At 69.1% G+C, this 45,049-nt stretch carries 39 protein-coding genes; 23 read left to right on the forward strand and 16 right to left on the reverse strand.

Going from position 1 to position 45,049, the window contains the following annotated elements; all coding sequences use genetic code 11:
• Nucleotides 1–481, reverse strand: a 481-nt coding sequence (locus B0W80_RS23885; protein WP_143684763.1) for a DUF4124 domain-containing protein, incomplete at its 3' end; no start/stop codon positions are given.
• A 317-nt stretch (nucleotides 482–798) separates the two neighbouring features.
• On the opposite strand from B0W80_RS23885, the gene B0W80_RS23890 reads away from it, so the two are divergent.
• The 5 genes from B0W80_RS23890 to B0W80_RS23910 are packed head-to-tail and all read left to right on the forward strand — an operon-like array spanning nucleotide 799 to nucleotide 4,927.
• Nucleotides 799–1,422: a paraquat-inducible protein A gene (locus B0W80_RS23890; RefSeq protein WP_077001658.1), complete on the forward strand. Its 624-nt coding sequence runs from the start codon at nucleotides 799–801 to the stop codon at nucleotides 1,420–1,422.
• Nucleotides 1,419–2,123, forward strand: a complete 705-nt coding sequence (locus tag B0W80_RS23895) for a paraquat-inducible protein A (RefSeq protein ID WP_077001659.1) — start codon at nucleotides 1,419–1,421, stop codon at nucleotides 2,121–2,123. The genes B0W80_RS23890 and B0W80_RS23895 overlap by 4 nt, the downstream gene beginning before the upstream one ends.
• Entirely contained in the window at nucleotides 2,120–3,739 is a 1,620-nt protein-coding gene (locus tag B0W80_RS23900; protein WP_077001660.1) for an intermembrane transport protein PqiB, read from the forward strand. Before B0W80_RS23895 ends, B0W80_RS23900 begins: the two co-directional genes overlap by 4 nt.
• The gene (locus tag B0W80_RS23905; RefSeq protein ID WP_077001661.1) at nucleotides 3,736–4,374 is read left to right on the forward strand and encodes a membrane integrity-associated transporter subunit PqiC; all 639 of its coding nucleotides are present in this window, start codon (nucleotides 3,736–3,738) and stop codon (nucleotides 4,372–4,374) included. Before B0W80_RS23900 ends, B0W80_RS23905 begins: the two co-directional genes overlap by 4 nt.
• Before the next feature lie 4 nt (nucleotides 4,375–4,378).
• Nucleotides 4,379–4,927 carry a methylated-DNA--[protein]-cysteine S-methyltransferase gene (locus tag B0W80_RS23910; protein ID WP_077001662.1) on the forward strand — a complete coding sequence of 183 codons (549 nt, stop codon included), beginning with the start codon at nucleotides 4,379–4,381 and terminating at the stop codon, nucleotides 4,925–4,927.
• A gap of 13 nt (nucleotides 4,928–4,940) precedes the next feature.
• On the opposite strand, the gene B0W80_RS23915 is transcribed toward B0W80_RS23910, so the two are convergent.
• Entirely contained in the window at nucleotides 4,941–5,978 is a 1,038-nt protein-coding gene (locus tag B0W80_RS23915; protein ID WP_077001663.1) for an endonuclease/exonuclease/phosphatase family protein, read from the reverse strand.
• 167 nt (nucleotides 5,979–6,145) lie between these two features.
• On the opposite strand from B0W80_RS23915, the gene B0W80_RS23920 reads away from it, so the two are divergent.
• The 3 genes from B0W80_RS23920 (at nucleotide 6,146) to B0W80_RS23930 (ending at nucleotide 10,528) form a co-directional block, all read left to right on the forward strand.
• The gene (locus B0W80_RS23920; protein WP_077001664.1) at nucleotides 6,146–7,351 is read left to right on the forward strand and encodes a multidrug effflux MFS transporter; all 1,206 of its coding nucleotides are present in this window, start codon (nucleotides 6,146–6,148) and stop codon (nucleotides 7,349–7,351) included.
• A complete protein-coding gene (locus B0W80_RS23925; protein ID WP_077001665.1) occupies nucleotides 7,338–8,771 on the forward strand; it encodes an MFS transporter in 1,434 nt (477 codons plus the stop codon). Before B0W80_RS23920 ends, B0W80_RS23925 begins: the two co-directional genes overlap by 14 nt.
• 152 nt (nucleotides 8,772–8,923) lie before the next feature.
• Nucleotides 8,924–10,528: an MFS transporter gene (locus B0W80_RS23930; RefSeq protein ID WP_077001666.1), complete on the forward strand. Its 1,605-nt coding sequence runs from the start codon at nucleotides 8,924–8,926 to the stop codon at nucleotides 10,526–10,528.
• 24 nt (nucleotides 10,529–10,552) lie between these two features.
• Here B0W80_RS23930 and B0W80_RS34515 read toward each other — a convergent pair whose 3' ends face one another.
• Nucleotides 10,553–13,891: a PAS domain S-box protein gene (locus B0W80_RS34515; protein WP_083745585.1), complete on the reverse strand. Its 3,339-nt coding sequence runs from the start codon at nucleotides 13,889–13,891 to the stop codon at nucleotides 10,553–10,555.
• Between the two features lie 229 nt (nucleotides 13,892–14,120).
• Between B0W80_RS34515 and B0W80_RS23960 the strand changes: the two genes are divergently transcribed.
• From B0W80_RS23960 to B0W80_RS23990, 7 genes are all read left to right on the forward strand, one after another.
• Complete coding sequence (locus B0W80_RS23960) at nucleotides 14,121–16,643, forward strand: hypothetical protein (protein ID WP_256856673.1); 2,523 nt, start codon at nucleotides 14,121–14,123, stop codon at nucleotides 16,641–16,643.
• Nucleotides 16,644–16,668: 25 nt separating this feature from the next.
• On the forward strand, nucleotides 16,669–18,540 hold the full coding sequence (locus B0W80_RS23965) for a GMC family oxidoreductase (protein WP_077001668.1): 1,872 nt from the start codon (nucleotides 16,669–16,671) through the stop codon (nucleotides 18,538–18,540).
• A gap of 71 nt (nucleotides 18,541–18,611) precedes the next feature.
• The gene (locus B0W80_RS23970; protein WP_077001669.1) at nucleotides 18,612–19,043 is read left to right on the forward strand and encodes a hypothetical protein; all 432 of its coding nucleotides are present in this window, start codon (nucleotides 18,612–18,614) and stop codon (nucleotides 19,041–19,043) included.
• A gap of 27 nt (nucleotides 19,044–19,070) precedes the next feature.
• Nucleotides 19,071–20,369, forward strand: coding sequence for a hypothetical protein (locus B0W80_RS23975; protein WP_077001670.1), 1,299 nt, complete (start codon nucleotides 19,071–19,073; stop codon nucleotides 20,367–20,369).
• On the forward strand, nucleotides 20,366–21,850 hold the full coding sequence (locus tag B0W80_RS23980) for a hypothetical protein (protein ID WP_077001671.1): 1,485 nt from the start codon (nucleotides 20,366–20,368) through the stop codon (nucleotides 21,848–21,850). Before B0W80_RS23975 ends, B0W80_RS23980 begins: the two co-directional genes overlap by 4 nt.
• On the forward strand, nucleotides 21,847–23,094 hold the full coding sequence (locus B0W80_RS23985) for a hypothetical protein (RefSeq protein WP_218668943.1): 1,248 nt from the start codon (nucleotides 21,847–21,849) through the stop codon (nucleotides 23,092–23,094). Before B0W80_RS23980 ends, B0W80_RS23985 begins: the two co-directional genes overlap by 4 nt.
• A gap of 66 nt (nucleotides 23,095–23,160) precedes the next feature.
• A complete protein-coding gene (locus B0W80_RS23990) occupies nucleotides 23,161–23,799 on the forward strand; it encodes a Crp/Fnr family transcriptional regulator (protein ID WP_077001672.1) in 639 nt (212 codons plus the stop codon).
• Here B0W80_RS23990 and B0W80_RS23995 read toward each other — a convergent pair.
• The 7 genes from B0W80_RS23995 to araD form a co-directional block, all read right to left on the reverse strand.
• Nucleotides 23,778–24,464, reverse strand: a complete 687-nt coding sequence (locus tag B0W80_RS23995; RefSeq protein WP_077001673.1) for a hypothetical protein — start codon at nucleotides 24,462–24,464, stop codon at nucleotides 23,778–23,780. The genes B0W80_RS23990 and B0W80_RS23995 overlap by 22 nt on opposite strands.
• Nucleotides 24,465–24,558: 94 nt before the next feature.
• On the reverse strand, nucleotides 24,559–25,509 hold the full coding sequence (locus B0W80_RS24000; protein WP_077001674.1) for a 2-hydroxyacid dehydrogenase: 951 nt from the start codon (nucleotides 25,507–25,509) through the stop codon (nucleotides 24,559–24,561).
• Between the two features lie 17 nt (nucleotides 25,510–25,526).
• A complete protein-coding gene (locus B0W80_RS24005) occupies nucleotides 25,527–26,513 on the reverse strand; it encodes a tripartite tricarboxylate transporter substrate binding protein (RefSeq protein WP_077001675.1) in 987 nt (328 codons plus the stop codon).
• 30 nt (nucleotides 26,514–26,543) lie between these two features.
• Nucleotides 26,544–27,551, reverse strand: coding sequence for a tripartite tricarboxylate transporter substrate binding protein (locus B0W80_RS24010; protein WP_077001676.1), 1,008 nt, complete (start codon nucleotides 27,549–27,551; stop codon nucleotides 26,544–26,546).
• 38 nt (nucleotides 27,552–27,589) lie between these two features.
• On the reverse strand, nucleotides 27,590–28,573 hold the full coding sequence (locus B0W80_RS24015; protein ID WP_077001677.1) for a tripartite tricarboxylate transporter substrate binding protein: 984 nt from the start codon (nucleotides 28,571–28,573) through the stop codon (nucleotides 27,590–27,592).
• Between the two features lie 34 nt (nucleotides 28,574–28,607).
• Entirely contained in the window at nucleotides 28,608–29,318 is a 711-nt protein-coding gene (locus B0W80_RS24020) for a ribonuclease activity regulator RraA (RefSeq protein WP_077001678.1), read from the reverse strand.
• Between the two features lie 28 nt (nucleotides 29,319–29,346).
• Entirely contained in the window at nucleotides 29,347–31,074 is a 1,728-nt protein-coding gene (gene araD, locus B0W80_RS24025) for an L-arabinonate dehydratase (protein WP_077001679.1), read from the reverse strand.
• Between the two features lie 96 nt (nucleotides 31,075–31,170).
• On the opposite strand from araD, the gene B0W80_RS24030 reads away from it, so the two are divergent.
• From B0W80_RS24030 to B0W80_RS24045, 4 genes are all read left to right on the forward strand, one after another.
• Entirely contained in the window at nucleotides 31,171–31,878 is a 708-nt protein-coding gene (locus B0W80_RS24030) for a GntR family transcriptional regulator (RefSeq protein WP_077001680.1), read from the forward strand.
• 138 nt (nucleotides 31,879–32,016) lie between these two features.
• Nucleotides 32,017–32,583, forward strand: a complete 567-nt coding sequence (locus B0W80_RS24035) for a GAF domain-containing protein (protein ID WP_083745586.1) — start codon at nucleotides 32,017–32,019, stop codon at nucleotides 32,581–32,583.
• A gap of 43 nt (nucleotides 32,584–32,626) precedes the next feature.
• Nucleotides 32,627–33,841 carry an acetate/propionate family kinase gene (locus tag B0W80_RS24040; protein WP_256856674.1) on the forward strand — a complete coding sequence of 405 codons (1,215 nt, stop codon included), beginning with the start codon at nucleotides 32,627–32,629 and terminating at the stop codon, nucleotides 33,839–33,841.
• Between the two features lie 129 nt (nucleotides 33,842–33,970).
• A complete protein-coding gene (locus B0W80_RS24045) occupies nucleotides 33,971–34,672 on the forward strand; it encodes a DUF899 family protein (RefSeq protein ID WP_077001683.1) in 702 nt (233 codons plus the stop codon).
• A 15-nt stretch (nucleotides 34,673–34,687) separates the two neighbouring features.
• On the opposite strand, the gene B0W80_RS24050 is transcribed toward B0W80_RS24045, so the two are convergent.
• Together B0W80_RS24050 and B0W80_RS24055 are read right to left on the reverse strand one after the other, a co-directional pair.
• On the reverse strand, nucleotides 34,688–36,055 hold the full coding sequence (locus tag B0W80_RS24050; RefSeq protein WP_077001694.1) for an MATE family efflux transporter: 1,368 nt from the start codon (nucleotides 36,053–36,055) through the stop codon (nucleotides 34,688–34,690).
• 113 nt (nucleotides 36,056–36,168) lie between these two features.
• Nucleotides 36,169–36,738 (reverse strand): DUF2239 family protein, encoded by a 570-nt coding sequence (locus B0W80_RS24055; protein WP_077001684.1) that lies wholly within the window; start codon nucleotides 36,736–36,738, stop codon nucleotides 36,169–36,171.
• 166 nt (nucleotides 36,739–36,904) lie between these two features.
• Here B0W80_RS24055 and B0W80_RS24060 point away from each other — a divergent pair, with 166 nt between their 5' ends.
• From B0W80_RS24060 to B0W80_RS24075, 4 genes are read left to right on the forward strand one after another with little or no spacing between them, the layout of a single operon-like run.
• Nucleotides 36,905–39,259: a Tex family protein gene (locus tag B0W80_RS24060; protein WP_077001685.1), complete on the forward strand. Its 2,355-nt coding sequence runs from the start codon at nucleotides 36,905–36,907 to the stop codon at nucleotides 39,257–39,259.
• A 24-nt stretch (nucleotides 39,260–39,283) separates the two neighbouring features.
• Nucleotides 39,284–40,327 carry an acyltransferase gene (locus B0W80_RS24065; protein ID WP_077001686.1) on the forward strand — a complete coding sequence of 348 codons (1,044 nt, stop codon included), beginning with the start codon at nucleotides 39,284–39,286 and terminating at the stop codon, nucleotides 40,325–40,327.
• A gap of 14 nt (nucleotides 40,328–40,341) precedes the next feature.
• Nucleotides 40,342–41,415: a patatin-like phospholipase family protein gene (locus B0W80_RS24070; protein WP_077001687.1), complete on the forward strand. Its 1,074-nt coding sequence runs from the start codon at nucleotides 40,342–40,344 to the stop codon at nucleotides 41,413–41,415.
• Nucleotides 41,416–41,469: 54 nt separating this feature from the next.
• Complete coding sequence (locus B0W80_RS24075) at nucleotides 41,470–41,688, forward strand: hypothetical protein (protein ID WP_077001688.1); 219 nt, start codon at nucleotides 41,470–41,472, stop codon at nucleotides 41,686–41,688.
• A gap of 130 nt (nucleotides 41,689–41,818) precedes the next feature.
• Here B0W80_RS24075 and B0W80_RS24080 read toward each other — a convergent pair whose 3' ends face one another.
• From B0W80_RS24080 to B0W80_RS24095, 4 genes are all read right to left on the reverse strand, one after another.
• Entirely contained in the window at nucleotides 41,819–42,304 is a 486-nt protein-coding gene (locus B0W80_RS24080; protein WP_077001689.1) for a hypothetical protein, read from the reverse strand.
• 4 nt (nucleotides 42,305–42,308) lie between these two features.
• Nucleotides 42,309–42,824, reverse strand: a complete 516-nt coding sequence (locus B0W80_RS24085; RefSeq protein WP_077001690.1) for a lipopolysaccharide assembly protein LapB — start codon at nucleotides 42,822–42,824, stop codon at nucleotides 42,309–42,311.
• A 109-nt stretch (nucleotides 42,825–42,933) separates the two neighbouring features.
• The gene (locus B0W80_RS24090) at nucleotides 42,934–44,019 is read right to left on the reverse strand and encodes an alpha/beta fold hydrolase (protein ID WP_077001691.1); all 1,086 of its coding nucleotides are present in this window, start codon (nucleotides 44,017–44,019) and stop codon (nucleotides 42,934–42,936) included.
• A gap of 58 nt (nucleotides 44,020–44,077) precedes the next feature.
• The coding region (locus B0W80_RS24095) for a DUF72 domain-containing protein (RefSeq protein ID WP_083745588.1) at nucleotides 44,078–45,049 on the reverse strand (972 nt) is incomplete at its 5' end.

A 45,049-nucleotide genomic window follows, 5' to 3' on the forward strand; every position in this document is an offset into this window, starting at 1 on the left:
GCGCATCGACGCAGCCGGCGCCGTCGCAGGATCGGATGCGCGGGCGCATGTCGCGAGGCCGTGCAGCGGGGTTGTTGTACACGCCAGGGTAAGGATACGGGTAGGGATAGCCGTAGTCGACCACGCCCGTGTCGTCGCGCCCGGCGATGGCGCTCCCGCCGCTGTTGCCGCGTCCGTCGATGATGATGGGGCCCGACGAGGTCGTCGGCGGTGGTACCGCCGGTGCTGCCGGCTCGCGCCGCAGTGCGCTCGCGCGGGCGGCTGCCTCTGCCTCTTGCGCCTGCCGGCGCCGCTCGATCTCTGCCTCGCTCAGCGGCGCAGGCTCCTGAATCGGCACGCGACCCACCTGCTTCGTCCCTGCCGGGCAGCGGCCGTCGGTGTAGCTCACGTTGCCGGCCTCATCGGCGCAGCGGATCACCTCGGCGGCCGCAGGCAGCGGCGCGAGCAGGGCGGCGACGGCAAAGGCGAGGAGCGGACGCATGGGTTGCCATTGTGCGCTGGGCGATGAAGGACGTCACTTCAGGATGAGGGGGCGGGCTGTAGCTCGGTAGCGCCGCCCTCGTTCGGGTTGGGGCTTTTGGCACAAGTTGGATACATAGAATCGAGCGACTTGAAACCAGTCCAGTTCGTTCATGACCGTACACACCGTCGAACTCGAATGTGTCAGCAACGACTTGGCCGCGCTCGCAGGGTACGAGACGTTGAATCAGGCGTAGGAACAGGTCGATTGGAATGCCGCGCCATCAGCAGGCGTGAACCTACACCCGCCACCGCCCCGTCCCGCACAATAGCCCCCGCATGAACGAAGTCCCCGAAGCCATCGTCTGCGAAGGCTGCGACGCGGTGTATCAGCGTCGCAAGCTGCGCCGGCGCGAGGTGTCGCACTGCAGCCGCTGCGGTGCCGAGCTCGACCGGCATGCCGGCGACCAGGCCGCGCGTGTGCTGCCGCTCACCGTTGCCAGCCTGATCCTGTTCGCCATCGCCAACCTGTTCCCCATCGTCGAGATCGAACTGCAGGGCCTGCACAGCGAAACCACGCTGGCCGGCGCGGTGCTGGTGCTCGGCCGCGAGGGCATGTCGCCGGTGGCGCTGCTGGTGCTGGCCACGACCATCCTGTTTCCGCTGGTGCAGCTGTGCATCCTGTTCTACCTGCTGGCGCCGATGGCCCGCGAACGCCGGCCGGCCGGCTTCGACGTGCTGGTGCGAATCCTGCAGGTGCTGCGGCCATGGGGAATGATCGAAGTCTTCCTGCTCGGCGTGCTGGTCGCGATCGTCAAGCTGTCGAGCCTGGCGCAGGTGATCGCGGGGCCGGCGCTGTGGGCCTTCGTGGGGCTTACCGTGCTGCTCACGGCGGTGCTGGCCTTCAATCCGCGCACCTTCTGGGAAATGGCCTTCGAGCCGCGCCCGGGCCAGCAGGCATGACCGATTCAGAGCCGCCGTTGCGCACCGCCGCCGAGATGGGCCTGCGCGCCTGCCCGCATTGCGGCACCGTCTGGCGCGACGCCGCCGAGGGCGAGCCGTGCGCGCGCTGCCGCACGACGCTGCACCGGCGCAAGCCCCAGAGCCTGCAGCGTACCTGGGCCTACCTGATCGCGGCCTGCTTCATGTACGTGCCGGCCAACCTGCTGCCGGTGATGATCACCACGAGCCTGCTGGGTTCGCAGGACGACACCATCCTGAGCGGCGTGATCTACTTCTGGATCTCGGGTTCCTACGGGCTGGCGGCGATCATCTTCATCGCCAGCTTCCTGGTGCCGCTCTTCAAGCTTACGTCGCTGGTGCTGCTGGTCATCATGGCCCAGCGGCGCAGCAGCGCGAGGCAGCCGGAACGCGCCAGGCTCTACCAGATGCTCGAAGTCATCGGCCGCTGGTCGATGCTCGACGTCTTCGTGGTGGCCTTGCTGGCCGGCCTGGTGCGCATCCAGGGCTTCGCCGAAATTACCGCGGGCGTCGGCATCGGGGCCTTCGGTGCGGTGGTGGTGCTGACCATGCTGGCCTCGCTGAGCTTCGACCCGAGGTTGACCTGGGACACCCGCGACGTGATGCAAGACGACCCGAAACCCGACCCGAACCGCGACCAGGAGCCCGACCCCCGCATGCCGACCAAGGAACGCACCGCATGAGCGACGACGTGGACAACAAGCCTCCGCTGGCCCAGCCGAGGGTGGTGAGGCGCCGCAACTGGCTGCCCTCGCTGATCTGGCTGATCCCGATCGTGGCGGCGCTGGTCGGCATCGCGCTGGTGGCGCGCATCCTGATCGACCGCGGGCCCGAGGTGGTGCTGACGTTCAAGTCGGCCGAGGGCCTGGAGGCCAACAAGACCGCCGTCAAGTACAAGGACGTGCAGATCGGCACCGTGCAGAGCATCCGCCTGGCCAACGACCGCTCGCACGTGCGCGTGCTCGTGCAGCTGACCAAGGAGGCCAAGAGCTTCACCGCGCAGGACACCCGCTTCTGGGTGGTGCGCCCGCGTCTCGACACCTCCGGCATCTCGGGCCTGGGCACGCTGCTGTCGGGCGCCTACATCGGCGCCGATGCGGGCAGCTCGGAAGAAACGTCCGGCGAGTTCACGGGGCTCGAAGTGCCGCCGATCGTCACGCGCGACGCTTCGGGGAGGCAGTTCCTGCTCCGGGCCCGCGACATCGGCTCGCTCGACTTCGGCTCGCCGGTCTACTTCCGCCGCATCAAGGTCGGCCAGATCGTGGCCTACGAGCTCGACGGCGATGGCCGCGGCGTCACGCTGCGTGCGTTCATCAATGCGCCCTACGAGAAGTTCGTCGGCGTCAACACCCGCTTCTGGCATGCGAGCGGTGTCGACGTGAACCTCAGCGCCAACGGCGTGAAGCTGCGCACCCAGTCGCTGGCCACCATCCTGCTCGGCGGCATCGCCTTTCAGGCGCCCGAGGACGTCATGGGCCCGGCCGCCCAGGAAAACACCGCCTTCGCGCTGGCCGAGGACGAGGCCACCGCCATGAAGGCGCCCGACGGCCCGTCGCAGACGCTGCTGCTGTACTTCAACCAGTCGCTGCGCGGCCTTTCGCCGGGCGCAACGGTCGACTTCCGCGGTGTCGAACTCGGCGAGGTCAAGTCCATCGGCGTCGAGTTCGATCGCCAGGAGCGCGAGTTCCGCATGCCGGTGCTGATCCAGGTCTATCCCGACCGGCTGCGCCGCGGCGAATCGAACGAACCGCGCCACACCCAGCTGGAGCGCCTGAAGTTCCTGGTCGACAAGGGCTTGCGCGCGCAGCTGCGCACCGGCAACCTGCTGACCGGGCAGAACTACGTGGCGCTCGACTTCTTCCCCAAGGCGCCGCCGGCCAAGGTCGACCTCACGCAGAACCCGATCGAGCTGCCCACCGTGGCCAACAGCCTGGATGAGATCCAGGCGCAGGTGGGCGACATCGCGCGCAAGCTCAACAAGGTGCCCTTCGAAGAGATCGGGCAAGACCTGCGCAAGGCCATGGCCACGCTGAACAAGACGCTCGTGAGCGCCGAGCAATTGGCCAACAGCCTCAAGAACGACGTGAGCCCCGAGATGACGGCCGCCATGAAGGACGTGCGCAAGACGCTCAACAGCGCCGAGAAGACGCTGGCCGACGATTCGCCGCTGCAGACCGACATGCGCCAGACCCTGCAAGAGGTGACGCGCGCGGCCAGTTCGCTGCGCATATTGACCGACTACCTCGAGCAGCATCCCGAATCGCTGATCCGCGGCAAACCGGAGGACAAGAAGAAATGAGCAAGCACCCGTCTCGCGGGTTCGCCATCGGGGCCGTTGCGGCCATCGCGGCCCTGCTGGCATTGGCCGGCTGCGCCGCGAACAACCCGCCGCAGTACTACAGCCTGGCCGAGTCCGATTCGTCACCGCGGGCCATGGCCAGCGGGGCGAACGGCTTCATCGAGCTCGCACCGCTGGCCATGCCCGAGCGCCTGGCGCGTCCGCAGATGGTCGTGCGGGAGAAGGGCGCCGACGCCGGCGCGCAGGTCCGAATCCTGGATCAGCATCGCTGGGCCTCGTCCTTCGAAAGCGAACTGCGCGATGCCTTGTCGAGCGCCATCGCGCAGCGCCTCGGCGCCGTGGACGCGACCCGGAGCGCACGCCCGCGCATCCAGCCCGGCCTGCGTATCGCCGTGCAGGTGCAGCAGTTCGATGCCGTCGAGGGCAGCCGCGTCGATGCCGGCTTCGGCTGGACCTTGCGCCGTACGGAAGAGGGCGCGCCCATCGGCTGCCAGCTTTTCGTGTCCGAACCGGCGCCGGGCGGCATCGAGTCCCTGGCCCTCGGCACGCGCCGGGCCACCGCGCGGCTGGCCGACGCCATCGCACGCAGCGCCAAGGCGCAGCAGGCCAACGCCGCCGATCCCTGCGCGGCCTGACACCATGCGCAGCGCCGAGGGCTTCGCGCTGTTCGACACCGCGATCGGCGCCTGCGGTATCGCCTGGGGCGCGCACGGCATCGTCGGCGTTCAGCTGCCCGAGGGCGGGCAAGGCGCCACCCGGGCCCGCATGCAGCGGCGCTTTCCGCAGGTGCCGGAAGTCGCGCCGCCCGCCGTCGTGCAGAACGCCTGCAATGCCATCCGCGCCTTGCTCGACGGCGAACCGTTCGACCTGGCCGAGATCGCGCTCGACTACGACGGGGTGCCCGACTTCCACCGTCGCGTGTACGAGATATCCCGCCGCATCGTGCCGGGCCGCACCCGCACCTACGGCGACGTCGCGGCCGAGCTGGGCGACAAGACCCTCTCGCGTGCCGTCGGCCAGGCCCTGGGCCACAACCCTTTCGCTCCGGTCGTGCCCTGCCACCGCGTGCTGGCCGCGGGCGGCAAGCCGGGCGGCTTCTCGGCGCACGGCGGCGCCGTGTCCAAGCTCAGGATGCTGGCCATCGAGCAGGCGCGCCCGCCGGAAAGCGACACCGGCTCATTGTTCTGAACGGCGCGCGCCGCTACGGCTGCAGCTTGATGGGCTTGTGCTTGAACACGGCGCGGATGACGCCGTGGTCGTTGGTGCCGTCGGCCTTGTGGTCGTCGAAATTGAGATGGTCGTTGTTCACCGCCATGCCATCGAAGAGCCAGCGCCGCTTGCGGCTGTTGTCGTAGAACTGCTCGCTGACCAGGATGTGGTCGAGCGACTCGCGCAGGTCCTGGTGCACGTGGGTGTAGTAGACGTCGCGCGTGTCCCGGTACTCCTGCAACGTCTGCGCCGTGTAGAGCGCCACGTCGCCGCCGCCCACCGAATCGCCGACCAGGTACCTGGGCTGTTCGGTCAGGATGTTCGCGGTATTGCTGTGCTGGCCGTCGTTGATGTCGCCGAGCACGATGACCGGCGTGTCGTTGCCCTTCAACTGCGCGGTGAGCAGAAAACGCAGCGCCGCGGCTTCGGCGGTGCGGCGGATCGTGGACAGCGCCGCGCCGAGCGCCGTCGCATGCATGGCGTAGGCGGCGCGGTCCCCCTTGAACCAGGGTTCGTTGAAGACCTTGGTCGGCGCCTTCGACTTGAAGTGGCACACGTAGACGTGGACCTCCGGTTCGTCCTCCCGCGGACGGATCGTGAAATGGCACACCGGCCTGGAGAAGCCGCTGATGCCCACGTCGATCAAGGGCGTCTGAGGATCATCGCCCCGGGACTGGAGCTTGAACTTGTCCGGGAAGGCGCTGATCCAGTCCGGCTCGCCGACGAGCAGCCCCTTGCGCACGATCGCTGCGCAGACGATGTGCGAACCATCGGCATCGGTCGGCGCGACGACGTCGTATTCGTCCGTCTGGCCCGCCTCGTCGAGCGCGCGGTGCAGCGAGGCGGCGTGCCACAGTTCCTGGAAACCGAAGATGTCCGACTTCAGGATGCGCAACTGCCGCGCCGTCCACGCGATCTTCAGATCGTATTCGTCCTGCGTCCAGCCATCCTTGTCGGCGTAGAGAGGCAGGCCCGGCTCGTTGAGGTTGTACAGATTGAATGTGGCCAGGCTCAATTCCTTCAGCTTCATCGGGGCCTCCTCGGTCGAATGGAATGAATTCAAGGTAGCCGTGCTTCGTGACAGCACTGCGAACCCCATTGCGCGAGGCGTCGACCGACCACGCGTCCGGTGGGTCTAGCACAGCAGCGCGCATTGCGCACGCGGCCGACCTTTGCCGGCGTCGTCACAATCGGGCGATGATTTCCTCGCGCTTCTTCAAGATCGCGCTGGTGCTCGGCCTGCTGTCGGCCATCGGCCCCTTCGCGATCGACATGTACCTGCCCGCCCTGCCCGAGATCGGCAGCAGCCTGGGCGCCGGCATCGGCCCGGTGCAGGTGAGCCTGACCGCCTTCTTCATTTCGCTGGGCGTCGGCCAGCTGCTCTACGGCCCGGTGTCGGACATGGTGGGGCGCAAGCCGCCGATGTACTTCGGGCTGGGCCTTTTCGCGCTGGCCAGCATCGGCTGCGCGCTGGCCACCGACATCCACACGCTGATCGCGCTGCGCTTCGTGCAGGGCCTGGGTGCAGCGGCCGGCATGGCGATTCCGCGCGCGGTGGTGCGCGACCTCCACACGGGCAACGACGCGGCGCGGCTCATGTCGCTGCTGATGCTGGTCTTCAGCGTCTCGCCCATTCTGGCGCCGCTGGCCGGGAGCGCGGTGATCGCCTTCGCCGGCTGGCGCGGCGTGTTCTGGGCGGTGACGCTGGCCGCCGTGGCGGGGCTGGCGCTGACGGCCGCCACGCTGCGGGAAACCCGGCCCGCCGAGGAGCGCGTCGAGAGCAGCCTGGGCAGCGCGCTCTCCGGCTACTGGGTGCTGCTGCGCGATGGGCACTTCATGGGCCTGGTCCTCATCGGCGCCTTCGCGATGGCGGGCTTCTTCACCTACCTGGCGAACTCCTCGTTCGTGATGATCGACCACTACGGCCTCTCGCCCACGCTCTACAGCGTGGCCTTCGGCATCAACGCCGCCGCGTTCTTCGGTGCGGCCCAGCTCAACGGCCTGCTGTGCGAGCGCTTCGGCATCGTCCGCGTGGTCAAGGCCAGCGTCACGGCCTGCGGCATGGTCATGGTGGCCATGTGGCTCTACTACCTGGCCGGGGGCGACCGCCTGGCCGTGCTGATCGTGTTGTACTTCGTCGCCAGCGGCTTCATGGGCCTGGTCATTCCCACGACCGCCGTGCTGGCGCTCGAGGAGCACGGCGCCATCGCAGGCACGGCCTCGGCCCTGATGGGCACGCTGCAGATGCTGACCGGTGCAGTGGCCATGTCGGTGGTCGGCCTGTTCACCGACGGCAAGCCGCTGCCCATGGTCACAGGCATGGCGGCCGGCGCGCTGATCGCGCTGCTGGTGTGCTGGTTCACGCTGGGCGGGCGCCGCCCTCAGGGTTATGCGGCCCGCTGATGCCGCGGCACTCGCCCAGGCGCCCGTCGCAGACGGGCTGCCGTCGCCGCAACGCGGCTGGGCGATGCTGGTCATCATCCTCGGCATCACGGTCGCGGTGCTCGACGGCACCATCGTCAACCTGGCGCTGCCCGGCATCGCGCGCGAGCTCAAAGCCGATCCGGCACACGCCATCTGGGTCGTCAACGCCTACCAGATCGCCACGCTGGTGATGCTGCTGCCGCTGGCGTCGCTCGGCGACCTGATCGGCTACCGGCGCGTCTACCTGGTCGGCATGGCCCTGTTCTCGGTGGCCTCGCTGGGCGCGATGCTGGCCGATTCGCTGGCCACGCTGATCGCCGCACGCGCCCTGCAAGGCCTGGGCGCGGCGGGGCTCATGAGCGTCAACACGGCACTGGTGCGCCTGGTCTTCTCGCGCGAGCAGCTCGGCCGCGGCATGGCCATCAACTCGGTGGTGGTCGCGGGCGCCTCGGTCGCCGGGCCCTCGGTGGCGGCGGCGATTCTTTCGGTGGCCTCGTGGCCCTGGCTGTTCGCGCTTAACCTGCCGCTGGGCGTGCTGGTGCTCGCGCTGGGCTCGCGGGCGCTGCCGGCGCCACGCCCGGCCGCCGCGGCGGAGGGCTCGCGCTTCTCGTGGGTCGACGTGCTGCTCAACGTCGCGATGTTCGCGCTGATCTTCGTCGGCGCCGATCGCCTGGGCGTCCGCAGCGGAGCAGGGCAGGGGCCCGAAGCCGGCGCCTGGATGCTGCTGGCCGCCGGCGTGGCGGTCGGCTTCTTCTACCTGCGGCGCCAATGCGCGCTCGCGCTGCCTTTGTTCCCGGTCGACCTGTTGCGCATTCCCGTGTTCGCGTTGTCCATGGGCACCTCGGTCGGGGCCTTCTGCGCGCAGATGCTGTCCTTCATCGCGCTGCCCTTCCTGCTGCTCGACATCTTCGGCCGCACGCACGTCGAAGCCGGCTTGCTGATCACCGCCTGGCCGCTGGCCATCGTGGTCATGGCGCCCATCGCCGGCCGGCTGATCGGCCGCTACCCCGACGGCTGGCTGGGCGGCATCGGCCTGAGCCTGCTCGCGCTGGGCCTGGTGCTGCTGGCCGCGTTGCCGGCGCATCCGGCCAACGCCGACATCGTGTGGCGCATGGCCCTGTGCGGCCTGGGTTTCGGCCTGTTCCAGTCGCCGAACAACCACACCATCGTGACCTCGCCGCCGGCGCACCGCAGCGGCGCCGCCAGCGGCATGCTCGGCACCGCGCGCCTCACGGGCCAGACGCTGGGCGCGGTGCTGCTGGCAGGCATTTTCAGCACCTGGGCGCCCCACGAGGGCCGCGGCCCCTTCATCGCGCTGGGGCTGGCTGCGGCCTGCGCGGCGGTGGCGGCGGTGTGCAGCATGCTGCGGGTGCGGCAGGCGAGCGTCGGCCACGCCTGAGGCTTGGCGGCGACGAGCACTCCGGCAGATGCGCGTGATGCTCGACACCGACGTGCTGCTCCGCGCGCGGGTGTGCTGAGTAGCTCCAACGCTGCCACCTCGGAAACCCGAAGCGTTTGGACGCAGCCGCTCTCGCACCGATACTCCCCCCCATGAGTCAGATCGGCAAGCCCCCGGGCGACGACACCCTGATCCGGCACGGCTGCGACGCCGCGCCTTGTCCGCCGTCGTCTAAGCCCTGGGTGCTGGCCGCGGCCATCATCGGGTCGAGCATGGCCTTCATCGATGGCACCGTGGTCAACGTGGCGCTGCCGGCCATCCAGCGCGACCTGCAGGCCACGGCTTTTCAGGCGCAGTGGGTGGTGGAGTCCTACGCGCTCTTCCTGGCCGCGCTGCTGCTGGTAGGCGGCTCGCTCGGCGATCTGTTCGGGCGGCGGCGCATCTTCGCGCTCGGTGTGGTGCTGTTCGCGCTGGCTTCGGTGGGCTGCGCGCTCGCGGGCAGCGTGCAGCAGCTGATCCTGGCGCGTGCGGTGCAGGGCATCGGCGGCGCGCTGCTGGTGCCGGGCAGCCTGGCGCTCATCAGCGCCAATTTCGCGGAGAAGGAACGCGGCCGCGCCATCGGCACCTGGTCCGGCGCCAGCGGCATCACGGCCGCCATCGGGCCGGTGCTGGGCGGCTTTCTGGTCGACCACTACTCGTGGATCTGGGCCTTTCTCGTCAACGTGCCGATGGCGCTGGCGGTGCTGTGGATCGTGTGGCGGCACGTGCCCGAAAGCCGCGGCAGCGCTGCCGGCAGCGGGCTCGATGCCTGGGGTGCGCTGCTCGCGACCGCCGCGCTGGGCGGCATCGTCTATGCCTTCATCGAAGCGCCCACCCAGGGCTGGGGCTCGGCGGCCGTACTGGCGGCGCTGGCCGTCGGTATCGTGGCCAGCCTGGTCTTCGTCCAGGTCGAGCGCCGCGTCGCCGCGCCGATGCTGCCGCTGAAGCTGCTGCGCATGGGCAATTTCGGCGGCGCCAACCTGCTGACGCTGCTGCTGTATGCGGCGCTGGGTGGCGGGCTGTATTTCTTTCCGCTCAACCTGATCCAGGTGCAGGGCTACTCCGCCACGGTGGCGGGCGCGGCCCTGCTGCCTTTCATCCTGATCATGTTCGCGCTCTCGGGCTGGGCCGGGCAGCTGGTCGATCGATTCGGGTCCAGGCTACCGCTGGTGGTGGGGCCGACCATCGCCGCGGCCGGCTTCGCGCTCTTCGCGGTGCCGGGCGTCGGCGTCAATTATTGGACGGCGTTCTTTCCAGCCGTGGTGGTGCTGGGCTTCGGCATGACGGTGACGGTGGCGCCACTCACGACCACCGTGATGAACGCGGTCGGGCCCGAATCGGCGGGCGTGGCCTCGGGCGTCAACAACGCCGTGTCGCGTGCGGCCTCGGTGCTGGCGATCGCCGTGTTCGGCGTGGTGATGGCGTCGGTCTTCGATGCGGCCCTGGCAGACGGATTGCGCGACGCGGGCGCTTCTGCGCAGGCCAGTTCATTCCTGCAGGATCAGCGCAGCAAGCTGGCGGGGGCGGAACTGCCGCCAGGGGTCGACGCGGCCACCGCAGCGGCGCTCAAGGGCGCGGTGGCGGCGTCCTTCGTTGCGGGCTTCCGGTGGGTGATGCTGATCTGCGCAGCGCTCGCATTGCTGAGCGCTTTGAGCGCGTGGCTGATGATCGGAAAAGGGCCGAGCCGCGAGGGCGTGCCCGTCGCCGCGCCGCGATAGCGCCGCCGGCGAGACCCACGTCGCTCACTCCGCCGCCGGGTCGACCTTTCGCGAGTCGAGCAACGCCCGAACGCGCGTCGCCAGTTCCTCGATCGTGAAGGGCTTGCCGATCAGGTGCACGCCAGGGTCGAGCACACCGTTGTGCACCACCGCGTTGCGCGTGTAGCCGGTGGTGAACAGAACGGGCAGGCCGGGTCTGCGCTTCAGCACTTCGTCGGCCAGTTTGCGGCCGTTGATTTCGGGCATGACGACGTCGGTGAACAGCAGGGCGATCTCGGGGTGCGCATCGATCAGCTTCAGGGCCGCCGCGGCACCATCGGCTTCGAGCACCCGGTAGCCGAGTTCGACCAGCGCATCGACCGAGAACTGCCGCACCGCGGCCTCGTCTTCCACCACGAGCACCAGTTCGCCGCTGTCGCCGAGCGCGATCTCCGGCGTGGCGTCCGGCTTCGCTTCTTCGCTCGGCGGATTGGCCAGGCGGGGCAGGTAGACCTTCACGACCGTGCCCTGGCCGAGTTCGGAGTAGATCTTCACGTGGCCGCCGGACTGCTTGACGAAGCCGTAGACCTGGCTCAGCCCCAGGCCGGTGCCGCGGCCCACTTCCTTGGTGGTGAAGAACGGATCGAAGGCCTTGGCCACGACCTCGGCCGGCATGCCCGAGCCCGTGTCGCTGACCGCCACCATCACGTACTGCCCCGCCGGCACGCCCAGGTGGTTGGCGGCATAGCGTTCGTCGAGGTGGCAGTTCGCCGTCTCGACCGTGAGCCGGCCGCCGTCGGGCATGGCATCGCGCCCGTTGACGGCGAGGTTCAGGATCACGCTCTCGAGCTGGTTCGGGTCGGCATGCGAGCGCCACAGGCCGCCCGCCAGCACGGTTTCGAGACGGATGGCGCCGCCCAGCGAGCGGCGCAGCAGGTCGGACATGCCGGCCACGAGCTTGTTGGCATCCACCGACTCGGGCTTGAGCGGCTGCTGGCGCGAGAAGGCCAGCAAGCGCTGGGTGAGCTGCGCGGCGCGCCGGGCGCCGTCCTTGGCGGCATCCACGTAACGCTTGGCGCGCGGGTCGCCGTCGACGGAACGGCGGCCCAGGAGTTCCAGCGATCCGATCACCACGGCCAGCATGTTGTTGAAGTCGTGCGCGAGGCCGCCGGTCAGCTGGCCGACCGCTTCCATCTTCTGCGACTGGCGCAGCGCTTCCTGCGTCTTGATGCGCTCCGCGAGTTCTTCGGCGACGCGACCCTCCAGCGTCTCGTTGAGCTGGTGCAGCGCCTGCTCGGCGCGGCGGCGCTTCGTGATGTCCTGGAACAGCACCGCGACCTGCCGACGCTCCGGCGGGTCGATGCGAAAGGCCGCCAGTTCCAGGAAGCGGCCGGTCGCGACCAGCTCGCGCTCGAAGCGCACCGGTTCGCCGGTGACGAGCACGCGGCGGTAGGTCTCGACCCATTCGGCGGCCTCGTCGGGCACCATCTCGCGCACCTTCTGGCCCACCACGTCGGGAATGCCGGCGTTGGCCGCATAGGCCGGGTTGGCCGAGACATGCACGTAGTCGCTCAACGGACCATGGGGCCCGTCGAAGAATTCGATGATGCAGAAGCCCTCGTCCATCGTCTCGAACAGCGCGCGGAACATGCGCTCGCTTTCGCGCAGTGCCGTCTCGGCGGCTTTGCGCTGCGTGACGTCGAGCATCGCGCCGATCATCCGGCGCGGCTCGCCGCGTGCGTCGCGCAACACGGCGCCACGGTCGAAGATGTCGGCATAACTGCCGTCGACGCGGCGAAAACGATACTCGTCGGACCAGCCCGTGCCGCCGCCCTCGATCACGGCGTGGATGCTCGCGTCGATGCGTGGCCGGTCGTCGGGATGGATGTGCTCGAGCCACCAGTCCGCGGAGCTTTCCTCGCGCTCGTGGCCGAACAGGGTCGCGAGCGCCTTGTTCCACACCACGTGGCCGTCGGACATGCGCCAGTCCCAGATCGCGTCGTTGGTGGCCAGCACGGCCAGCCGGTAGCGCTCTTCGCTCTCGTGCTCCTGCGCGCGGCGCAGCGCGGCCTCGGCCTCCTTGAGCCGCTGCTGGTCGTGGATGCGCTCCGTCACGTCGACCGCGAACTGGTAGACGCCGAAGGTCTCGCCGCCGTCGTGCCGCAGCGTGCTGAAGCTGACCTCGTAGGTACGAGGCTGCGAAGCGGGGTCGCCGAAGGGCACCAGCGTCGTGTGGTCCTTGCCGGCCAGGGCCGTGCGCCATGCAGCCTCCCAGGCCTCGGCATGCGGGGCGAGATGCTCGAAGACGTTGCCGCCGACGCCCGGCTCGGCGTCGTAGACCGCTCCCAGCCCATGGCGTGCCGCCCGGTTCAGCGCCAGCCAACGCCCTTGCGTGTCCACCACCTGCACCATCGCTTCGGTGGACTCGACGATGGTGGCGAAGAGCTTGCGCTGCGCCAGGGCGTCTTCCATGCGGCGCACCAGGGTCCGGTTGGTGTCCTGCAAGGCTTCGTGTGCCTGGCGGCGGCCGGTGACGTCGGCGGCCGTGCCGAACCATTCGACGATCTCACCGCGCTCGTCCAGCACCGGGATGGCGCGCGACAGCGTCCAGCCGAGGCTGCCGTCGACCTGGATCACGCGATGTTCCAGCTCGAACTTGCTGCGCGTGCGGATGGCCTGCTGGATGGCCGCATTCACCTCGGCGCGGTCGTCGGGGTGGATGTAGTCGTCCGCCCACTCGGCGCTGGGCGTGGGCGTGTCTGCCACGAAACCCTGGCCGTTGAGTTCGAGCATGCGGGTCCAGTCCGCGCTCATGCGGTAGATCACGTTGGTGCTGGCCAGCGTCAACGCCTTCAGCCGCGATTCGCTTTCGGCGAGCTTGCGCTGGGCCAGCATGTTGGCGGTGGTTTCCCAGACGGTACAAGCCACGCCGCGTACGACTTCGTCGTCGTCGCGCAGCGGCGAATACGAGAAGGTGAACCACGCCTGCTCGCTACGCCCCTCGCGGTTGACGAGCAGCGGCAGGTTCTCCCGGTACAGGGCCTGGCCCGACAGCGTGGTCGCCACGAGCTCGCCCACGTCCGCCCAGATCTCGGCCCATACCTCGCGCACAGGCGCACCGAGCGCACGCGGATGCTTGCTGCCCAGCATGCGGGCATAGGAGGCGTTGTAGACCAGGCTCAGTTCGGGGCCCCAGGCCAGCCACATCGGAACGGGCGCGTCCTGCAGCATCGACACCGCGGCGCGCAGGGCTCGCGCCCATTGCTCCGGCGGCCCGAGCGCAGAGCGGGACCAGTCGTGGCCGCGCATCAGCGCCGCCATGGCGGCTGCATCGGCTGGCTGGTTCGCCTCATGGGGCGTCGAGCTGCCCGGGCCCTCTCGCATGTGGCTGCCTTTCGTGGTTGCGATGGTGGCGGGCCGCCATGGTGCGGGGCCCGGGCCCTATCTTACGCAGCCGCCCGGCAGCCCTGGGTCGGGAAGCACGGCCACCGGACGTGCCTTCCTATGCCCTTTGGTTAGCCCACATGGCCAATACCCAATCCCCAGCCCCCCGCCCACACTGCGCCTCGTGATCGCCCGTTCACCGACGTTGTCGGACGCAGGAGAAATGGCCATGATCTCAAGACGCTGCACTGCGGCGACGCTGGCGCCGCTGGTGGTCGTCATGGGGCTTGCGGCCTGCTCGCGCGGGCCGGAGCCGGGCAAGGTGCTCGACGAGGCCTTGCAGGTGGGACGCCAAGGTGCGTCGTTTCCGCACGCCACCGAGGACTACTTCCGTGACATGGACGGCGGCGTCGCCCTCTCGCCGGAGGAGGTGAAGGGCCGCAACATGTGGCTGGTATGGAGCGGCGGCAACGACCGCTTCTGGTCGAAGATGACCGACTACACGTTCGGCGCCTTCGACCTGCTGAAGATCGTCAGCTCGCATCCGAGCCTGGGCTATTCGCGCGCCAACCGCTGGAGCTACTTCGGGCTGGTCAACGAGCCGTGCTTCGATGCCGCCGCCGCGCCCGACAAGGCCCGCCGCGGCCTCTGGCTCGACGTGCGCAGCAAGGACTGCGGGCCCGACCCCTTCGAGAACGAGAGCAAGTACCCCGGCGTGAAGACCGGTTCCCGCGGGCAGAACCTGGGCGACGGCAGCACGCAGCCGGTGGGCTCGTTCTACGGCTGGGGCACCGGCATTGCCGGCCTGCGGCTCTTTCCCAATCCGGACTTCGATGCCAAGGCCGCGAAGGAATGGGATGCCGACCGCTACTACACCGACCCGGCCTACTACAACCGCAAGGACCTGGTGCGGCCCTACCGCGTGGGCATGTCCTGCGGCTTCTGCCACATCGGGCCGAGTCCGACCAAGCCGCCGGCCGACCCGAACGCGCCGAAATTCGAGAACCTGAGTTCGTCGGTGGGTGCGCAATACATGTGGGTGGACCGGCTCTTCATCCACAACGCCAACAAGCCCGAGGGCCGCACCAACTACATGTTCCAGCTGGCGCACACCTACCGGCCGGGCACCATGGACACGTCGCTCGTGTCGACCGACAGCATCAACAACCCGCGCACCATGAACGCGGTGTACGAGTTCGGCGGCCGCATGGGCATGGCGAAGCGAATCGGGCAAGAGAAGCTGGCCGGCGGCGAGCTCGACAACCGGCAGTTCAACGACGTCGTCGCCAGCGGGCCGCTGCTCGACTTCTTTACCAAGCCCGACACGGTGCGCACGCCGCACGTGCTGAAGGACGGCGCCGATTCGGTCGGCCTGCTCGGCGCGCTGAACCGCGTGTACCTCAACATCGGCCTCTTCAGCGAAGAGTGGCTGCTGCACTTCAACCCCGTGGTGGGCGGCAAGACCATCACGCCCATACCCATCGCCACCGCGAAGAAGAACTCCGGCTACTGGCAGGCGACCGAGGCCGGCACACCCGACACGGCCTTGTTCTTCCTGAAGGCCGCACAGCCCGACCACCTGAAGGACGCACCGGGTGGCAACGCACACCTCGATGCCGACGCGGCCACCGTGGAGCGCGGCAAGACCGCCTTCGCCGACACCTGCGCACGCTGCCATTCGAGCAAGGCGCCGATGCCCCCGCCGGCATTGGATCTGACGGCCGCCAAATGCGCAGGCCCGGGCTACCTCGACTGCTTCAAGCGCTACTGGAAGTGGACCCAGACCGACGAGTACAAGGCCCAGATGCGCACGGTGGTGCAGGCGCCCGACTTCCTGCAGGGCAACTATCTGTCGACCGATGCCCGCGTCCCGTCGACGCTGTTGCGCACCAACATCTGCAGTCCGCTGGCCACCAACGCGCTGGTCGGCAACATCTGGAACGACTTCTCGTCGCAGACCTACAAGAACCTGCCGTCCGTGGGCAGCGTGACCTTGCGCGACCCGTTCACCGGGGAAGCGCGTGCCTACGCCATGCCGGCCGGTGGCCGCGGCTACACGCGCGTGCCTTCGTTGATCAGCGCCTGGTCGACGGCGCCCTTCTTGTTGAACAACACGGTCGGGCCCTTCGACATCGACCCGTCCGTCGATGCGCGCGTGCGCAGCTTCCAGGCCTCGATCGAGCAGATGCTGTGGCCCGAGCGGCGCGAGCGCGACCCTGTGCTGGGCGAGAAGGCCGGCGGCCTGATCGACCGCACCACCGAGCGCAGCACCGTCACCGTGCCCAGCGGCTTCGTGCCCGAGGCGCTGCAGCCGATGCAGGGCACGCTGCACCGCTGGCTGCCATGGCTGGTGAAGGAAGAGGGCGAGATCGTGCTCGGGCCCATTCCCAAGGGCGTGCCGGTGGCCCTGCTGGCCAACCTGAAGCTGCGCGCCGAGGGCGACACGCTGCACGAGAAGGCCACGCACGTGCGCGACGCGGGCAAGTTGCTGGTGGAGCTCAAGCAGGCGCTGAAGAGCGCGCCCGACAATGCCGACGACGACCAGCTGCGCTCGCACTTCGCGCGCCTGCGCGAGCCGATGATGCAGCTGAGCAAGTGCCCCGACTTCGTGGTGAACCGCGGCCACTACTTCGGCACGGCCGAGTTCAACCGGCAAGAGGGCCTGAGCGAGGACGAGAAGAGCTTCGGCCGCGAACCCGAACTGAGCGACGAGGACAAGCGCGCGCTGATCGCTTTCCTCAAGACCTTCTGAGCTTCCGAGCGACTGCCCGAACCAGATGCCACCACCCGACAACGGCGAATGGGACTACGTGATCGTCGGCTCCGGCCCCGGCGGCGGCACGCTGGCGGCGCGCCTCGCGGAAACCGGCATGCGCGTCTTCCTGCTCGAGGCCGGCGGCGATCCGCGCGCGTCGGCCGCGCGCATGCCGGAAGACTACGACGTGCCCGCCTTCCACGCCTTCGCCTGCGAGAACCCCGCCATCAGCTGGAACTTTCGCGTGCGCCATTACGACGACGAGGCGCGGCAGGCCAGGGACTGGAAGTACGAGCCGGGGCAGGGCGTGCTGTACCCGCGCGCCGCGGCGCTGGGCGGCTGCAGCACGCACAACGCGATGATCTTCATGCTGCCGCATGCGTCGGACTGGGACCGCATCGCGCGGCTGACCGGCGACCGCTCGTGGCGCGCCACCAGCATGCGCCGCTACGCCCGCAAGATCGAGGACTGCAACCACCGGCCGCTGTGGCGCGCGCTGCGGCACGTGGGCCTCGACCCCACCGGCCACGGCTGGGGCGGCTGGCTGCGCACTGAGAAAGCGATTCCGCTGTCGGTGCTCGGCGACGACGGCCTGTTGCGCGTGCTGCGCGACACCGCCAGCGTGTTCACGCGCAGCCTGCCCACGCCGCTGCTCAGCACGCTGCGCTGGGTGCGCGGCGGGCTGGGCGATCCGAATTCGCGGCGATGGCGGCCGGGCAGCTTCGAAGGCCTCTGCTACACGCCGTTGTCCACCTCCGCGCACCACCGCGTGGGCATTCGCGAGCGGCTGCTCAAGGTGGCGGAGTGGCATCCGAAGCATCTGCACATCGAGCTCGACGCGCTCGCGACGCGGGTGCTGTTCGACGAATCGGGTGCCGCCTGCGGTGTCGAGTACCAGAAGGGCGCGCACCTGTACCGTGCGCACGCGTCGCCGAACCCATCCGAGGGCAAGCGGCGCGAGGTGCGGGCGCGGCGCGAGGTCATTCTGTGCGGCGGCGCCTTCAACACGCCGCAGCTGTTGATGCTCTCGGGCATCGGGCCGGCCGACGAGTTGCGCCGCCACGGCATCGCGCTGCGCACCGATCTGCCCGGCGTCGGCCGCAACCTGCAAGACCGCTACGAGATCGCCGTGACGCACCGCATGCGCCGGCCCTGGGAGGTGCTGGCCGGTGCGCGCTTCGACCGCCACGACACGCTGTGGCGGCGCTGGCAGGAAGGGCGCCTGGGCATGTACGCCAGCAACGGCGCAGCGCTGGGCGTGGTGCAGCGCTCCGCCGCGGCCATGCAGCCGGGCGACGAGCCCGACCTGTTCAGCATGGCGCTGCTGGCGCGCTTCGAGGGCTACTTCCCCAAGTTCTCCGAACTGGTGCGCGACCAGCCGGACCAGCTGACCTGGGCCGTGCTCAAGGCCCATACGCGCAACCGCGCCGGCACCGTGCGCCTGCGCTCGGCCGATCCGCGCGACATGCCGGTGGTCGACTTTCACTATTTCGACAGCACCGACGATCCACGGGGCGACGACCTGCGCGCGGTGGTCGAGGCGATCCGCAGCGTGCGCCGCATGACGGCGCCGCTGCTGGCCAAGGGCTGGATCGCCGAAGAGGTCGCGCCCGGCCCCGCCGTGCAGAGCGACGAGGCGCTGGCCGACTACGTGCGCGATACCGCCTGGGGCCACCACGCCTCCTGCTCCTGCGCCATCGGCCCCAGGGAGCAGGGCGGGGTGCTCGACGGCGACTTCGCAGTGCATGGCGTGGCCGGGCTGCGCGTGGTCGACGCCTCGGTGTTTCCGCACATCCCGGGCTTCTTTCTGGCGTCGGCGGTGTACATGGTGGGCGAGAAGGCCGCCGATGCGGTGCTGCGCGCGGCGTCGCGTACACCACTTTCGGCACATTGACGGCCACCGGGCCGCAGGCCGACACTTTTGCAGGACGAGTCTTCAGGGGGTCTTCAATCGAGGAGATGGCGATGGCCTACGATGTACAACAACTGCTCGACATGTCCCAGCAACAGCTCGACGCGCTGTTCACCGCCAGTCCGCCCGGCGATATACCCGAGGGTGAGGCCGAAGGCACCGCGATCATCGCACCCGGTACGCGCTACACCGAGTCGATCGCGAAGATGATCAATTTCTTCGGCTGGCAGGGCAAGGTCTTCGACCCCGCCAACGGCGTGCTCAAGAACAAGGTGAGCCCTTTCGGCATCCAGGCGATCGTCGCCAAGGTCTACAAGGGCGAGAGCTGGATGGACCAGAAGGAATGCATCGTGCTCGACTACTCGACGACGTCGGTGGTGGCGCACTGGATCCGCGACGAGATCCGCCTCATATCGCCGGGCTTCTACCTGGGCAAGGTGTACTGGGGCAAGGAACGGCTGATCGACTTCAGTCTGCGGTTCTAGCCCTGCAGCCACGGAGCCCAGGGTGCAGTGACGCCGCAATCGCATTTCGTGGTGGTGGCGGCCATCTCACCCGGCCGCGAGGCGAGCCTGCGCAAGCTGCTGGAGTCGATGAACGACAAGCCGGGCATGGCCGACCCCGCGAATCCCATGCTGCCCTTCGGCGCATTTCCGACGCTGCATTTCGCGCGCTTCGCGATGCTCGGCGACGAGTCCATGGCCGACCTGGACGTGTTCGGCCTGCCGCGGCCGCGGCTGCCCGCCTACCTGCTCTTCATGGGCGACTGCGACGGCCCCGCGCTGGACCTGCTGGCCGACATGGTGCAGCGCGCCGGTGCAGGCATGCGGCGCATCTTCGCGCACTGCCGCGGGCTCGACATTCGCGACGACCTGCTCGAATGGATGCTCGAGCACGACCGCCCGGTGGCCGCGCCCTACGTCAACCGCATCGGCCGCACGGTGCAGCAGGTGCATGAAGAAAGCGCCTTGCAGCGGGCCTTGTCGGCGCGGCTGCGGCGCGGCGTGCGCGACCCGGTGACCGACCCGCAGGCACTGCGGCGCAGCCTGCTGAACCACGTGCGCACCCAGCAGGCAGCCGGCCACCTCTTGCTGACGCCGCCCGAGCCCACGCCGATCGGCTGGTGGATCGGCAACGCGCTGCATGCGCTCTCGCTGCCGGTGGCGCTGCTCGTGCTGTGGCCGCTGCTGATCGTGGCGCTGCCTGTCGTGCTCTGGCTGCTGCGCCGGCACGAGAAGCGCGATCCCGAATACTGTCCGCGCCCGAGCGCCGCCGCCGTGCTCGACATGCAGGCGCTGGAGGACCACGACCTCAGCAACAGCTTCACCGCCCTCGGCGCCGTCAAGCCGGGCGCGTTTCGACGTGGGCTGGTGCAGGTGCTGCTGTGGGCGATCGCCTGGGCCTGCCGCCACGTCTTCGGCCGCGGCCACCTGGCACGTGTGCGCACCATCCACTTCGCGCACTGGGTCTTCCTCGACAACAAGGCGCGCGTGCTGTTCGCCAGCAACTACGACGGCAGCCACGAGGCCTACATGGACGACTTCATCAACAAGGTGGCGTGGGGCCTGAACCTGGTGTTCAGCAACGGCTTCGGCTGGCCGCGCACCGACTGGCTCATCAAGCGCGGCGCTCGCCGCGAGCTGCCCTTCAAGCACTACCAGCGCGGCCACCAGCTGCCCACGCAGGTCTGGTACAAGGCCTACCCCGGGCTCACGCTGAGCGACCTCGAACGCAACCGGCGCATCCGCGAAGGCTTCGAGCGCGTGGGCATGAGCGACGCCGAGGCGCTGGCCTGGCTGAGGCTGCTATGAGCACCGCACCGCCAGTGGAGTTCGAGGACATCCAGGGCCTGGTGCGCTATGGCTACAAGAAGTTGCCCGAGGCCTGCTTCCTGTTGCTGCACATCCGCGATGCGGTCGGTGCGCGAAGCTGGTTGAGGCGTGCCGACGTCGCGACCGCGGTCGAGCGGGCGCAACTGCCGGAGACTGCGCTGCAGGTCGCCTTCAGCGCACCGGGGTTGTCGAAACTGGGGCTCGCGAAGGACGTCGTCGACGGATTCGCACCCGAGTTCCTGGCCGGCATGGGCGGCGATGCCAGCCGGGCGCGGCGGCTCGGCGACGTCGGCGCGAACGACCCTGCCGCGTGGCGCTGGGGCGGCAACGCCTACGACGTGCCGCACCTGATGCTGATGCTCTACGCCCGATCGCCGGATGAGCTCGACGCCTTCCAGGCCCGCGTGCTGGCCGAGTCCGGCGGCGCGTTCACGCTGATGGAAGACGGGTGCCTGCGCACCGCCACGCTGGGGCCGACCGAGCCCTTCGGCTTCGTTGATGGCATCTCACAGCCGGAGCTCGACTGGGAGCGCAGTCGCCCGGCGCGCGACGAGGAGCAGTTCGAGTTCACCAACCGCAGCTGCCTGGGCGAGTTCCTGCTGGGCTATCCCGACGAATACGGCGCCTACACCGACCGGCCCCTGCTCGCGCCCGAGCGCGACCCCGGCGAATGGCTGGCGCGTGCCGAAGAGGCGCCGGAGCAGGCGGACCTGGGTCGCAACGGCAGCTACCTGGTGGTGCGTCAATTGGCGCAGGACGTGGGCGGCTTCTGGCAATTCGTCGACCGCGAGTCCGGCGGCAACCCCGAACTGCGTCGGCGCGTGGCGGAGGCCATGGTCGGGCGCAGCATCGCCACGGGCGAGTCCTTGATGGGACCGGGCCAGGAGCGCATCGACGGCGTCGACATCAAGGAGCAGGCGCGGAACGGCTTCACCTACGCGGCCGATCCCGAAGGCCTGCGCTGCCCCATCGGCGCGCACGTGCGGCGCGCCAACCCGCGCAATGCCGACCTGCCGCCCGGCTTCGACAACCCGCTGTCGCGACTGTGGCGGCGCCTGGGCTTCGGCGCAGACCCGCTGCGGCCGGACCTGGTCGCCTCGGCACGCTTTCACCGCCTGCTGCGGCGCGGTCGCAAGTACGGCGGCGAGCCGGGCCAGGAAACCGGGCTGCATTTCGTCTGCCTCGCAACCAACATCGGGCGGCAATTCGAGTTCGTGCAGAGCGCGTGGCTGGCCGGCACGCGCTTCGACGGCCTCTCCGGCGAATCCGACCCCTTGCTGGGGCATCGGCAGCCGGGGCCCGACGGACGGCCCACGGACGGCTTCTCGATACCCATCGCCGACGGCCCGGATCGCCGCATCGCCGGCCTGCCGCAGTTCGTGACCGTGCAGGGCGGCGCGTACTTCTTCCTGCCCGGCCTGCGGGCGCTGCGCTACCTGTCGGAGGTGGGGGAACGATGAACGACCAGAACGCCAACCCCGACTCGAACGCCAGCCGGTCCGCGCCGCGCGCCAACACCGGCTCGGCGCTCAAGAACTTCATCAGCGATTCGGGCATGGCCCTGCTGCAGCTGGAGCGGCGCTTCGATCCCTTCGTGCGCCCGGCCTTCGACGCGCTGCTGCGCGATCCGCTCGCGCGGCTGACCACGGCGCTGATCAACAGCCGCCGCACCGACGAGGGCCTCGCCATTGCCGAAGAACGCTTGCTGCCGGACGAAGAGAAGTTCGTCGACTCCATCGTCGAGAGCTTCACGCAGCAGATGCGCGACCTGTGGAAACCTGGTGGCTTCGAGCGCGGCGGCAACACCAAGACGCAGGGCCTCGTGCGCGCCGAGTTCACGGTGCACGACGACATCCCGCCGCACATGAAGCGCGGCATCTACGCGAAGCCGCAGACCTTTCGCGCGTGGGTGCGCTTCTCGGGCCCGGGCCCCTACATCACGCCCGACATCGAGGACGTGGGCTTCATGAGCATCAGCATCAAGCTCCTGGGCGTGCCGGGCCCGAAGCTGATGGACGACGAACAGCACACGCTCGACATGTTCGGCGTGTCGACGCCCACCTTCGTCACGCCGGACGTCAAGGCCAATGCGGCGCTGCAGATCGAGAGCGTGAAGAACGCGCAGCTCTTCTACTTCGTGAATCTGCGCGAGTCGCACATCCTCGACCTGGTGATGCAGTCGCTCTTCATCAAGACGCAGTCGAGTCCCTTCGAGGCGCCGTATTTCAGTTGCGTGCCCTACCTGATGGGCGAGGGCCAGGCCATGCAGTACTCGGTGTGGCCGACGTCGGCGAAGCGCACGCCCATTCCGCGCCTGCCGCTGCGGCCGCCCGACGACTACCTGCGCATCGCCATGGTCAACACGCTGGCCGAGCGCGACGTGGAACTCGACATCCGCCTGCAGATGCAGACCGACCCGCACCGCATGCCGATCGAGAACGCCGGCGTGCTGTGGCCCGAGAAGCTGTCGCCGCGCGTCAGCGTCGCCACGCTGCGCATTCCGCGGCAGCGCTTCGATTCGCCGGCGCAGATCGCGTTTGCGAGGAGGCTTTCGTACAACCCTTGGCATACCATCGCCGAGCACCGGCCGCTGGGCAACCAGAGCCGGGCACGGCGGCGCATGTACTGGGCCTTGTCGCAGCTGCGGCAGGGCATGAACGGGGTGCCGCATTACGAGCCGGACGGGAACGAGGTGTTCGACTAGCCGACGGCCTTCGCGGGCGCCGCGTGCGTCCCTCGGCGTGCCCGGCTCAGACACGGAGATCGCCGCATGCAATGGACAGAACTCTTCGGCTACCTGGGCGCGCTGCTGACGCTCACCACCTTCTCGATGAAGACGATGGTGCACCTGCGCATGGCGGGCATCGTGGCCAACCTGGCCTTCATCAGCTACGGTGCGTTCGGTGCGGTCTACCCCGTGCTGCTGCTGCACCTGGCGCTGCTGCCGCTGAACGTGTGGCGGCTGAGGCAGCTGCTGCAACTCACACGCCAGATCCGCGAGATCGCGGGCAGCCGGCTGTCCATCGAGTGGCTCAAGCCTTTTTCGCGCCGGCGTGTGGTGCAGGCGGGCGACACGCTCTTCAACCGTGGCGACGATGCGGCCGAGGTGCTGTTCGTGCTGAGCGGCCGCTTCCGCGCGGTGGAAGCAGACGTCGCCCTGGGGCAGGGCGAGGTCATCGGCGAACTGGGCCTGATCACCAAAGAGCACCGGCGAACGCAGACGGTGGTCTGCGAAGAGAGCGGCGCGCTATTGGCTGTCACCTACGACGAGGTGCGGCAGATGTACTACCAGAACCCGAAGTTCGGCTTCTTCTTTCTCGAGCTGGTGGCCGAGCGCCTGATGCGGGACGCGCGGCAAGGCGCGCAATCAGGCGCGCCCCGCATGGATCACCTGGCCGCGAAGCAGTAGAGGCGGCCCGAGCCGCCGGTGCGGACCAGCGCTTCCTGGCTGCAGCCGGCCGACTGGTGCGAGAAGTTCCACGACGTGGCCCACGCTTCCGGCATCGGGCCGTTGCGATCGTGGTGGCCGACCACGGCAGAGCCTTCGGCGCCGCTCTTGGTCCAGGCGCCGCAGGTGGTGTCGGTCTGCGGTGCGAAGGCACTGCCGTCGGCACGCGAGCCGGTGAGGATGTCGTGCTCGTTGGGGTTGTCGCCGCGCCCGCGCACCGGGTTGCCGCGCTCGTCGAGGGCCGTGGCCTTGCTGATGTTGTTGCCGTCGTGCAGATGCGCCAGGTCGCGCGCGATGAGGTCGCCCTTGGCGTTGTGCCAGGGGCCGGTGCCGATGCGGTCGCGCGCGTTGACGGCGGCCACGCCGGGCGTGCTGCCTTGCGGAAAGGTGGGAGGCACGCTCAGGTAGGCGCGCCAGGTCTTGCCGCCGGCACCGGCCGTGCCCGCGAGCCGTTGGCAAAGCGCATCGGCACCCGCGAGGCCGCCGAGGTCGGCCCCCTTGCCGCTGCCGGTACTGCTGATGAAGAAGCTCATCGATTGCCCGCCGGTCGGCCCGGTGGCACAGGCGGTGACGAGGGCGACCGTGGCGCCGGCGAGGGCCACGGCGAGCAATGCAGACTTGGGCATGAAGGATTCCTTTGGACGTTTTCGCGAAGCCCGTATTGGGCATCGCGTCGCGTGAAAGGCGCCTAGGACGAACCCGAACGGATGGTGCCGCGCGTCAGGGCACCGCCACCTTCACATGGCCTTCGGCGAAGAAGCTGCGCAGGTTCTCGAACACGAGGTCGGCCATGGCTTGGCGGGTCTCGTGCGTGGCGCTCGCCACGTGCGGCAGCAGCACTGCGTTGTCGAGCGCGAAGAAGGCCTCGGGCACCTGCGGCTCGCGTTCGAACACGTCGAGGCCGGCGCCCGCGATGCGGCCCTCGCGCAAGGCATCGAGCAGCGCGGCTTCGTCGACGACCGAGCCGCGCGAGATGTTGATGAGAAAGCCTTTGGGCCCGAGCGCTTCGAGCACGCCGGCATCGACCAGCTTGCGCGTCTCGGCACCGCCCGCGCTGGCGACCACGAGGAAGTCGGCCCACCGGGCCAGGCCGTGCAGCGTGGGCTCGTAGGCGAAGGGCGCATCGGGCAGCGCACGGCGATTGTGGTAGCGCACCTCCATGTCGAAGCCGCTCGCGCGCCGGGCGATGACGCGGCCGATGCGGCCCAGGCCCAGGATGCCGAGCTTCTTGCCCGAGATGCGCGTGGTCAACGGGTACTGGCCCGCGAGCCATTCGCCGCGGCGCACGAAGCGGTCCGATGCCGAGAAGCGTCGCGCCGCGTCCATCAGCAAGCCGAAGGCGGTATCGGCCACGCAGTCGTTGAGTACGTCGGGCGTGTAGCCGATCTGGATGCCACGCTCGCGCGCATGCGCGACGTCGATGGTCTCGTAGCCCACGCCGAAGCTGGAGATCACGCGCAGGTTGGGCAAGGCGTCGATCAAGGCGCGGTCGGCGCCGTAGCGGGCCGAGCTGGTGAGCGCGACGAACGTGTGGCCGTGCTCGGCGAGCCAGGCGGTGTTGTCCTGCTCGGCGTCGAGCAGGTGCACGTCGAATTCGGCGGCCAGCGCGCTTTCGAGTTGGGGCAGCAGGCGGCCTCTTTGCAGGATGCGCGGGCGTGTCGTGTTGCTCATGTCTGGTCGCGTGGTGTTCATTCGGGTTGGATGCCGGCCGCCTTGGCGACCTGGGCCCATTTGCCCATCTCCTTCGCGATGAAGGCGGCGAACTGTTCGGGCGTGCCGCCCACGGGCTCGACGCCGGCATCGGTCAGGCGTTGCTTGATGTCGGGCAGCGCCAGGATGCGTGTGACCTCGGTGGCGATCTTGTTCACCACCGGCCTCGGCGTGCCGGCTGGTGCGAGCAGGCCGCCCCAGGTGCTGGTCTCGTAGCCGGGCAGGCCGGCCTCGGCCATGGTCGGCACGTCGGGCAGCATCGCGATGCGCTTCGGCGTGGTCACGGCGATGGCGCGCAGGCCACCGGCTTTCACCTGCGTGCTGATGGCGGCCAGCGTGTCGAACATCAGCGACACGCGGCCGCTCAGCAGATCGGGATGCGCGAGCGTGCTGCCCTTGTAGGGGATGTGGATCATGTCGATGCCGGCCATGCTCTTGAACAGCTCGCCCGAGAAGTGCGGCGCGCCGCCCGATCCGCTCGATGCGAACGACAGCTTGCCGGGGTTGGCCTTGCCGTAGGCGATCAGCTCCTTGAGGTTCTTCGCGGGGAACGAGGGCGCGACCACGAGCACCAGCGGCACCACGTGGGTCTGCACCACGGGCTCGAAGCTCTTCAGCGTGTCGAAGGGCAGCTTCTTCACCATCGACGGGTTGATGGCATGGCTGCTGGCCACCAGTGCGAGCGTGTGGCCGTCGGGCGCGCTCTTGGCGACGAAGTCGGTGCCGATGATGCCGGTGGCGCCCGTCTTGTTGTCGACCACCACCGGCTGGCCCCATTGCTCGACGAGCTTCTGGCCGATCAGCCGTGCGGCCAGGTCGATGGCGCCGCCGGGCGAGGCGGGCACGACGATGGTCATCTGCTTCGAAGGAAAGGCGGCCTGCGCGCGAGCGGGCAGGGCGCCTGCGAGTCCCAGTGCGGCCAGGCATGCGGGGGTGAAGGCGAAATCTCTGCGGCGGATCATCATCGAGCTATCTCCAGGCATGGTGGGCAACCTTCATTCGACGCGCACGTTACGCGCCTTGATGACGCGCGCGTAGCGGTCTTTCTCGGCATCGATGGTCGACTGCAGCTCGGCCGGCGTGGTGCCGCGCGGCGTGGCGCCCTGGGCGATGAGCTTTTCGCGCACGTCGGGCAGCGCGACGACTTCCTTCACGGCGGCCGAGAGCTTGTCGACGATGGGCTGCGGCGTGCCCGCGGGCGCGAGCAAGGCGACCCACGAACCCGACTCGGCATTGGCCACGCCCTGTTCCGCGAGCGTCGGCACGTCGGGCATGCTGGGCGAGCGCGCTGCGCTGGTGACCGCGAGCGCACGCAGCTTGCCCGACTTGACGTAGCCGGAGGTCTCGAGGATCGACGCGAACAGCATGTCGACGTGGCCGGCCATCAGGTCGGCCATGGCGGGGCCGCCGCCCTTGTACGGCACGTGCACGAGCTTCGCGCCCGTGGCCTGCTGAAAGATCTCGGCCGTGAGGTGCGGCGAGCCGCCGCTGCCAGAGCTGGCGAACGTGTACTTGTCGGGCTCGGCCTTGGCCAGCGCCACCAGTTCCTTCGGCGTCTTGGCCGGCACCTTCGGGTTGACCACCAGCGCGAACGGCAGGTCGGCGAACAGCGAGACCGGTGCGAAGGCCTTGTCGGGGTTGTAGGGCATCTTGGGATACAGCGACTGGTTGATCGCCTGCGTGCCTACGTTGCCGACCAGCAGCGTGTAGGCGTCGGGCTTGGCCTTGGCCACGGCCTCGGCGCCGACCAGGCCGCCGGCGCCCGTGCGGTTGTCGATGACGAAGGACTGCTTGAGCTTCTCGCCGAGCTTCAACGCGAGCAGCCGTGCCGCGATGTCGGTGCCGCCGCCGGGCGCGAAGGGCACGACGATGGTGACGGGGCGCTCGGGGTAGGCGCCTTGCGCGTGGACGGCGAAGGGCGCCAGCGCGGCAAGGGCCAGTGCCGCGATCGAGCGGCGCTTGAACGTGCAGGTGTGGGTGCAGGTGTGGGTGCGGGTGTGCATGCGTGCCTTTTGAAGGAGGTGTGTCTGCGGTGCGTTCGTCATTCGGCCGTTGCGCCCGACTTCTTGACCAGCTCGGCCCAGCGCGGGATCTCGCGTGCCATGAAATCGCGCAGCTCGTCGGGCGAGCTGCCGACCAGTTCCATCGCCAGCTGATCCTGCAGCTTGGCTTGCACGTCCGGTTGCTTGAGCGCGGCCACGATCTCGGCGTTGACGCGGTTCACGATGGGCCGCGGTGTGCCCTTGGGCAGGTACACGGCCTGCCACGACGACATCTCGAAGCCGGGCACGCCCGACTCGATCATCGTCGGCAGTTGCGGCAGCAGCTTGATGCGCTTGCCGGTGGTCACGGCCAGCAGCTTGAGCTTGCCGCTCTGCACCAGCGGCAGCGCGGCCGTGACCTGGTCGAACATGAAGGGCACGAGCCCGGCCGCCACGTCGGTCATGGCCGGCGGCGTGCCTTTGTAGGGCACGTGCGTGAGCTTCACTCCGATCAGGTCGGCGAAGAGTTCGCCGGCCAAGTGGGTGGACGTGCCGGCGCCGGACGATGCGAAGTTGCGCTTCGACTCGTCCTTCTTCAGCAGCGCGATGAGTTCGGGCACCGAGTTGACGCCGAGCTGCGCGTTGACGATCAGCACGTTGGGCAGGCGCGCCACCAGCGACACGGGTTCGAAGTCCTTCACCGGGTCGTAGGTGAGCTTCTTGTACAGGCTGGCGTTGATGGCGTGCGTGCTGATGGTGCCGCCGAACATCGTGTAGCCGTCGGGCGCGGCCTTGGCCACGTAGGCGGCGCCGATGCCGCCGCCCTGGCCCGGGCGGTTGTCGACGACGACCGATTGCTTCAGGGCGTCGCCCATCTTGTTGGCGAGCGTGCGTCCGACGATGTCGGTCGAGCCGCCGGCCGTGAAGGGCACGACGTAGGTGATGGGCTTGCCGGCGGGCCAGTCGGCGGCCGGTGCGGCGAAGGGAAGAAGGGCGGGCAGCACACAGGCTGCCGCACGCAGGGCGCGGCGGAAGAAGGTCATGGCTTGTCTCCGGGTGTCGTGGGGTGCGCGCGCTTCAGCGTCCGTTCGCCTGCCGCCAGGCCGCGAAGTCGGTGCGCGACTGCTCGTCGGTCGGCGGGTAGAGGCCGAGGATCGATCGGCCTTCCATCACCTTCTCTTGCACGAAGTCTTCGAACGCCGTCATCTCGGTGGCCTCGGCCGCGACCTCGTCGGCGATGTTCGCGGGGATCACGATCACGCCTTCGGCATCGCCCACGATCACGTCGCCCGGAAACACCGGCGCGTCGCCGCAGCCGATCGGCACGTTGATGTCGATGGCCTGGTGCAGCGTCAGGTTGGTCGGCGCGCTGGGGCGGCTGTGGTACGCGGGAAAGGGCAGCTTCGCGATCTCGGGGCTGTCGCGAAAGCCGCCGTCGGTCACGACACCGGCGGCGCCGCGCTTCATCAGGCGGCTGATCAAGATGCCGCCGGCCGAGGCGGCGCGCGCGTCCTTGCGGCTGTCGATGACCAGCACCGCATCAGGCGGGCATTGCTCGACGGCCTGGCGCTGCGGATGCTGGCGGTCGGTGAACACGGCGATCGTGTTGAGGTCTTCGCGCGCCGGGATGTAGCGCAGCGTGAAGGCCTCGCCCACCATGTTGGGCAAGCCGGCATTGAGCGGCCGCACGTCCTGGATGAACTGGGTGCGCAGCCCGCGCTTGAAGAGCGCGGTGCACAGGGTGGCGGTGCTGACCTTCATCAGCTGCGCGCGGGTGTTGGGATTCACTGGCGTTGTCTCCTTGGAAGCAGGTCGATCAGAAGATGTCGGGCTCGGGCACGGGCTTGCCGAAGCTGGTCTCGAGGAAGTCGAAGTCGCAGCCCGCATCGGCCTGCAGGATGTGGCGGCCGAACATCCAGCCGTAGCCGCGCTCGTAGCGCGGCGGTGGCGGCGTCCAGGCGGCGCGGCGTGCGGCGAGCTCTTCGTCGCTGACCTCAAGGTGGATGGTGCGCGCCGGCACGTCGACTTGGATGCGGTCGCCGGTCTTCACGAGCGCGAGCGGACCGCCGACGGCGGATTCGGGCGAGCAATGCAGCAGGCAGCCGCCGTAGCTGGTGCCGCTCATGCGCGCATCGCTGAGGCGAAGCATGTCCTTCACCCCCTGCTTGAGCAGCTTCGTCGGGATCGGCAGCATGCCCCATTCGGGCATGCCGGCACCGCGCGGGCCGGCGTTGCGCAGCACCATGATGTCGTCGCCGGTCACGTCGAGGTCCGGGTCGTCGACCGCCTTCTTGAGGCTCGGGTAGTCGTCGAAGACCAGCGCGCGGCCGGTGTGCTGCAGCAGGTGTGGCGCGCAGGCGCTGGGCTTGATCACCACGCCGTCGGGCGCGAGGTTGCCGCGCAGCACCGCGAGCGCGCCTTCGGCATAGATGGGGTTGTCCAGCGGGCGGATCACGTCGTCGTGATAGACCTCGGCGCCGGCGATGTTCTCGCCCAGCGTGCGGCCGTTCACAGTCATCGCGTCGGTGTCCAGATGGCCGCGGATGCGCTCCAGCAGGGCCGGCAGCCCGCCCGCATAGAAGAAGTCTTCCATCAGGTATGCATCGCCGCTCGGCCGGATGTTGGCGATGACGGGCACGCGCCGGCTGGCGGCATCGAAGTCGTCCAGGCTCACGGGATGGCCGGCGCGCCGCGACATGGCGATCAAGTGGATGATCGCGTTGGTCGAGCAGCCCATCGCCATCGCGCAGGCGATGCCGTTCTCGAAGTTGGCGCGCGTCAGCATCTTCGCGGGCGTGAGGTCGTCCCACACCATCTCGACGATGCGCCGGCCGCACGCGGCGCTCATGCGCACGTGGTTCGCATCGGCCGCGGGAATGCTCGACGCGCCGGGCAACGCCAGGCCCACGGCCTCGGCGATGCCCATCATCGTGGCGGCCGTGCCCATGGTCATGCAGGTGCCGTGGCTGCGCGCGATGCCGGCTTCCATCTCGTGCCAGGCCTGGTCGGTAAGGTGCCCGGCGCGGCGTTCGTCCCAGTACTTGAAGGCATCCGAGCCCGAGCCGAGCACCTTGCCGCGCCAGTTGCCGCGCAGCATCGGCCCGGCCGGCAGGTAGATGAACGGCACGCCCATGCTCAGCGCACCCATGGTCAGGCCGGGGGTGGTCTTGTCGCAGCCGCCCATGAGCACGGCGCCGTCGACCGGATGGCTGCGCAGCAGCTCTTCGGTTTCCATGGCGAGGAAGTTGCGGTAGAGCATGGTGGTGGGCTTGACCATGCTTTCCGACAGCGAGATGGCCGGCAGCTCCAGCGGAAAGCCGCCGGCCTGCAGGATGCCGCGCTTCACGTCGTCCACCCGTTGCTTGAAGTGCGAGTGGCATTGGTTCGCGTCGCTCCAGGTGTTGACGATCGCGATGACCGGCTTGCCGGCCCAGTCGGCCGGGGCATAGCCCATCTGCATGACGCGGGAGCGGTGGCCGAAGGAGCGGAAGTCGTCCGGTGCGAACCACCGGGCGCTGCGCAGGGAATCGTAGGTGCGCTTCATGGGGTGTTGGGGGCCGTGGGGCTGGCCTTGTCTCCTTGTGTGGGCTGGATTGAAACATTAATATATTAGTGCGTCAATGCCTAGAATCTGCGCCCGATGAGCACCCTCCAGAAAATCCGGCTCGACCGCACGCGGCTCGCGGCACCCCAGGTGCTGGAGCAGTTGCGCGAGGCCATTCTTTCGATCGAACTGGCGCCGGGCACGGTGCTGGTGCGGCAGGAACTGGCCGAGCTGTTCGGCGTGAGCCAGACGCCGGTGCGTGAAGCGCTGCTGCGGCTGAGCGAGGAGGGCCTGGTCGAGGTGTACCCGCAGCACGCCACGCTGGTGAGCCGCATCGACCTGGCGGCGGCGCGGCAGGCGCACTTTCTGCGGCGGTCGATCGAGCTGGAGATCGTGCACCAGCTCGCCGAGCAGGCGCCGCCCGCGCTGGTCGGGCAGCTCGAAGCGCAGATCGCGCTGCAGGCCGCGCTGGCGGCGGCCCAGCAGTACAGCGATTTCGTCGAGGCCGACCGGCGCTTCCACCAGCTCATGTACGAGGCGGCAGGGGTTCCGGGCTTGTGGGACACGGTGAGTCGCATGTCGGGCCACGTCGACCGCTTGCGCCGGCTGCACCTGCCCACGGCCGGCAAGACCGAATCGATCCTGCGCGACCACCGCGCGATCGCGCAGACCATTCAGCGCGGCGACGCGGCAGCTGCGCAGGAGGCGGTGCGCACGCACCTGTCGGGCACGCTCAGCGCCGTCGCCGAAATCTGCGAGCGCTTCCCCGATTACATCGAGGCCGGCGCCGGCGAGCCTCGGTAGCCGGGCGCCGATCCGTGATCTCCGTGGCGAAAAGGGGCCCGGCGAGCCGCCGGGCGCCACGCCATGGCACGAAGCGTGCGAAATGAACACACGTGAACCACCGCGCGGCCCTTAGGATCGCCCCCAAGGAAGTTATGCATGGAAACGTTTGCAATGGATTCGCCAAGCACCGCTGCGGATGAAGACCTGGATGCACGCCTCGGCGTCATCACGGCGAAGGAGCGTTTTCCTTCGGGCGAGGTGTCGGTCGACCGTGCCATCGGCGACCTGCTCGTGATCGTGCGTGACCTGCTGGGCCTGCAGGTGGCCTTCGTGAGCGAGTTCGTCGACGGGGCGCGGGTGTTCCGGCACATCCAGTCCATCGACTCGGCCTTGCAGATCCGTCCGGGCGACTCGGCGCCGCTCGAGCACACGATTTGCCAGCGCATCCTGGACGGGCGCCTGCCCAACGTGGTGCAAAGCATCACCGACGTTCGCGAAGAACAAGGCCTGCCCGACGCTTTCGACGGCATGGGAACGCACATCGGCGTGCCCGTCCTGCGCGCCGACGGCACGGTCTACGGCATGCTGTGCGCTTTCAATGCCGAAGGCGAGAGCCTGCTCGACGAGCGCGACCTTCGGCGCCTCGAGCTGGCAGCGTCCACCGCGGCGCGGCTTCTGGCCCGCGCGGACGGCCGCGAGTTTTCCGACCCGGCGCTGGCTTAGCGCGCCGAATAGCGGCAGCATCGAGCCGCATTCCCCAGATTCGATGACAAACCCTTCAGCTCCTCCCGGCGACGCCATGGTGGCCGTGGCCAATGCCGGCTCGTCCAGCCTCAAGTTCTCCCTTTACCGTGCGCAAGGCGAAGTGCTCGCGCCGGTGCTGCGCGGCCTCGTCGAAGAGATCGACACGGCGCCCCGCTTCACGGCGCGCGATCCGGCGGGCCGCGTGCTCGCCCAGCGGACCTGGGCACCGGGCGAGGCGATCGGCCACGACGCTGCGCTGCGGCACGTGATCGGCGCCGTGCGCGAACTGGTGCCCGGCGTCTCGCTGCGCGGCATCGGCCACCGCGTGGTGCACGGCGGCATGGACTTCGCGCAGCCCGCGCTCATCACGCCGGAGGTGCTGGGGCGGCTCGAAGCCCTGTCGCCGCTGGCGCCGCTGCACCAGCCCAGCAATTTGGCGGCCGTGCGCCTGGCCTTCGAATTGCTGCCCGGCGTGCCGCAGGTGGCCTGCTTCGACACCGCCTTCCACCGCAGCAACGCCGAGCTGGCACAGATGTTCGCGCTGCCGCTCGCGTTCTACGAGGCCGGCGTGCGGCGCTACGGCTTCCATGGGCTGTCGTACGAATACATCGCAGAGCGGCTGCCGGTGGTTGCGCCGATGCTGGCGCAGGGCCGCGTGATCGCGCTGCACCTGGGCAACGGCGCCAGCCTCTGTGCGCTGCAAGGCGGCCGCAGCATCGCCAGCACGATGGGCTTCACAGCGCTCGACGGCCTGCCCATGGGCACCCGCTGCGGCAACATCGACCCGGGCGTGCTGCTGTACCTGATGAACGAGCGCGGCATGGATGCGAAAGCCATCGAACAACTGCTGTACCGCGAGTCGGGCCTGCTGGGCGTGTCCGGCCTGTCGAGCGACATGCGCGTGCTGCTGGCCAGCGACGCGCCACGGGCGCAGTTGGCCGTCGCGCTCTTCGTTCACCGCATCGTGCGCGAGATCGGCTCGCTCGCCGCGGCGCTGGGCGGGCTGGACGGGCTGGTGTTCACCGCCGGCATCGGTGAGCACGCGGCCGAGATCCGTCGCCGCGTCGGGGCCGGCGCGGCCTGGATGGGCCTGGCGATCGACGACGACGCCAATGCGGCTGGCGGGCCCTGCATCAGCACGGCGGCCAGCAGTTGCTCGGCGTGGGTGATCCCGACGGACGAGGAACTGACGATCGCGCGCCACACGCTGGCGTTGCTGGGCCGAGGCGGACGATAGCCCTGGACCGCACGCGCGCCGCTGCAGGAAATCGACTTCAAGCTGCAGGAAGTTCGGCCTACCGCACGCGGGCCCTGCACGCTTCACCGTGACCTTCGGGCATCCGAGGACTCATCAGGACACGACGCCATGAAAGATTCGCTGACCCCCGCCGCCGAACTCGCGAAGAAGGCGAAGACGCCATTCCCAGGCGCCTCGCCGGAATACGAGTCCGCACGCCAGGCCCTGCTGGCCGAAGAGATCGAATTCCGCCGCCACATGACGCGCCTGGGCGAACGACGCCGCGCGCTGCCGCCCGGCCCGGTCATCGACAAGAACTACCGCTTCAAGGACGAGCAGGCCTTCGAGGTCGGCCTGGCCGATCTCTTCGGCGACAAGGACACGCTGGTCACCTACTTCTGGATGTACGGCCCGCAACGCGAGCGACCGTGCCCCATGTGCACCAACTGGCTCGGTTCGGTGAACGGCAATGCGGCCGACATCAAGCAGCGCGTGGCGCTCAAGATCCTCGGTCGCTCGCCGGTGGAGCGCCAGTACGCCTTTGCGCAAGAGCGCGGCTGGCGCGACTTGACCTTCGTGCAGACGGTTGGCGACGACTATGCCAAGGACCTCGGCGTGCTGCTGCCCGACGGCAGCGAATACCCGGCCCTGATCGTCTACCGCCGCGACGGCGACAAGGTGCGCCTGTTCTGGGCCAGCGAGATGACGAAGGAGATGGCCGACCCCGGCCAGGACCCGCGCGACGCGCCCGACATCGCGTCGCTCTGGTCGCTGCTCGACCTGACGCCGCACGGCCGCGGCAACGACTGGTATCCGAAGCTCGCGTATTGACCCGCGCGGCGCGCCTCAGATCAGCCGCCGGATCGCCTTCTTGCGCCACACGAAGCGGTAGTAGCTCGCCTGCAGCGTGAGCATGGCCGCAAAGGCCACCGGGTACGCCACCCAGATGCCGTTGAGCCCCATGCGGTGGCTCAGCCACCAGGCCACCGGCACTTCGATGATGGCGATGCAGAAGATCGAGATCGAGGTCGGCACCAGGACCGAGCCGCTCGCGCGCATGATGCCCGACAGCGCCGCGCCCATGCCGAAGATCACGGTGCTCCACAGCATGATGTGCAGCAGCGTCTGCGCCACCTCGATCACCGGCTCGCTGGTGATGAAGAAGCCCATCAGCGGCCGCGAGAACAGGTAGCCCAGCAGCACCAGCCCGCCGGTGAGCACCAGGTTCATCATCAGCGCCGTCCGCGCGATGGCGCCCAAGCGCTTGACCTGCCCGGCGCCGATGGCCTGTGCGCCCAGCACCGAGGCCGCGATGGCGATCGAGATGGCAGGGAATTGCACGTACGCCACCACCTGGTTCACCGCACCGTAGGCGGCGGTGGCCTCGGAGCCGTAGGTGTTGACGAAGGAGAGCAGGGCGAGCTCGGCCAGCGAGACCACGATCATCTGCACGCCGGTGGGCACGCCGACCTTGAGCACCGCCTTCAGCAACGCGGGCCGCACGCGCAGGTGGCGCAGGAAGCCCGCGTCGGGGGCCAGCGGGCTCTTCTTGCGCCGCAGGTGAAAGGCCAGCCAGGTGGTCGCGACCACGAAGGAGATCACCGTCGCCCAGGCGCCGCTGGCCACGCCCATCATCGGCAGGCCGAACCAGCCGCGGATGAGCGCCGGCGTGATCACCAGGCCCAGGCCCGTCGAGATCATCAGCGTGTAGAGCGGCGCCACCGTGTCGCCCACGCCGCGCAGCATGGCTGTGGAGAGCAGGAACACGAACAGTCCGGGCATCGCGATCAGGATGATGCGTGCGTAGCGCGTGGCATCGGCCAGGATGTCGGGCGGCGTGCCCAGCGCCGCGAGCATCGGCTCGGTGAAGGCGCCGCCGAACACGGCGACGGCGAGCCCGAAGAGCACGCCCACGGTCAATGTGGTGCCGGCCACCGCGCGTGCCTTCTCGGGCTCGCGCGCGCCCCAGGCCTGGCCGATGAGCACCGAGGCGCCGGCGCCCAGGCCGATGGTGAAGGCGATGAAGAAAAACATGATCGGGAAGAAGCTCGACACCGCCGCCAGCGCGCCCACGCCGATCATCTGGCCCAGGTAGACGTTGTTGAGCGTGCCCGACAGCGACTGCAGGATGTTGCTCAGGAGCATGGGCGCCAGGAAGAGCAGGAAGGTCTGCCACAGCGGCCGCGTGGCCACGGCGGCGGCGCGCGTGTCCATCTTCGACGACAGCTGCGGCGGTACCGGGTCGGTGACCGTGGCCGGCGGCGCGACGACCTCGCCGGCGCATTCGACGTCTTCGGGCTCCAGGGGCGGGGCGGGGACCGTGCGGTTCATGCCGCGCTCCAGGCCGCGGCGGCCAGTCGTTGCAGGTAGGTGCGCAGGTCGTCGGGCCAGGGCGCGACGAGCGTCTCGAAGCGCGCGCGCTCGCCGGCGAACAGGGCGCGCGCGGCGTCCTCGAAGCCGGGCAGGTCGCCCGCCATCGCGCTCATGAAGCGATAGGCGGCTTCGCGCGACGCGCGCTCCGCGTCGCGGTCGGCGTGCACGCGGCGGGCTTCGTCGACCAGCCGTCGCAGCGCGACCGAGGCGCCGCCGGGCTGGCGGCTGAGCCAATCCCAGTGGCGCGGCAGCAAGGTGACTTCGCGTGCGACCACGCCGAGCTTGGGGCGGCCGACGCCGCGGGTGATGGGTTCGTCGCCGCCGCCGACCTCGGGGAGGGGCGGGGCGCCTGCCGGGCGCAGATCGAGGTCGAGCCGTTCGCCGGTGCTGTCGTCGAAGACGACCGCCAGATCGGCATCGGCACGCGCGTGCAGCACGGCGAGCAGCTCCGCGCGGGTGCCTGATGCGATGCGGCTCAGGCCGGCGAAGGCGGTCAAGGTGGGTTCTGAATCAGGGGATGACATTGCTGCGAATAATACCCGGGCGAAACAGAGTTTGCAATCTACCCGGGTGAAAACTTGCGTCCGGCGGTGGACGCGATGCCCTATGGCAAACTTGGCCGCTTCCGTTTTCTTCTCACCCCACGCCCGGCACGCTTCCTGCGCGCCTCCGGCCAGCCACTCCCCAGACATGCAGAAAATCACCCGCCAGCTCGCTGCCGAGATCAAGGTCGGCGAGCATCAGGTGAAGGCCGCCGTCGAACTGCTCGACGGTGGCGCCACCGTGCCCTTCATCGCCCGCTACCGCAAGGAGGCCACCGGCGGCCTCGACGACGTGCAGCTGCGCGAACTGGAGGCACGCCTGTCGTACCTGCGCGAGCTCGAAGACCGCCGCGCCGCCGTGCTCAAGAGCATCGAGGAGCAGGGCAAGCTCACGCCCGCACTGCGCGCGGCCATCGAAGCCGCGCCGACCAAGCAGGAGCTGGAAGACCTTTACCTGCCCTACAAGCCCAAGCGCCGCACCAAGGGCCAGATGGCGCGCGAGGCCGGCATCGAGCCCCTGGCCGACCGCCTCTATGCCGACCCGACGCTGGTGCCTGCCGACGAGGCCGCAGCCTTCGTCAAGCCGGCGGCCGACGGCCTCGACTTCTCTACCGTGCAGCTGGTGCTCGACGGCGTGCGCGACATCCTGTCGGAGCGCTGGGCCGAAGACGCCGCGCTGGTGCAGAAGCTGCGCGAATGGCTGTGGGCCGAGGGCCTGTTCAAGTCCAGCCTGATGTCGGGCAAGGACGAGAACAACGCCGACATCGCCAAGTTCCGCGACTACTTCGACTACGACGAGCCGATCGGCCGCGTGCCGTCGCACCGCGCGCTGGCCGTGTTCCGCGGCCGGGCGCAGGACATCCTCGACGCCAAGCTGGTGCTGCCGGTGGAGCCGGAGCCCGGCAAGCCGTCGATCGCCGAAGGCAAGATCGCGCTGCACCTGGGCTGGAGCCACGCCGGCCGCGCCGCCGACGACCTGCTGCGCAAGTGCGTGGCCTGGACCTGGCGCGTGAAGCTGTCGCTGTCGACCGAACGCGATCTCTTCACCCGCCTGCGCGAAGACGCCGAGAAGGTCGCCATCAAGGTCTTCGCGGACAACCTGCGCGACCTGCTGCTGGCCGCGCCGGCTGGCCCGCGCGTGGTGATGGGCCTCGACCCGGGCATCCGCACCGGCGTGAAGGTGGCGGTGGTCGATGCCACCGGCAAGCTGGTCGATACCGCCACCGTGTTTCCGCACGAGCCGCGGCGCGACTGGGAAGGCTCGCTCCACACGCTGGGCAAGCTGTGCGCCAAGCACGGCGTCAACCTGATCGCGATCGGCAATGGCACGGCCAGCCGCGAAACCGACAAGCTGGCGGCCGACCTCATCAAGCTGCTGGCCAAGATGAGCGCCCAGGCGGGCGGCCCGGCGCCTGCCGTCGACAAGGTGGTGGTAAGCGAGGCCGGCGCGTCGGTGTATTCCGCCAGCGAGTTCGCCTCGCAGGAAATGCCTGACGTGGATGTCAGCCTTCGTGGAGCTGCCAGCATCGCGCGCCGGCTGCAGGATCCGCTGGCCGAACTCGTGAAGATCGATCCCAAATCCATTGGCGTGGGCCAATACCAGCACGACGTGAACCAGAGCGAATTGGCGCGCACCCTGAGCGCAGTGGTCGAAGACTGCGTGAACTCGGTGGGCGTGGATCTCAACACCGCAAGCGTGCCGCTGCTGTCGCGCGTCTCGGGCCTGTCCGCGGGCGTGGCCAAGGCGGTGGTGCGCTGGCGCGAATCGAACGGCGCCTTCGCCACCCGCAAGCAGCTGCTCGACGTGACCGGCTTCGGCGGCAAGACCTTCGAGCAGAGCGCGGGCTTCCTGCGCATCCGAGGCGGCCAGAACCCGCTGGACATGACGGGCGTGCACCCCGAAACCTATCCGGTCGTCGAACAGATGATCGAGAAGACCGGCAAACCCATCGCCGAGCTGATGGGCCGCGCCGAGATGCTCAAGACGCTGAAGCCCGAACTCTTCGCCAACGAGAAATTCGGCGTGATCACCGTCAAGGACATCCTGGGCGAACTCGAAAAGCCCGGCCGCGACCCGCGCCCCGACTTCAAGGTGGCCCGCTTCAACGACGGCGTGGAAGACATCAAGGACCTGGTCGAAGGCATGGTGCTCGAAGGCACCGTGAGCAACGTGGCGCAGTTCGGCGCCTTCGTCGACCTGGGCGTGCACCAGGACGGGCTGGTGCACGTGAGCCAGCTCTCGCACAAGTTCGTCAACGATGCGCGCGAGGTGGTCAAGACCGGCGACATCGTCAAGGTGAAGGTGATGGAAGTGGACGTGGCACGCAAGCGCATCGGCCTGTCGATGAAGCTCGACGCCGCGCCGGGCCGCCGCGACGGGCCGCGCGAGAACCGGTTCGAGAACGCAGGCCGGGGCCACCAGGGCCCACGCCGCGACAACACGCCGTTGCCCGCGGGCCAGATGGCGAGCGCCTTCGCCAAGCTGCAGGGCCTGCGCAAGTGACGACGAGCATGGAGCGCAGCACGCATGCCGATTGAGCCTCGCAACGCGCCCATTCGCGGCGGCACGCTACCGGGCCAGGCCGATGCCCATGCGCACGCCGGCGTGCGCGACCTCCATGCCGACTGGCTGAAGGCCGCTGCCATCGTGGGCGTGGTCTGCATCCACGCCGGCACGCCCGTCCAGGACCTGTTCCGCTTCGGCGTGCCGGTCTTCATCGGCCTGTGGGCCTACTACCTCGAGAAGGCGCTGGCGCGGCGGCCCAAAGAGACCCACGGCGCCTACCTGCTGCAGCGGCTGGTGGAACTGGGTGTCGCCTACCTGGCCTGGACACTGCTCTACATCGAGAAGTTCTACGAGGGCCGGCTCGACACCACGCCGCTGCACACCGTCGTGGGCGGCTGGTTCGGTGGGTACGGGTGGTCGGGCCAGTACTACTTCGTCATCCTGTTCCAGCTCACGCTGCTGTTTCCGTTGCTGCGGCGCTGGATCGCCGATGCGCCAACGCTCCCAGTGATCGCCGCCGGCGTGGCGCTGAACGTGGCGGCCGGCTACTGGCTGTTCGAGCACCGGCTGATTTCGGCCGTGGGCGACCGGCTCTTCATCTACTGGATTCCGTATGTCGCGATGGGCATCGCGCTGGCTCGGGGCGAGTTGGCCCGGCGGCCCGGCCTCGCGATCGTCGGCGGCCTGCTGCTGCTGGCCGCACCGCTCGAAAGCGCGCTGTTCACCGAGCACTCGGCCTACTTGTCGTTGACCGTGACGCTGGCCTCGCTGCTGCTGCTCGCGAGCGCCGTGTCGGCCGATCGCGCGCGCATGGCGGTGCCCGCGCAACCGCCGGGGTTCGTCGGCCGGGCGGTCGCGCTGGTGGGCCGTCACACTTTCGCGATCTACGTGGCCAACGTCGGCATGCTGGAGGTCTGCAAGGCCACCGGCTTCACGGCTTTCGCCGAATCGCATGCCGGCGACTGGGGCCTGATCGCCGTGGTGGCCGTCGCGCTCGCGGGTGGCCTGGCCATCGGGTGGCTGCTGCAGGCGCTGGGCCTGGGCGTGCTGGTCGGCAAGCGCTGAAGACCGCGGCCGCGATGAAGGCGCTGCGCATCTACGCGGGCCCCGCGGCACGGGCGCACATCGCCGCGCAGGGCCTGGCGCCGGCGGACGTGCGTACCGTGCCGGGCGCGGCCGGCGGCCCCAAGGGGCTGATCCTCGGGCCCATCGACCGCTTCGTCTTCAGCGACTGGCTGCCGCAGGCCAGCCAACCGGTGGACCTCGTCGGTGCCTCCATCGGCGCCTGGCGGCTCGCCTGCGCCTGCCTCGACGATCCGAAAACGGCCTTCGAGCAATTCGAGCACGGCTACATCCACCAGCGCTTCGACGTGCCGCCCGGGCAGAAGCGGATGAGCGCGAAGCAGGTCAGCGCCCAGTTCGGCGAAGGCCTGCGCGACTTCTACGGTGCCCGTACACCCGAGGTGTTGACTCATCCGCGCTACCGGCTGCACGTGATCACCGCGCGCGGCCGCCATATCCTGGGGCGCGAGGGCAGGGCGCGCACGCCGGCCGGCTACCTGGGCGCCTTCATCACCAACAGCGTGCATCGAAAGAGCCTGGGCGCCTGGCTGGAACGCGTGGTGTTTTCCAGCCCCCATGCGTCGCTGCCTTTCGGCACGCAGGACTTCCGCACACGGCAGGTGCCGCTGGCCGAAAGCAACTTCGCGCTCGCGCTGCAGGCCTCGTGCTCGATCCCCTTCATGCTGGAGGCGGTGCACGACATCCCGGGCGCGCCGCCTGGTGCGTACTGGGACGGCGGCATCACCGACTACCACCTGCACCTGAACTACAGCGCGGCCGACGGCATCGTGCTGTACCCGCACTTCCAGCAGGCGGTGGTGCCGGGCTGGCTGGACAAGGGCCTCAAGTGGCGGCACAAGCCCACGCGCTTTCTCGACCGCACGGTGGTGCTGGCGCCCGACCCTGAATGGGTGCGGGGCCTGCCGAACGCGAAGCTGCCGGATCGCAACGACTTCCTGCGCTACGGCAACGACACGCAGGCCCGTATCCGGGACTGGGGCATCGCCGCGCGCGAGGCGCGGCGGCTGGCCGATGAATTCGCCGACTGGCTGCGGCGCGGCAGCCCGGTGCAGGACGTGCAGCCGCTCTGAATCGACGGCCGGCTACATTCGGGGCTGACGTCAATCCCGGAGGATCTCTTCACCATGAATGCCACCCGAATCATCGGCCTCATCCTGATCGTCGCCGGCATCGCCGCCATCGGCATGGGCGGCTTCAGCTTCACCAAGGAAACCCACCAGGCCAAGATCGGGCCGATCGAGCTGTCGGTGAAGGAGAAGGAGACCGTGAGCTTCCCGACCTGGGCCGGCGTGGCCGCGATCGTGGTAGGAGGCGCCCTCGTCGTCTTCGGTGGAAAGAAATAGCTCTCCCCCAGGCTCCCCCACTTCGTGTGGTCCGCCCACCCCCTCACCGGGGGCAACACCAACGGCCCGGCGAAGTTGGTTCCGCGGTGTTCCCGGCTGCATCGTGCGAACGATCAACTCACGGCGTTGATCATTCCTCCGGCACGTACTTGTTGCCCGCCGCCTTGTACCGATCGATCGCCTTGCTCAGGTCTTCCAGCTCTGCGCAGGCCGGGTTGCACAGGCGCTGCAGCCGGCCCTGACGCTCCTCCGCCTTGGGCAGGTTGCCGAGGATCAGGTAGAGCTCACCCGAGTATTCGAGCGCGCCGCGGTGGTTGGGGTCGATGCGCAGCGCGGCGTCGTAGTGGCGCTCGGCACCCGCATAGTCCGGCGTCTTGCCTTTGCGCAGGCTGTAGCCCATCAGGTTGTTCCAGTCGGCGCTGGCGGTGTCTTCGACCTTCTTGAGCTCGGCGATGGCGCGCTGCCGGTTCCTGGCCTCGATCTGCGAGCGCGCTGCCGCCAGCTTCAGGGCCGGCGGCGTCGATTCGTTGTCCGCCGCGTAGGCCGGCAACTGGAACGCGGCGGCGAGGGCCGCGCAAACGAGCAGATGGCGATGGGTCGGGATGGCGGTCTTCATCCGCTCATTGTGCGGCGCGCGCGCTGCTTTGCGCAGCCTCTTCGGGGTCCGGCACGTACTGGTTGCCTGCGGCCAGGTAGCGCGCGATCGCCTTGCTCAATCGCTCCTGCTCGAAGCAGGCGTTGTTGCAGACCAGCTTCAACGTGGTCAGCCGCTGCTGTGCCTTGGGCAGGTTGCCGAGCACCAGGTAGAGCTCGCCCGAATACGACAGCGCGCCGCGGTGGCTGGGCTCGATGCGCAAGGCCGCGTCGTAGAAGCGCTCGGCCGCCGCATAGTCGGGCACCTTGGCCTTGCGCAGGCTGAAGCCCATCAGGTTGTTCCAGTCGGCATCGTTCGGCGCATTCACGCCTTGCAGTTCGGCGATGGCGCCCTTCCAGTCGCGCGCCTCGATGAAGGCGCGGGCGTTCGCCAGGCGAATCGCGGAAGGCAGCGATGCCGAGTCGACGGCGTACGCCGGCATGGCCAAGGTCAGCATGCCGGCGAGCAGCATGCAGGCGGTGTAGATCGAGACGATGTTCATGGCGATTCCTCGTGGGCTGCGTCGTTGCCATGAAGCGTAGGCGGCGTCAACCAAGGGGTCTTGAATATTTGCGCCATGCGACCCACGAGCGCCGGGCCGCTGCGGGCATTCAGACGCTGAGCTTGCCGAAGCCCGAGTCGCGCGCCAGCACGATCGCCCGGCCGCGGCTGTCGACCTCGAGCTTCGAGAAGACGCTGGTCAGGTGATTGCGCACCGTCTTCTCCGACAAGCCCAGCGTGGCCGCGATCTGTGCGTTGTCGCGGCCTTGGGCCAGCAGTTCCACCAGTTCGCGTTCGCGCGCGGTCAAGGTCTCGAAGACGGGTGCGCGTGACGGCGCGGCCTCGGCCAGGAAGCGCTGCACCTCGTCGAGCCAGTGGGCCCAGCCCGGCTCGTGGCCGACGATCAGGTGGTTGCCGCTGTCGATCGGCACGAAGCGCGCGCCCGGAATCGCGCTGGCGATGAGCCGCCCCTCCGCGAAAGGCACGCGCACGTCGCGCGTGGAGTGCAGCACCAGCGTCGGGCAGCGCACTTCGGCCAGATGCTGCACGACGTCGATGTGATCGAACTCGCGCATGAAGCGCGCCGCGTTCGACGGCGATGTAGATATGCGCTCCAGTTCGTTGAACCAGCGGTGCTGCTCGGGCGTGCCGCCGGGGATGAACTGGCTGGTGAAGAACTGCCGGAAGGCTGCGTCCTGCTTGCCCCAGCCCAGCTCGGCCAGCTTGCGCATCATCTCGGCCTCTTCGCGCTGTTCGATCGAAGGGTTGCGCACCAGGCGCCCGCGCGCATAGCCGCCGTGCAGCACCAGGTGGCTCACCCGATCGGGATGCCGGGCCGCGTAGGCGATGGCGATGGAGGCACCCTGCGAGATACCGAGCAGCCCGAAGCGCTCGGCGCCCAGTGCGTCGACCAGGGTTTCGAGGTCGCGCAGCCAGCTGTCGAAGCTCAGGTCGGCCACCTCCCAGTCCGACAGCCCGCAGCCGCGCTCGTCGTAGCGCACGAAGGTCGACACGGCCGACAGCCCGTGTAGCGCATGGCGCCACACCGGGCTTTCCCAGTCGAATTCGAGGTGCGACAGCCAGGTGGCCGCCTTGATCAGCAAAGGCCCCTGGCCCGAGAGCGCATAGGCGAGGCGCACGCCGTCGTGGCCGCGGGCGAAGCGAATCTGCTGGCGTGGTGCAAGGAGCTTGTGCACAGCCCCCGAGTGGAAGGCGTTTGCTCCGGACGGTCAATAAACCGGATGGCCGGCGTGCTCAACCGGCTTGCCGGATTGCCGCGAGCGCCTGGGCCAGCGCCACCACCGACAGCGGTGCCGAACCCTCTGCCTTGTTGTTGATCGCCACGTAGGCCGGATGCCCCGCACCGGTGGTGCCGGCGATCACGCGCGCCAGGGCATCGCGGGTCTGGGGATCGGGGTCGACCAGCTTGTCGAAGGGCTCGTAGAGCTTCTTGGCGCCTTCGTAGCCGTAGGCGCCGTGCAGACGGTTCAAGTTCCACCGGCACACCAGCGGCCCAGGCCACAGCGCGCGCAGCAGCGGCAGCTGGTCGGCGATGGGCGGCATCTTCGGATGCAGGCCGAGGCAGTACGTGGCGCCGGCCTCGCGCAGCACCTGGGCCAGCGCCGGCGTCAGCAACTCGGGATTGCGCAGCTCGAGGGCGACCACCGCGTCCGGTGCCTGCGGCCGCAGTGCCGGCAGGGCGAGCAGCATGCGCCGCAGGCGTTCGAGCACGTCCGGAAGCTGCGCCAGCATCGCGCCGGGTAGCGGGCTGATCTGGAACACCAGCACGCCCAGCTTCGCGCCCAGGCCGGTGAGCGCCGGCGCGGCGAACTCCTGCGCTGCCAGCACCGGGTCGAGAAAGGCCGGGTTGGCCTGCATGCCGCGCCCGTCCTCGTCGCGCACCAGTGCATCGGCCACGAGGCTCGGCGCCTTCACCATGAAGCGGAAGTCTTCCGGCACCGCGGCCGCGTAGGCCGCGTACTGGCTGGCCGTGAGCGGCCGGTAGAAGCCGCGGTCGAGGCTCACGGTGCGAAGCAGCGGATGCTGCGCATAGGCCGCGAGTCCGTGCTTGGAGAGCACCGATTGTTCGTAGTCGCCGTTCCAGACCAGGCCCGCCCAACCGGGAAAGAACCACGAAGAAGTGCCCAGGCGCAACTGCGGTGGCAGGTCGGCCGCGAGCGCCTGGGCACTTCTTCGTGGTTCTTTCCCGGTTGGGCGGGCCTGGTC

This window comes from Variovorax sp. KK3, assembly GCF_001984055.1.
GTDB lineage: Bacteria > Pseudomonadota > Gammaproteobacteria > Burkholderiales > Burkholderiaceae_C > Variovorax.

What these genes read in the sequence shown, in the direction of transcription:
- B0W80_RS23890 (WP_077001658.1), top strand. Translation starts at nt 799, where the DNA reads ATGAACGAAGTCCCCGAAGCCATCGTCTGCGAAGGCTGCGACGCGGTG.
- B0W80_RS23895 (WP_077001659.1), top strand. Translation starts at nt 1,419, where the DNA reads ATGACCGATTCAGAGCCGCCGTTGCGCACCGCCGCCGAGATGGGCCTG.
- B0W80_RS23900 (WP_077001660.1), top strand. Translation starts at nt 2,120, where the DNA reads ATGAGCGACGACGTGGACAACAAGCCTCCGCTGGCCCAGCCGAGGGTG.
- B0W80_RS23905 (WP_077001661.1), top strand. Translation starts at nt 3,736, where the DNA reads ATGAGCAAGCACCCGTCTCGCGGGTTCGCCATCGGGGCCGTTGCGGCC.
- B0W80_RS23910 (WP_077001662.1), top strand. Translation starts at nt 4,379, where the DNA reads ATGCGCAGCGCCGAGGGCTTCGCGCTGTTCGACACCGCGATCGGCGCC.
- B0W80_RS23915 (WP_077001663.1), bottom strand. Translation starts at nt 5,978, where the DNA reads ATGAAGCTGAAGGAATTGAGCCTGGCCACATTCAATCTGTACAACCTC.
- B0W80_RS23920 (WP_077001664.1), top strand. Translation starts at nt 6,146, where the DNA reads ATGATTTCCTCGCGCTTCTTCAAGATCGCGCTGGTGCTCGGCCTGCTG.
- B0W80_RS23925 (WP_077001665.1), top strand. Translation starts at nt 7,338, where the DNA reads ATGCGGCCCGCTGATGCCGCGGCACTCGCCCAGGCGCCCGTCGCAGAC.
- B0W80_RS23930 (WP_077001666.1), top strand. Translation starts at nt 8,924, where the DNA reads ATGAGTCAGATCGGCAAGCCCCCGGGCGACGACACCCTGATCCGGCAC.
- B0W80_RS34515 (WP_083745585.1), bottom strand. Translation starts at nt 13,891, where the DNA reads ATGCGAGAGGGCCCGGGCAGCTCGACGCCCCATGAGGCGAACCAGCCA.
- B0W80_RS23960 (WP_256856673.1), top strand. Translation starts at nt 14,121, where the DNA reads ATGATCTCAAGACGCTGCACTGCGGCGACGCTGGCGCCGCTGGTGGTC.
- B0W80_RS23965 (WP_077001668.1), top strand. Translation starts at nt 16,669, where the DNA reads ATGCCACCACCCGACAACGGCGAATGGGACTACGTGATCGTCGGCTCC.
- B0W80_RS23970 (WP_077001669.1), top strand. Translation starts at nt 18,612, where the DNA reads ATGGCCTACGATGTACAACAACTGCTCGACATGTCCCAGCAACAGCTC.
- B0W80_RS23980 (WP_077001671.1), top strand. Translation starts at nt 20,366, where the DNA reads ATGAGCACCGCACCGCCAGTGGAGTTCGAGGACATCCAGGGCCTGGTG.
- B0W80_RS23985 (WP_218668943.1), top strand. Translation starts at nt 21,847, where the DNA reads ATGAACGACCAGAACGCCAACCCCGACTCGAACGCCAGCCGGTCCGCG.
- B0W80_RS23990 (WP_077001672.1), top strand. Translation starts at nt 23,161, where the DNA reads ATGCAATGGACAGAACTCTTCGGCTACCTGGGCGCGCTGCTGACGCTC.
- B0W80_RS23995 (WP_077001673.1), bottom strand. Translation starts at nt 24,464, where the DNA reads ATGCCCAAGTCTGCATTGCTCGCCGTGGCCCTCGCCGGCGCCACGGTC.
- B0W80_RS24000 (WP_077001674.1), bottom strand. Translation starts at nt 25,509, where the DNA reads ATGAGCAACACGACACGCCCGCGCATCCTGCAAAGAGGCCGCCTGCTG.
- B0W80_RS24005 (WP_077001675.1), bottom strand. Translation starts at nt 26,513, where the DNA reads ATGATGATCCGCCGCAGAGATTTCGCCTTCACCCCCGCATGCCTGGCC.
- B0W80_RS24010 (WP_077001676.1), bottom strand. Translation starts at nt 27,551, where the DNA reads ATGCACACCCGCACCCACACCTGCACCCACACCTGCACGTTCAAGCGC.
- B0W80_RS24015 (WP_077001677.1), bottom strand. Translation starts at nt 28,573, where the DNA reads ATGACCTTCTTCCGCCGCGCCCTGCGTGCGGCAGCCTGTGTGCTGCCC.
- araD (WP_077001679.1), bottom strand. Translation starts at nt 31,074, where the DNA reads ATGAAGCGCACCTACGATTCCCTGCGCAGCGCCCGGTGGTTCGCACCG.
- B0W80_RS24030 (WP_077001680.1), top strand. Translation starts at nt 31,171, where the DNA reads ATGAGCACCCTCCAGAAAATCCGGCTCGACCGCACGCGGCTCGCGGCA.
- B0W80_RS24035 (WP_083745586.1), top strand. Translation starts at nt 32,017, where the DNA reads ATGGAAACGTTTGCAATGGATTCGCCAAGCACCGCTGCGGATGAAGAC.
- B0W80_RS24040 (WP_256856674.1), top strand. Translation starts at nt 32,627, where the DNA reads ATGACAAACCCTTCAGCTCCTCCCGGCGACGCCATGGTGGCCGTGGCC.
- B0W80_RS24045 (WP_077001683.1), top strand. Translation starts at nt 33,971, where the DNA reads ATGAAAGATTCGCTGACCCCCGCCGCCGAACTCGCGAAGAAGGCGAAG.
- B0W80_RS24050 (WP_077001694.1), bottom strand. Translation starts at nt 36,055, where the DNA reads ATGGACACGCGCGCCGCCGCCGTGGCCACGCGGCCGCTGTGGCAGACC.
- B0W80_RS24055 (WP_077001684.1), bottom strand. Translation starts at nt 36,738, where the DNA reads ATGTCATCCCCTGATTCAGAACCCACCTTGACCGCCTTCGCCGGCCTG.
- B0W80_RS24060 (WP_077001685.1), top strand. Translation starts at nt 36,905, where the DNA reads ATGCAGAAAATCACCCGCCAGCTCGCTGCCGAGATCAAGGTCGGCGAG.
- B0W80_RS24065 (WP_077001686.1), top strand. Translation starts at nt 39,284, where the DNA reads ATGCCGATTGAGCCTCGCAACGCGCCCATTCGCGGCGGCACGCTACCG.
- B0W80_RS24070 (WP_077001687.1), top strand. Translation starts at nt 40,342, where the DNA reads ATGAAGGCGCTGCGCATCTACGCGGGCCCCGCGGCACGGGCGCACATC.
- B0W80_RS24075 (WP_077001688.1), top strand. Translation starts at nt 41,470, where the DNA reads ATGAATGCCACCCGAATCATCGGCCTCATCCTGATCGTCGCCGGCATC.
- B0W80_RS24080 (WP_077001689.1), bottom strand. Translation starts at nt 42,304, where the DNA reads ATGAAGACCGCCATCCCGACCCATCGCCATCTGCTCGTTTGCGCGGCC.
- B0W80_RS24085 (WP_077001690.1), bottom strand. Translation starts at nt 42,824, where the DNA reads ATGAACATCGTCTCGATCTACACCGCCTGCATGCTGCTCGCCGGCATG.